General features: G+C 46.8%; 58 protein-coding genes and 2 pseudogenes (2 of these 60 running past the window's edge). 16 read left to right on the plus strand and 44 right to left on the minus strand.

What is annotated here, in order from left to right; all coding sequences use genetic code 11:
* Positions 1-162 carry the end of a 4-hydroxy-tetrahydrodipicolinate synthase gene (gene dapA / locus ACFO4L_RS04305; RefSeq protein WP_377908441.1) on the plus strand. The gene continues 729 nt to the left of window position 1, outside the view, so 162 of the gene's 891 nt are visible here — the last part of the coding sequence; its start codon lies beyond the left edge, outside the window; the stop codon is at positions 160-162.
* Between the two features lie 42 nt (positions 163-204).
* Here the strand turns inward: dapA and ACFO4L_RS04310 are convergent, their stop codons facing one another.
* Genes ACFO4L_RS04310 through ACFO4L_RS04320 form a run of 3 tightly spaced genes read right to left on the minus strand, consistent with a single transcriptional unit; the run spans position 205 to position 3,104 of the window.
* Complete coding sequence (locus ACFO4L_RS04310; RefSeq protein WP_377908442.1) at positions 205-1,029, minus strand: YihY/virulence factor BrkB family protein; 825 nt, start codon at positions 1,027-1,029, stop codon at positions 205-207.
* Between the two features lie 33 nt (positions 1,030-1,062).
* On the minus strand, positions 1,063-2,145 hold the full coding sequence (locus ACFO4L_RS04315; protein WP_377908443.1) for an AI-2E family transporter: 1,083 nt from the start codon (positions 2,143-2,145) through the stop codon (positions 1,063-1,065).
* 17 nt (positions 2,146-2,162) lie between these two features.
* Positions 2,163-3,104 carry a ribose-phosphate diphosphokinase gene (locus tag ACFO4L_RS04320; RefSeq protein WP_377908444.1) on the minus strand — a complete coding sequence of 314 codons (942 nt, stop codon included), beginning with the start codon at positions 3,102-3,104 and terminating at the stop codon, positions 2,163-2,165.
* 163 nt (positions 3,105-3,267) lie between these two features.
* Here ACFO4L_RS04320 and pssA point away from each other — a divergent pair, with 163 nt between their 5' ends.
* Positions 3,268-3,969 carry a CDP-diacylglycerol--serine O-phosphatidyltransferase gene (gene pssA, locus ACFO4L_RS04325; protein WP_377908445.1) on the plus strand — a complete coding sequence of 234 codons (702 nt, stop codon included), beginning with the start codon at positions 3,268-3,270 and terminating at the stop codon, positions 3,967-3,969.
* Between the two features lie 64 nt (positions 3,970-4,033).
* On the opposite strand, the gene ACFO4L_RS04330 is transcribed toward pssA, so the two are convergent.
* The 11 genes from ACFO4L_RS04330 to ACFO4L_RS04380 all read right to left on the minus strand — a co-directional run bounded on the left by ACFO4L_RS04330 (position 4,034) and on the right by ACFO4L_RS04380 (position 17,655).
* Complete coding sequence (locus ACFO4L_RS04330) at positions 4,034-4,498, minus strand: TraR/DksA family transcriptional regulator (RefSeq protein WP_377908446.1); 465 nt, start codon at positions 4,496-4,498, stop codon at positions 4,034-4,036.
* A 124-nt stretch (positions 4,499-4,622) separates the two neighbouring features.
* Complete coding sequence (pfkA, locus tag ACFO4L_RS04335) at positions 4,623-5,582, minus strand: 6-phosphofructokinase (protein ID WP_377908447.1); 960 nt, start codon at positions 5,580-5,582, stop codon at positions 4,623-4,625.
* Between the two features lie 104 nt (positions 5,583-5,686).
* A complete protein-coding gene (locus ACFO4L_RS04340; RefSeq protein WP_377908448.1) occupies positions 5,687-6,403 on the minus strand; it encodes an HAD family hydrolase in 717 nt (238 codons plus the stop codon).
* 238 nt (positions 6,404-6,641) lie between these two features.
* Positions 6,642-7,724 carry a dual-specificity RNA methyltransferase RlmN gene (gene rlmN, locus ACFO4L_RS04345; RefSeq protein WP_377908449.1) on the minus strand — a complete coding sequence of 361 codons (1,083 nt, stop codon included), beginning with the start codon at positions 7,722-7,724 and terminating at the stop codon, positions 6,642-6,644.
* A 95-nt stretch (positions 7,725-7,819) separates the two neighbouring features.
* Entirely contained in the window at positions 7,820-8,635 is an 816-nt protein-coding gene (locus tag ACFO4L_RS04350) for a S1 family peptidase (RefSeq protein WP_377908450.1), read from the minus strand.
* Positions 8,636-8,663: 28 nt separating this feature from the next.
* Complete coding sequence (locus ACFO4L_RS04355) at positions 8,664-10,154, minus strand: phytoene desaturase family protein (protein WP_377908451.1); 1,491 nt, start codon at positions 10,152-10,154, stop codon at positions 8,664-8,666.
* Positions 10,155-10,322: 168 nt separating this feature from the next.
* Positions 10,323-11,588 carry a 2-oxoglutarate dehydrogenase complex dihydrolipoyllysine-residue succinyltransferase gene (gene odhB, locus ACFO4L_RS04360; protein WP_377908452.1) on the minus strand — a complete coding sequence of 422 codons (1,266 nt, stop codon included), beginning with the start codon at positions 11,586-11,588 and terminating at the stop codon, positions 10,323-10,325.
* On the minus strand, positions 11,588-14,434 hold the full coding sequence (locus ACFO4L_RS04365) for a 2-oxoglutarate dehydrogenase E1 component (protein ID WP_377908453.1): 2,847 nt from the start codon (positions 14,432-14,434) through the stop codon (positions 11,588-11,590). Before ACFO4L_RS04365 ends, odhB begins: the two co-directional genes overlap by 1 nt.
* 331 nt (positions 14,435-14,765) lie before the next feature.
* Positions 14,766-15,923 carry an aminotransferase class I/II-fold pyridoxal phosphate-dependent enzyme gene (locus ACFO4L_RS04370; protein ID WP_377908454.1) on the minus strand — a complete coding sequence of 386 codons (1,158 nt, stop codon included), beginning with the start codon at positions 15,921-15,923 and terminating at the stop codon, positions 14,766-14,768.
* 17 nt (positions 15,924-15,940) lie between these two features.
* Positions 15,941-16,459 carry a hypothetical protein gene (locus tag ACFO4L_RS04375; RefSeq protein ID WP_377908455.1) on the minus strand — a complete coding sequence of 173 codons (519 nt, stop codon included), beginning with the start codon at positions 16,457-16,459 and terminating at the stop codon, positions 15,941-15,943.
* Positions 16,447-17,655 carry an alpha/beta hydrolase gene (locus ACFO4L_RS04380; protein ID WP_377908456.1) on the minus strand — a complete coding sequence of 403 codons (1,209 nt, stop codon included), beginning with the start codon at positions 17,653-17,655 and terminating at the stop codon, positions 16,447-16,449. The genes ACFO4L_RS04375 and ACFO4L_RS04380 overlap by 13 nt, the downstream gene beginning before the upstream one ends.
* Positions 17,656-17,825: 170 nt before the next feature.
* On the opposite strand from ACFO4L_RS04380, the gene ACFO4L_RS04385 reads away from it, so the two are divergent.
* A complete protein-coding gene (locus tag ACFO4L_RS04385; RefSeq protein WP_377908457.1) occupies positions 17,826-19,520 on the plus strand; it encodes an ABC-ATPase domain-containing protein in 1,695 nt (564 codons plus the stop codon).
* Between the two features lie 100 nt (positions 19,521-19,620).
* Here the strand turns inward: ACFO4L_RS04385 and msrB are convergent, their stop codons facing one another.
* The 4 genes from msrB to fumC all read right to left on the minus strand — a co-directional run bounded on the left by msrB (position 19,621) and on the right by fumC (position 23,042).
* Positions 19,621-20,058 carry a peptide-methionine (R)-S-oxide reductase MsrB gene (msrB, locus tag ACFO4L_RS04390; RefSeq protein ID WP_377908459.1) on the minus strand — a complete coding sequence of 146 codons (438 nt, stop codon included), beginning with the start codon at positions 20,056-20,058 and terminating at the stop codon, positions 19,621-19,623.
* Positions 20,055-20,582, minus strand: a complete 528-nt coding sequence (gene msrA / locus ACFO4L_RS04395; RefSeq protein WP_377908460.1) for a peptide-methionine (S)-S-oxide reductase MsrA — start codon at positions 20,580-20,582, stop codon at positions 20,055-20,057. Before msrA ends, msrB begins: the two co-directional genes overlap by 4 nt.
* A gap of 157 nt (positions 20,583-20,739) precedes the next feature.
* Complete coding sequence (locus ACFO4L_RS04400; RefSeq protein ID WP_377908461.1) at positions 20,740-21,654, minus strand: dipeptidase; 915 nt, start codon at positions 21,652-21,654, stop codon at positions 20,740-20,742.
* Positions 21,654-23,042 carry a class II fumarate hydratase gene (fumC, locus tag ACFO4L_RS04405; protein ID WP_377908462.1) on the minus strand — a complete coding sequence of 463 codons (1,389 nt, stop codon included), beginning with the start codon at positions 23,040-23,042 and terminating at the stop codon, positions 21,654-21,656. Before fumC ends, ACFO4L_RS04400 begins: the two co-directional genes overlap by 1 nt.
* A 195-nt stretch (positions 23,043-23,237) precedes the next feature.
* On the opposite strand from fumC, the gene acsA reads away from it, so the two are divergent.
* The gene (gene acsA, locus ACFO4L_RS04410; RefSeq protein WP_377908463.1) at positions 23,238-24,956 is read left to right on the plus strand and encodes an acetate--CoA ligase; all 1,719 of its coding nucleotides are present in this window, start codon (positions 23,238-23,240) and stop codon (positions 24,954-24,956) included.
* A gap of 136 nt (positions 24,957-25,092) precedes the next feature.
* Here the strand turns inward: acsA and pgmB are convergent, their stop codons facing one another.
* The 6 genes from pgmB to ACFO4L_RS04440 form a co-directional block, all read right to left on the minus strand.
* On the minus strand, positions 25,093-25,761 hold the full coding sequence (pgmB, locus tag ACFO4L_RS04415) for a beta-phosphoglucomutase (protein ID WP_377908464.1): 669 nt from the start codon (positions 25,759-25,761) through the stop codon (positions 25,093-25,095).
* 10 nt (positions 25,762-25,771) lie between these two features.
* Positions 25,772-26,317, minus strand: coding sequence for a DUF420 domain-containing protein (locus tag ACFO4L_RS04420; protein WP_377908465.1), 546 nt, complete (start codon positions 26,315-26,317; stop codon positions 25,772-25,774).
* 83 nt (positions 26,318-26,400) lie between these two features.
* Positions 26,401-26,571 carry a hypothetical protein gene (locus tag ACFO4L_RS04425; RefSeq protein WP_377908466.1) on the minus strand — a complete coding sequence of 57 codons (171 nt, stop codon included), beginning with the start codon at positions 26,569-26,571 and terminating at the stop codon, positions 26,401-26,403.
* Complete coding sequence (locus ACFO4L_RS04430; RefSeq protein ID WP_377908467.1) at positions 26,561-27,775, minus strand: MFS transporter; 1,215 nt, start codon at positions 27,773-27,775, stop codon at positions 26,561-26,563. Before ACFO4L_RS04430 ends, ACFO4L_RS04425 begins: the two co-directional genes overlap by 11 nt.
* Positions 27,776-27,897: 122 nt before the next feature.
* Positions 27,898-28,752 (minus strand): patatin-like phospholipase family protein, encoded by an 855-nt coding sequence (locus ACFO4L_RS04435; protein WP_377908468.1) that lies wholly within the window; start codon positions 28,750-28,752, stop codon positions 27,898-27,900.
* A gap of 62 nt (positions 28,753-28,814) precedes the next feature.
* Positions 28,815-29,687 (minus strand): DegV family protein, encoded by an 873-nt coding sequence (locus tag ACFO4L_RS04440; RefSeq protein WP_377908469.1) that lies wholly within the window; start codon positions 29,685-29,687, stop codon positions 28,815-28,817.
* 167 nt (positions 29,688-29,854) lie between these two features.
* Between ACFO4L_RS04440 and ACFO4L_RS04445 the strand changes: the two genes are divergently transcribed.
* Entirely contained in the window at positions 29,855-30,505 is a 651-nt protein-coding gene (locus ACFO4L_RS04445) for a deoxynucleoside kinase (protein ID WP_377908470.1), read from the plus strand.
* A 26-nt stretch (positions 30,506-30,531) separates the two neighbouring features.
* Positions 30,532-31,209 carry a deoxynucleoside kinase gene (locus tag ACFO4L_RS04450; RefSeq protein ID WP_377908471.1) on the plus strand — a complete coding sequence of 226 codons (678 nt, stop codon included), beginning with the start codon at positions 30,532-30,534 and terminating at the stop codon, positions 31,207-31,209.
* A gap of 649 nt (positions 31,210-31,858) precedes the next feature.
* On the opposite strand, the gene tatC is transcribed toward ACFO4L_RS04450, so the two are convergent.
* The 3 genes from tatC to ACFO4L_RS04465 form a co-directional block, all read right to left on the minus strand.
* The gene (tatC, locus tag ACFO4L_RS04455; RefSeq protein WP_377908472.1) at positions 31,859-32,593 is read right to left on the minus strand and encodes a twin-arginine translocase subunit TatC; all 735 of its coding nucleotides are present in this window, start codon (positions 32,591-32,593) and stop codon (positions 31,859-31,861) included.
* 108 nt (positions 32,594-32,701) lie between these two features.
* A complete protein-coding gene (locus ACFO4L_RS04460) occupies positions 32,702-32,881 on the minus strand; it encodes a twin-arginine translocase TatA/TatE family subunit (protein ID WP_377908473.1) in 180 nt (59 codons plus the stop codon).
* Between the two features lie 87 nt (positions 32,882-32,968).
* Entirely contained in the window at positions 32,969-33,715 is a 747-nt protein-coding gene (locus ACFO4L_RS04465) for an NRDE family protein (RefSeq protein WP_377908474.1), read from the minus strand.
* Between the two features lie 176 nt (positions 33,716-33,891).
* On the opposite strand from ACFO4L_RS04465, the gene ACFO4L_RS04470 reads away from it, so the two are divergent.
* Together ACFO4L_RS04470 and ACFO4L_RS04475 are read left to right on the plus strand one after the other, a co-directional pair.
* Positions 33,892-34,929: a toxic anion resistance protein gene (locus ACFO4L_RS04470; protein ID WP_377908475.1), complete on the plus strand. Its 1,038-nt coding sequence runs from the start codon at positions 33,892-33,894 to the stop codon at positions 34,927-34,929.
* Positions 34,930-34,941: 12 nt separating this feature from the next.
* Positions 34,942-35,913 carry a hypothetical protein gene (locus ACFO4L_RS04475; RefSeq protein ID WP_377908476.1) on the plus strand — a complete coding sequence of 324 codons (972 nt, stop codon included), beginning with the start codon at positions 34,942-34,944 and terminating at the stop codon, positions 35,911-35,913.
* Between the two features lie 73 nt (positions 35,914-35,986).
* On the opposite strand, the gene sigI is transcribed toward ACFO4L_RS04475, so the two are convergent.
* Positions 35,987-36,712, minus strand: a complete 726-nt coding sequence (gene sigI / locus ACFO4L_RS04480; protein ID WP_377908477.1) for an RNA polymerase sigma-I factor — start codon at positions 36,710-36,712, stop codon at positions 35,987-35,989.
* Between the two features lie 366 nt (positions 36,713-37,078).
* Between sigI and ACFO4L_RS04485 the strand changes: the two genes are divergently transcribed.
* The 3 genes and pseudogenes from ACFO4L_RS04485 to ACFO4L_RS17575 form a co-directional block, all read left to right on the plus strand.
* Positions 37,079-38,041, plus strand: coding sequence for a DUF2777 family protein (locus ACFO4L_RS04485; RefSeq protein ID WP_377908478.1), 963 nt, complete (start codon positions 37,079-37,081; stop codon positions 38,039-38,041).
* Between the two features lie 344 nt (positions 38,042-38,385).
* Positions 38,386-38,761: pseudogene (locus ACFO4L_RS17570) on the plus strand (transposase); the annotation flags it as partial.
* 61 nt (positions 38,762-38,822) lie between these two features.
* Positions 38,823-39,053: pseudogene (locus ACFO4L_RS17575) on the plus strand (hypothetical protein); the annotation flags it as partial.
* A gap of 202 nt (positions 39,054-39,255) precedes the next feature.
* Here the strand turns inward: ACFO4L_RS17575 and ACFO4L_RS04495 are convergent.
* From ACFO4L_RS04495 to ACFO4L_RS04510, 4 genes are read right to left on the minus strand one after another with little or no spacing between them, the layout of a single operon-like run.
* Positions 39,256-40,785 carry a PH domain-containing protein gene (locus tag ACFO4L_RS04495; RefSeq protein ID WP_377908479.1) on the minus strand — a complete coding sequence of 510 codons (1,530 nt, stop codon included), beginning with the start codon at positions 40,783-40,785 and terminating at the stop codon, positions 39,256-39,258.
* Positions 40,778-41,281, minus strand: a complete 504-nt coding sequence (locus tag ACFO4L_RS04500; RefSeq protein ID WP_377908480.1) for a PH domain-containing protein — start codon at positions 41,279-41,281, stop codon at positions 40,778-40,780. The genes ACFO4L_RS04495 and ACFO4L_RS04500 overlap by 8 nt, the downstream gene beginning before the upstream one ends.
* Entirely contained in the window at positions 41,278-41,487 is a 210-nt protein-coding gene (locus ACFO4L_RS04505) for a hypothetical protein (RefSeq protein WP_377908482.1), read from the minus strand. The genes ACFO4L_RS04500 and ACFO4L_RS04505 overlap by 4 nt, the downstream gene beginning before the upstream one ends.
* Positions 41,484-42,617, minus strand: a complete 1,134-nt coding sequence (locus tag ACFO4L_RS04510; protein ID WP_377908483.1) for a conserved virulence factor C family protein — start codon at positions 42,615-42,617, stop codon at positions 41,484-41,486. Before ACFO4L_RS04510 ends, ACFO4L_RS04505 begins: the two co-directional genes overlap by 4 nt.
* Positions 42,618-42,897: 280 nt before the next feature.
* Here ACFO4L_RS04510 and ACFO4L_RS04515 point away from each other — a divergent pair, with 280 nt between their 5' ends.
* Positions 42,898-43,629 carry a metallophosphoesterase family protein gene (locus ACFO4L_RS04515; protein WP_377908484.1) on the plus strand — a complete coding sequence of 244 codons (732 nt, stop codon included), beginning with the start codon at positions 42,898-42,900 and terminating at the stop codon, positions 43,627-43,629.
* 31 nt (positions 43,630-43,660) lie between these two features.
* On the opposite strand, the gene ACFO4L_RS04520 is transcribed toward ACFO4L_RS04515, so the two are convergent.
* The 5 genes from ACFO4L_RS04520 to ACFO4L_RS04540 all read right to left on the minus strand — a co-directional run bounded on the left by ACFO4L_RS04520 (position 43,661) and on the right by ACFO4L_RS04540 (position 45,846).
* Positions 43,661-44,071: a TlpA disulfide reductase family protein gene (locus tag ACFO4L_RS04520; RefSeq protein ID WP_377908570.1), complete on the minus strand. Its 411-nt coding sequence runs from the start codon at positions 44,069-44,071 to the stop codon at positions 43,661-43,663.
* Positions 44,071-44,343 (minus strand): thioredoxin family protein, encoded by a 273-nt coding sequence (locus ACFO4L_RS04525; RefSeq protein WP_377908485.1) that lies wholly within the window; start codon positions 44,341-44,343, stop codon positions 44,071-44,073. The genes ACFO4L_RS04520 and ACFO4L_RS04525 overlap by 1 nt, the downstream gene beginning before the upstream one ends.
* Positions 44,336-44,968 carry a cyclase family protein gene (locus tag ACFO4L_RS04530; RefSeq protein WP_377908486.1) on the minus strand — a complete coding sequence of 211 codons (633 nt, stop codon included), beginning with the start codon at positions 44,966-44,968 and terminating at the stop codon, positions 44,336-44,338. The genes ACFO4L_RS04525 and ACFO4L_RS04530 overlap by 8 nt, the downstream gene beginning before the upstream one ends.
* Positions 44,969-45,037: 69 nt before the next feature.
* Complete coding sequence (locus ACFO4L_RS04535) at positions 45,038-45,244, minus strand: hypothetical protein (RefSeq protein WP_168008799.1); 207 nt, start codon at positions 45,242-45,244, stop codon at positions 45,038-45,040.
* Positions 45,245-45,291: 47 nt separating this feature from the next.
* The gene (locus ACFO4L_RS04540; protein WP_377908487.1) at positions 45,292-45,846 is read right to left on the minus strand and encodes a cysteine hydrolase family protein; all 555 of its coding nucleotides are present in this window, start codon (positions 45,844-45,846) and stop codon (positions 45,292-45,294) included.
* A gap of 199 nt (positions 45,847-46,045) precedes the next feature.
* Here ACFO4L_RS04540 and cbpA point away from each other — a divergent pair, with 199 nt between their 5' ends.
* Positions 46,046-46,675 carry a cyclic di-AMP binding protein CbpA gene (gene cbpA, locus ACFO4L_RS04545; protein ID WP_377908488.1) on the plus strand — a complete coding sequence of 210 codons (630 nt, stop codon included), beginning with the start codon at positions 46,046-46,048 and terminating at the stop codon, positions 46,673-46,675.
* 131 nt (positions 46,676-46,806) lie between these two features.
* Entirely contained in the window at positions 46,807-46,953 is a 147-nt protein-coding gene (locus tag ACFO4L_RS04550; protein WP_377908489.1) for a hypothetical protein, read from the plus strand.
* 997 nt (positions 46,954-47,950) lie between these two features.
* On the opposite strand, the gene ACFO4L_RS04555 is transcribed toward ACFO4L_RS04550, so the two are convergent.
* Both ACFO4L_RS04555 and ACFO4L_RS04560 read right to left on the minus strand, forming a co-directional pair.
* Positions 47,951-48,400 carry a hypothetical protein gene (locus tag ACFO4L_RS04555; protein WP_377908490.1) on the minus strand — a complete coding sequence of 150 codons (450 nt, stop codon included), beginning with the start codon at positions 48,398-48,400 and terminating at the stop codon, positions 47,951-47,953.
* Positions 48,397-48,750 carry a YppE family protein gene (locus ACFO4L_RS04560; RefSeq protein WP_377908491.1) on the minus strand — a complete coding sequence of 118 codons (354 nt, stop codon included), beginning with the start codon at positions 48,748-48,750 and terminating at the stop codon, positions 48,397-48,399. Before ACFO4L_RS04560 ends, ACFO4L_RS04555 begins: the two co-directional genes overlap by 4 nt.
* A gap of 193 nt (positions 48,751-48,943) precedes the next feature.
* On the opposite strand from ACFO4L_RS04560, the gene recU reads away from it, so the two are divergent.
* The gene (gene recU, locus ACFO4L_RS04565) at positions 48,944-49,549 is read left to right on the plus strand and encodes a Holliday junction resolvase RecU (RefSeq protein ID WP_377908492.1); all 606 of its coding nucleotides are present in this window, start codon (positions 48,944-48,946) and stop codon (positions 49,547-49,549) included.
* 27 nt (positions 49,550-49,576) lie between these two features.
* Positions 49,577-52,351: a PBP1A family penicillin-binding protein gene (locus ACFO4L_RS04570; RefSeq protein ID WP_377908493.1), complete on the plus strand. Its 2,775-nt coding sequence runs from the start codon at positions 49,577-49,579 to the stop codon at positions 52,349-52,351.
* Between the two features lie 179 nt (positions 52,352-52,530).
* Here ACFO4L_RS04570 and ACFO4L_RS04575 read toward each other — a convergent pair whose 3' ends face one another.
* The 5 genes from ACFO4L_RS04575 to ACFO4L_RS04595 all read right to left on the minus strand — a co-directional run.
* Positions 52,531-52,761, minus strand: a complete 231-nt coding sequence (locus ACFO4L_RS04575) for a YpoC family protein (protein WP_377908494.1) — start codon at positions 52,759-52,761, stop codon at positions 52,531-52,533.
* A gap of 56 nt (positions 52,762-52,817) precedes the next feature.
* The gene (nth, locus tag ACFO4L_RS04580; RefSeq protein ID WP_377908495.1) at positions 52,818-53,474 is read right to left on the minus strand and encodes an endonuclease III; all 657 of its coding nucleotides are present in this window, start codon (positions 53,472-53,474) and stop codon (positions 52,818-52,820) included.
* Positions 53,474-54,181, minus strand: a complete 708-nt coding sequence (locus tag ACFO4L_RS04585; RefSeq protein ID WP_377908496.1) for a DnaD domain-containing protein — start codon at positions 54,179-54,181, stop codon at positions 53,474-53,476. Before ACFO4L_RS04585 ends, nth begins: the two co-directional genes overlap by 1 nt.
* Positions 54,182-54,351: 170 nt before the next feature.
* Entirely contained in the window at positions 54,352-55,641 is a 1,290-nt protein-coding gene (gene asnS / locus ACFO4L_RS04590) for an asparagine--tRNA ligase (RefSeq protein ID WP_377908497.1), read from the minus strand.
* A gap of 48 nt (positions 55,642-55,689) precedes the next feature.
* Positions 55,690-56,504, minus strand: the 3' portion of a protein-coding gene (locus tag ACFO4L_RS04595; RefSeq protein ID WP_377908498.1) for a pyridoxal phosphate-dependent aminotransferase. 370 nt of this gene lie beyond the right edge of the window; 815 of the gene's 1,185 nt are visible here — the last part of the coding sequence; its start codon lies off the right edge, out of view; the stop codon is at positions 55,690-55,692.

The raw sequence follows: 56,504 nt of genomic DNA on the forward strand, positions 1-56,504 counted from the left end.
GCAATGTTCTGTGCACCGAGCCCTGCTCCGGTTAAAGCTGCCCTCAGCATGATCGGCGTTTCTGCAGGCCCGGTCAGACTGCCGATTACAAAGCTCACACCACTTGAAGAGCAAGTAGTTGCAGGAGTACTAGCAAATCGCATTCTGCACTCTGCTGTATAATCAACAAAACCACCGCCGAATCGGCGGTGGTTTTGTATGTTCCTATCTTCCTTGCTGTCGTCTGAAATGAATAGCATTTATTTCTGCCCCAATCAGCAAAATGATTCCGGTTAAAAACATCCACAGCATTAGAATAATCATGCCGCCCAAACTGCCGTAAGTAGCAGAAAAGTTACCGAAGTTGCTAATATAGATCGAAAAACCATATGATGCAGCCATCCACCCGATTGTCGCAGCGACTGCACCGGGGATAACGCTTTTAAACGGTATTTTCATATTAGGAGCCACCGTATACAGCGCCGTTAAAATGGTGATAACAACGAGAAGGGCTATAATCCATCTGCCTGCCTGAATAAGCAGCTCCGTTTGAGCAGGCAGCTCTGCCATTTGCTGAACGGCTCCAAGAATGGCTTCACCAAATATCGGCAAAAACAGCGTAGTGATAAGACTTAAAAGCAAAAGCAGCGTAAGCAAAATAGAAAGGCCGCGGTGCTTTAAAAAAGAACGCTTTTTTGTCACATTGAAAGCTGTATTTATCGCTTGAATAAACGCATTCATGCCATTGGATGCTGACCAGATCGTTCCTAATATTCCTACAGTAAGAAGTCCTCCATTCGGTTCAGAGACAGCATCGACTATTGTGTCTTCAAATACATCGACTGCCGCACCAGGTAAAAATTCTTCTGCATATGATAATACTTGGTCCGGATCCAGCTGAAAATACGGCAAAATAGCTAAAAGAAGGATCATTAATGGGATGACAGATAACACGTAATAATAGGCTTGTGCCGCAGCCAGCAGCGGCACGTCATCCCGTGACCACTCCTCCTTGATTTCGAGAGCATACTCTTTCCAGACTGCCCACATAGCTTCGCCTCCTGTACGGATCAATCGAACCGGTTAGTTAAGTCCTGGATATTTAAGTTTGAGAAGACGATAAACGTTTTGAACGATAACTTTAGAAATAGCATACGTTGGTATAGCAAGGATTAATCCAATCAATCCAGCCAGATTGCCCGCTATCAAAAGCAGGAGAATAATCGTTAGCGGATGCACCTTCAGCTTATGCCCCATGACGTTGGGCGAAATGAGGTTGCTCTCAATCTGCTGGATAATGATAATACCTAGAACGACCCACAGTGCTGTTATTGGCGAATCAAACAACGCTACAATGACGGCGGGGATCGTGCCGATAAACGGCCCTACAAATGGAATCAGGTTCGTAAACATTGCGATGAGCGCCAGAACAACCGCATAATCCAGTCCTATGATCAAATATACGATATAAGACAGAATACCGACACACACACTGACAATTGCCTGTCCCTGAATATAAGCACTGAGCGTGCTATCCATATCGCTCATAATTTTCTGCCCTTCATCCTGTGAATCTGAAGGAAGCTTGCTGAGAACGCTCTCCGGAAATTTCCCGCCGTCCTTTAGCAGGAAAAAGAGGACAAACGGTAAAAGAACGAGCACTGTCACCACGCTGAATGCCATTCCGAGTGCACTGAGCAGGTTGCCTCCAAACTGGCTCGCGAAATCCGTTAGGTTGTCTGTAATAACAGAGGGATCGAAGTCCTCCAGAATCGGTTCATTTTGAAGCATCGTGACCCATTCATGCGTCAACAGATCATTGATCCAGTTCTCGACACCGGTAGCGATGTTCGGGAAGTTATCAATCAGGTTTTCTGTCTGCTGAACCAGAATAGGACCAACCAATGCAGCGACACCTGCTCCCGCTCCTAAAAAAGCAAGGAATATAAGTAAGATGGACACGACCGTGGGCATCCACTTTTCAAGCAGTCTGACGAGAGGACGCAGGATGTAGTATAGAACTCCTCCGACAATAATGACGGGGGCAAGCGATGAAAAGGCAATTGCAAAAGGCCGGAAAACAAACGGCACTTCTACTGCCAAATTTATTGCTAAAAGAATTAACACGACACTGTATAAAAATAAGAACCACTTTGACTTCGGCATCAAACGCCTCCTGACTGTCAGTCAAACAGCGTGCTGACAGATTCGTTTTCCTGTACCCTTCTGATTCCTTCTGCTACAAGCGGACCAACGGTAAGTACCGTTATTTTTTCGTCCCGCTTTTGCTTAGGGATCCGGACAGTGTTCGTTAGGACAACTTCTTTCAGAGCAGATTCCCGAATACGGGTAACTGCCGGTTCTGAAAGCACACCATGGGTGGCGCATGCATAAACATCGGCGGCTCCCAGTTCGATCAGTGCCTGTGCGCCTGAAGTTACGGTGCGAGCGGTGTCAATCATGTCATCGATGATAATAGCTGATTTATTTTGAATATCCCCAATAATATTAATGCCGTGAACAGAGTCCGGCGCGTTCTTACGCTGTTTGTCGATAAATGCTATCGGCGCATCCAGTTGTTCAGCTAAGCGGCGCGCTCTTGCTGTTCCAGCATTTTCCGGCGCTACAACGACAATATCATTCAATTTTTTCTCTGCGAAATAATCAGAGAGGAGATTGTTTGCGCGCAGCTCGTCCACAGGAATATTAAAAAAGCCCTGTACCTGAGCAGCATGCAGATCTACTGTTAATATCCGCGTCGTGCCCGCTGCCTCCAGCAAATTTGCTATTAATTTGGCCGTAATCGGCTCTCTCGATCGTGCTTTCCTGTCCTGACGCGAGTAGCCATAATAAGGGATCACTACGTTTATCGACTGAGCTGATGCACGCTTTAAAGCATCGATCATAATCAGCAGCTCCATGATGTATTCGCTTCCGGGCTCAGAGGTAGACTGAATTAAATATGTATCATAGCCTCTGACCGTTTCTTCGATATTAATTTGTACCTCGCCATCGCTGAACCTTGTTATTGAAGAATTACCGAGCGTCATGCCAAGCTCGCGGGCAATCTCTTCTGAAAGTTCCCGATTAGAATTTAATGTAAATAACTTCATTGTCTCCTTCATCGTATCCCTCCAACATGCTGTTTATTCTATCCTATCACAGCATTATCCATTTGCCGACTAAACTTCTGTACCGTCCAGTCTGTAGATCGTGTATAATGACTACTACCGGCCTTAATGAAGTTTAAATACCTTCCAGTTAAACGGTTGAAAGGAGGCAGACAGGTTGATTCGTCATCTGCCGAACGGCATTACGCTTGCAAATTTATTTTTCGGATTTTTATCAATTGGAGCTGCAGCAAAAGGTGATTATCAAAATGCAGCTGTATTTATTATTATCGGCATGATGTTAGACAGTATGGACGGATGGACAGCTCGGAAGCTGGGGGTGGAATCATCCTTTGGCAAAGAACTGGACTCCCTCGCGGATATCGTCACATTTGGGGTTGCACCTGCTATGCTTGTTTATGGGACTACCTTCAGCGACCTCGGCTGGACAGGGCTGATTCTCACCGGTATTTTCCCTATCTTTGGAGCGATTAGGCTTGCCAGATTCAATATTGATACCGACAGCACTCAAAAAAACTATTTTACCGGCGTGCCGATCACAGCAGCAGGCGGCGTTATTGCGCTGCTGACATTTTTTAATTTCGCCATTCCACAGGCAGCTATTTCCGCTCTGTATATGCTGCTTTGCATTTTGATGGTAAGCCGGATCCCGGTTCCTAGCCTTAAGAACGTTCCAGTTCCCAAGTATGCTATTTTGATCACTGTCATGCTCGTATCATTGATAGCCGTAACCCGCTACAATGCTATGATTGAATATTCCAATTTAATCATTGCCGCAATTATTTTATACATTTTGTTTTTGATTATTTTTTCCGTTTGGAAAAAAAAGCGGGTGCAAAAAACGGAAGACTATGGCTGATGCTGCCATAGTCTTTTTTTATTCAGCGGCTGCAGCTTAAACAAAATGATGTTAAATAAGGGGATTATTTGTCCTGATCTGAATCTGAGCTTCCGTGTCCATAGGCTTCCTCAGCAAAATCAGAACGCAGCGATCCTCTTGCCGTTGTTTCATGCAGCGGGTCTGTTACTTCTTCTTCTACCGGCCGTTGACGTTTGTCCCGCTTTTCGGCATGCTCTACCGTCGTTTTAGCGTGCGGCATAATTTCCAGCCGTTCTTCAGGAATTGGCTCTCCGCTGACAACGCAGGTTCCGTACGTCCCGTTCTCGATCATGTTGAGAGATTCGTCAATTTCAGCCAGCTCATCCTGCTGCTGCTGCTCCAAGGCGGCCTCAGTATGACGCTCAGCTAATTCGGTTCCTTGATCTGCCGGATGATTGTCATAGTTGGAAAGCTCTTCACTCTCTTCTGTTTCTGAAGAGTCAGCCAAAATCTCTCTTCGCCTTTTTTCTAATTTGTCTTTAAAATAAGCCTGTTTTTTTTCATTCATGATTGATAGCTCCCTCCAATAGGTGAATACATACAGTATTCACGCTTGAGGATAATCATAAACATTTCGCAAAAATGCTCTTGCCGGTAGCTGCCGGGCACAGAGCTGCTCCATGTTGTATTCATCACGTTGAAAGGATTGTGGTCAATCTTGTCAATTCTCCGTCATCTTTTTTACCGCGCTTCAGTGCTTCATCTATGTTGGTAACCGTCAAATCATTTTTGTCGATGCCAATCACAGCACTGTCTGCACCGTCCCTGCATGCCTCGACTGCTTTTAATCCCATTCTGCTTGCGAGCAGACGATCCGCTGCAGTTGGATCACCACCGCGTTGTATGAAGCCAAGCACTGTTATTCTTGATTTTTCCCCAGTTTCCGCTTCCAGCTTCTGTTGAATTTCTGTAGCGCTTCCAGCACCTTCAGCAAGCATCAAAATATGGTGCAGTTTGCCTCTTGTACGCCCTTTTCGAATTTTGTCTGCAATCTCCTGTACCGTAAATGGCTTTTCAGGAACGATAATGCTCTCTGCACCGCCAGCTGCTCCTGCATAAAGGGCAAGATCTCCGCAGTTTCTTCCCATCACTTCAATAATCGTCGTCTTCTCGTGACTGCTCGACGTATCGCGGATATTTGTCACTGCACGCAGGACCGTATTGACTGCCGTATCAAATCCGATCGTAAAATCTGTATAACCCAGGTCATTGTCAATCGTAGCAGGAATACCAATTGTTTGAATTCCTTCTCGGCTTAATGCTTCTGCGCCACGAAACGACCCGTCCCCTCCTATTACGATGACCGCACTTATATTTAAGGCATGAAGCTGATCGATCGCTTGTTTTCGCCCTTCAGGCGTCATAAATGTTTTAGAACGAGCCGTCTTTAAAAATGTTCCACCTTTATGTATAATGTCTCCCACTGAAGAAGCATTGAGCTGCTCCAAATCTCCTTTTATCAGTCCCTCAAATCCGCGTTTCACCCCATAAATTTCATAATTATAATACAGTGCAGCGCGGACCACAGCACGGACTGCAGCATTCATACCCGGAGCATCTCCTCCGCTAGTCAATACAGCAATTTTTTTCATGTTATCCAGCTCCTTTCAGATGTCAGACTTCTAAAGCTAGTTTACCACGTCTCTTGATTAAATGATGAAAAAACAGCAGGAAATCCTGCTGCATAAAGAGTCTATTATTTAAACAATCCCGTGCCTGACTGAATGTCTTGAAACAGATCGTCAAGCGTACCAGTATCGTCAGGCTTGTATGCAGGGCTTCCCCGGTCAATCACAAACCCCGTAACAAGGTACGTTTTCATGCCGATGCTCCCAGCAACAATATCCTCCTGAACGTCATTTCCCACCATTATGCACTCTTCCGGAGCTACTTCCATTCGATCGCAAAGCTCTTCATAGTATTGTGTATGCGGTTTTGTAAACGAGCTGTTCTCATAAGACGTGATGAAATCGAGAGAGCTGCGGTCAATCCCTGCCCAATTCAATCGATGGCGTACGGCTGCTTCCGGAAAAACAGGATTTGTAGCAGCAGCTGTTATCAATCCCTGTCGGGACGCAGCATCGATAATGTCTGCTGCTTTTGTGGAAGGAAGCCCCTCTGGCCGTAATGAAGCAAACTCTTCTTCATAAAATGTATGCAGCACGGGTGCAATCTCACGCTGCGAAACCCCTGCTTCCGGAATAAATGTTTCCATAAATACTTGTTCATTCGTTTTGGCAGGATCCAGATTTTGCTGCATCGCTGCTGTGCCTCTCCATAGAGCCTGAACAAACTGATCCGGATGAACCAGGTGCTGGACAGCTGGAGCAAGCTTTTTCATGTAAGCTTTTACAAACGCTTCTGTATCAATTGGAAGCATTGTGCCATCAAGATCAAATAACACTGCTTTCATTTTATCCACTCCTGACATACTGCTGTGTATTTTATATTCTTCATCAGTTTAGCAGATATTCTTGGTAGCGTCGTTGAAAAGCCAGTTTCTTTTTCCTGGATACATAGGCCAGCTTGTTCTATTTTCCCTTTAGAAATACAGACTTGTTCCCCCTCTTTTGCTGATATCATATAGATTGTCCACTAAGTACGGCATAATCAAAAAAACAGACCGCTCGGGGCGGCCTGTTCATAGAAGTTTATTGCATTTGTTTTTTCTTCTCACGGTCCTTTTTCATCTGTTTGCTTCGCAGCTGTCCGCAGGCAGCATCGATATCAGAACCCTGCTCATGGCGGACTCCGCATTGAATACCCGCTTTCATCAGCGTATCGAAAAAGGTGAGGATATTACTCTTGCGGCTTTGCTCATACTGAATATGCTCATCTACCGGATTGTATGGGATCAGATTGACATAGGAGAGCTTCTTTTTATCTTTAATAAGCTCAGCCAGTTCCAGTGCTTCATCTTTTCCATCATTCACACCATCGAGCAGAATATATTCAAATGTGATACGGCGGTTTGTTTTCTCTAAATAATAATCAACAGCCTCCATAAGCTTCTCGATCGGCTGCGCTTTGTTGATTTTCATAATTTTTGTACGCAGATCATTGTTCGGCGCGTGCAGAGAAACAGCAAGATTCACCTGCAGATTTTCATTTGCAAAGTCATAGATCCGTTTAATAATGCCGCTCGTCGATACGGTAATATGCCGGGCGCCGATAGCAAGACCGCTGTCGTTATTCACAACGCGTAAGAAAGCCATCAGATTATCGTAGTTATCAAATGGTTCTCCGATGCCCATGACGACGATATGACTGACACGTTCTTCTTTTTGCTCTTCATCCATTGCTTTTTGCACATGCATGATCTGCTCGACAATTTCGCCTGCACTCAAATCGCGGCTTTTTGTCAGAAGACCGCTTGCACAAAAGCTGCAGCCAATGTTACAGCCGATTTGAGTTGTGACACACACAGAGGAACCGTAATCAAACCGCATTAATACCGTTTCAATCAGATTACCATCCTTTAAACGGAATAAAAATTTCATTGTTCCATCTTTGGAGACTTGCTTGGAATGGACTTCAAGTGTTTGGAGCGTAAAGGTTTCTTTTAATTCCTCCAACACATCTTTTTTCATATTAGTGATTTCATTAAAATCGTCAATTCGTTTGCGGTAAAGCCAGTCCCACAGCTGTTTTGCCCGGAAAGGTTTATGCCCGCGCCCGGTAAACCAGTCTTCAAGAGCCGGAAGCGTATAGCTGTAAATAGACTCTTTATTCATGTTAACCCTCTTTTCTTTACTAATCTACCGTAATCAGTAGTTCCAATCTTTTTTGACCATCTGCCATTATCTCAGCTTCACAGAGAAAATGCAAGTCACCTGAGGATCTCCTGATTAATAATTTCCATATCGACAGCCAGCCCAAACCGTTCTCCGTCTCTATTAGTCGTTGCATATACAACCCCAATTACTTCTCCAGAGGCATTGATAACCGGACTTCCGCTGCTTCCTCTGTAAACTGGTGCGTCGAGTGCGATCACCGGCTCAGGTTGTGCAGATTCCAGGTAACCAGCTATAATGCCCGAGTTCGGTACAAAATTGAAAAAGCGGGGATTTCCAATTATCGTAACCTCTTCCCCCTGACGAAAACCGCTCCCAATCTCCAGCGAGGGATGCTCCTCCGTCGAAAAGTCTGCTTCCAGCACAGCCGTATCAATCTCCTCATTCTCAAGCTCAATGTCAGCTTGATAGGACGTGCCATCTTCAAAATGAATCGATATCGGAGCATCATGATCAACTACGTGCTGATTTGTCATGACTCTGCCATCATCGAATACAAAACCGGTTCCTTTGGCATCACCTGAACGAATGACGACAATTGACTGTTGAAAATCCTGCACGTCTTCGTCGCCTCTCAGTTCATAGGCATTGCTTAAAAAATGAAAAGCTGGAATGTTTATCAGCTGCGGCCATACCGCCATTACATTCGCCAGTAAAGCGATTGCTGCAATGGACGCAATAGTAATCTTTAAACCACGTTTCATTTTCTTTTTTGGCTCCGGTTCAACCGGATCAGGGGGATTAAAAAATTCTTCTCTTGTTAAATACTTCTCCCCATCGTAAAACAGCTCTTCCCTTTTTTCTTCCTGTTCCTCTCGGTTCTTATCAGTCTGATTGTGGTCATCTGTCAATAATAGTCACTCCCGCTTCGACTTGTCATTAGACGGGCTGGCGGCCGGTTATCGATCTTGCGCAATGAACTCCTGAGCTCGAGGCGCCGATCGAACCAGCTCCCGGAAAAATGTTGTCTCCGCATAACCAGAGCCCTGTAATGCCGCTTCTGTGAGAAATGGCCCGATAAAGTGCATTGTCAGGGGTTTGCGGAAACCCGCCTACTTTACCGCCGGTTCTGCGTGTATAATGCTGCCATGCCAATGGTCCAGCAGTGAACATGTGTACTGCTTCGTCCGTAAAACCGGGGAATACTGTTTCAAGCTTTGCCAGTACCGCTTTCTTTATCGCAGCGGCATACTGGTCATAAGCGGTTTTGTCTTTCCAGTCGTCCGGATTAATATGTGTAGAAACCGTTACCGTTCTATACCCTGCCGGAGCCCGATGCGAATCAGCGGCAGCAGAAATCGATACAAAAAAATGATTCCCGGCTTCTGCCTGTTTGTCAGGATTCACTAAAAACTGGTGAAACAGCGGTGTCTTTTCAGTCAGCGTATCTTTTAACGCAAGGTACATTGTAAATGCGCCCCATTGAAACTGGGCTACCGCTTTACGCCGCAATCGACCGCTCAGCTTAGCCCGGTCCTCTGCCGGCAGCAGCGACGCAGCATCTTCAGCAGTGGTATTCAAGACCACATTTGCCGCCTGCCAGCGTCCTCCCTTGTGATCTTCCGCTTCCCAAAGTCCGGATTCAGATCGGGCTATGCCGACGATCCGTCTTCCTTTTTTTACAGTCCCGCCATTTGATTTACAGGATTGTACCAGAGCTTCGATCTGTCGGTAAAGTCCTCCTTCAATGTACCAGGCCCCTCTGTGATAAATGTCCAGTGCCGTGCAGCCAAGCAGCGCAGAACATGCGTCCGCCTCTGTTTGCATACTGTCCAGCAGCACTCCATTTAAAAAGTGCATAAAATCTTCTTCATGCTGAAGACCATGCTTTTGAATGACGTATCCAAGAGGCTTTTGCAGCAACGGGATGCAGCGGAGCACTGCCGGGTGGAAACCTTTCAGGAGGGCTTCTGCTTCCTGAAAAGTAGCAGGCGGAACAACAGGAAAATGAACCATATGACGGCGCAGCAACCCTGCTATATGCCACACTTCTCTATAAAAGGAGCGAATCGCTGGTGCGGCGTGCGGCAGTTTTGCATCCCACATTCGCAGAAACTGCTCCCGGTTTTGATAATAAGGGTAGACTCTGTCTGCTATCGCTACATTCATAACGGTGTGGAGCGGACGTTTTTCAATCTCTATTCCCAGCCGCCGGTTAATTTTGTCGTGGATGCCGTCCCGTTCATATCCCATACCAAGAGTGGCGCCTACCGGAAAACGAAAGTCCTTTCGTTGAAACTTCCCTGCGCTTCCACCCCACTCAGCTGCAGCTTCTACTAATGCCACGCTGCTCCCTTCAGCCGCGAGCAGCGCAGCTGCAGTAGACCCGCCAAACCCTGAACCGATTACGAGTACGTCCACCTGTTCCATTCGGTCATCACCTCTGCTTCTTATTATGGCCGGCTGTACACCTGTTTGCAACGAATACAGCAGCTTGACCGAGACCCTGTTGAAAGCTTTGGACAATTAGTATTTGGCTCCACTACAAAAAAACGCCTATTATCGACCATCGATAATAGGCGTTTCTCATTGGTCTAATCAGCCCTCCAGGAGAAGCTGTTCTGGATCTTCAATTAATTCTTTTACTTTTACAAGGAAGCCTACAGCATCTTTACCGTCAATAATTCGATGATCGTAAGATAGAGCAATATACATCATCGGACGGTTTTCGAACCGCTCATTGTCGATTGCTACCGGACGCATTTGTGTTTTATGCATGCCCAATATACCAACCTGAGGTGAATTCAGGATTGGAGTTGACCAGAGGGACCCAAACACACCGCCATTGGTAATGGTGAATGTTCCGCCCTGGAGGTCATCCAGCTTCAGCTTTTTGTTTTGTGCCTTTGTAGCTAAAGAGCCAATTTCCTTTTCAATGCCCGCAAATCCAAGGCGATCTGCATCGCGTACAACTGGAACTACGAGACCGTCGTCAGTCGACACCGCCACTCCAATATCATAGAAGTCTTTCAGTACGACCTCATCGCCGTCAATCTCTGCGTTCACATAAGGATACTGCTTTAGAGCACCGATAACCGCTTTTGTGAAAAATGACATGAATCCTAGTTTTACATCATTGTTTTCCTGGAAGCGATCCTTCCAGCGCTTGCGGAGAGCAAGCAGGTTCGTCATATCCACTTCGTTAAACGTTGTCAGCATAGCAGCCGTCTGCTGTGCTTCCACCAGTCGTTTTGCGATTGTCTGACGGCGGCGGGACATTTTTTCACGCTTAACCGGCTTCAGTGGATTTTCATCTGATTCTTTGGAGCTGCTTTCTTTCTTTTCAGCTGACCCTTTGCCTCCTCCAGCCTGATGCGCGTCGATATCTTCTTTACGTACACGTCCAAGCGGATCACGGGAGCTGACCGCGTGCAGATCAATTCCTTTTTCACGAGCGTACTTTCGAGCTGCTGGAGAAGCAATCACGCGCTCATCGGACTCTGACTCATCAGAGGATCCGGACGCTTCTTTTGGCGCGTCTTTCTGTTCTGCTTCTTTTTTCTCTTCTTTTGGTTCCGGCTTTTCCTCTGTCGTTTCAGAAGGAGCTTCGGAGCCGCTGCCTTCTGAAGCATCGGTATCGATCACCGCAATAGTGTCGCCTACTTTTACTGTATCTCCTTCTTCTGCTTTTGTCTCCTTCAGCACTCCGGATTCTTCTGCAGAAATTTCCACGTTTACTTTATCTGTTTCAAGCTCGACGATGTCGTCACCTTTTTCAACGTAATCGCCCGGCTGCTTCAACCATTCGGCAACCGTTCCTTCCGTGACTGACTCAGCTAATTCCGGTACCTTTACTTCCAGCATCAATCATTACTCCCTTCGGATTCTCGGCTTGTTGCTTCTTCAATAATGCGATTTTGTTCAAGTTTGTGTACTTTAGGGTCACCCTCAGCCGTACTGGAACGGCGGCGGCGGCCGACGAATTCTACAGGAATTTCATTGTTCGTCAAGCTTTGCAGGTGCGGTGCGATGTAGTGCCACGCTCCCATATTTTGAGGTTCTTCCTGAACCCACATAATTTCATCAAGATTCTCATAGGCATCCATTATTTCTTTAATCTGTCTGCGAGGAAACGGATACAGCTCCTCGACTTTAATAATTTGCAGCCAGTCCGGTTTAGAGTCAAGCTCTGCCAGGTGCTCTTCCATATCGACAGCTACTTTACCAGAAGCAAATACGACCCGCTTTACTTTTTTCGCTTTTTCAGCCAATCCATCGACTGTGAGAACCGGCTGGAAACTTCCCTCTGTGAACGTATCGAGAGAAGAGGCAACATTTTCGTTTCGCAGAAGACTTTTCGGAGCCATTAAAACGAGTGGTCTGATCACTTCTTCTTTCAGCATTTTAGCCTGTCTGCGCAGGAGATGGAAATACTGGCTGGCTCTCGTCAAATTCGTTACGTGCCAGTTATTCTCTGCTGCGAGCGTAAGGAATCGCTCCATTCGACCACTTGAATGCTCTGGCCCCTGTCCCTCATAGCCGTGAGGCAGCAGGAGAACAAGCCCTGATTTCTGGCCCCACTTTGCTCTTCCGCTCGAAATGAACTGATCGAATAGAACCTGGGCGCCGTTGGAGAAATCCCCGTACTGTGCTTCCCAAATTGTGAGTGTTTCAGGAGACTGTACGTTATAGCCGTATTCGAACCCGACGCATGCAGCTTCTGACAGCGGGCTGTTGTGTACTGTGAAGGAGGCTTTCGCATCTGACAAAGCGTGAAGCGGATAGTGGACGCCTTCCTGTTCATAATCATGCAGAACGAGATGACGCTGAGAGAACGTACCCCGCTCAGAATCCTGACCAGTCAGACGGATCGGTGTGCCATCTGTAATAATCGATGCAAATGCAAGTGTTTCCGCATGGCCCCAGTCAATTTTCCCATCAGACTCCATCGACTCTGTGCGCCGGCTCAGAATTTTTTCGAGCTTTGGGAAGATATTAAAATCTTCCGGATATTCAAGCAGCTCCTCGTTGATCTTGCGCAGTTCTTCCTCCGGCACCGCTGTTTCGATGCCTTCCAGTCTGTCCTCCACATATTCAGGCGGATTCATGTCTCCGTCAATGTGTTCACGCTTATTGCCTTTAATATTTTCAAAGTGCTCCGTCAGCTCAGCAAGGAACTCATCCCGCATACTGTCGAAATCCTCTTTCGACATGACGCCTTGATCGACGAGCCGCTCTCCGTATATGTGATAAACAGTAGGATGCTGCTTTACCTTTTTGTAAAGCTGAGGCTGTGTTGCCAGCGGTTCATCCATTTCGTTATGTCCGTAGCGACGATAGCCGATCAGGTCAATCACGATATCTTTATGGAACTCTTTGCGGTACAGATACGCAAGGTGCATTGCAGCCACACACGCTTCAATATCATCCGCATTTACGTGAATAACGGGGATTTCATACCCTTTTGCCGGATCACTCGCATACGTAGTTGATCTGGAATCATCGCTGACTGTCGTAAAACCGATTAAGTTATTCGCTATAATGTGAATCGTTCCACCTGTCGCGTAGCCGTTCAGTCTGCTTAGATTCAGCGTTTCCGCCACAATTCCCTGACCAGGAAATGCTGCATCACCGTGAATTAAGATCGGCATCGCTTTATCCATATCCTGCACCGGCTTGCCAGGCTTCGAGCGGTCGTCCTGAGCCGCTCTGGTCAGTCCTTCCACAACTGGATCAACGAATTCGAGGTGGCTCGGGTTGTTTGCGAGTGTTATCGTCGCATCTGCCTTTTCCTCATGAATCTCTCGATCTGCACCGAGGTGATACTTTACATCACCTGTCCAGCCGTAGTTAATTCCTACCGATCCTTCTGAAGGCACTAGATCCTTGTTCGGTGCATCATGAAATTCACTGAAGATGAGCTCATACGGCTTCCCGAGAACGTGTGCCAGTACATTGAGTCTGCCCCGGTGAGCCATTCCAATCATCATTTTTTCTGCACCGTCTGCGACCGCTTCGCTGACAGCTTCATCAAGCATCGGTACCATCGTGTCCAGACCCTCGATCGAAAAGCGCTTCTGACCCTTAAATGTTTTATGAATAAAGTGTTCAAAGCCTTCTACTTGATTCAGCCTCTGCAGCAGCTGCTTTCGAACATCATTCGTGAGGTCCGGTATATAGTCACCCGACTCCACTTTTTGAAACAGCCAGCGGCGTTCATCAATATCATGTACCTGCTTAAATTCGAAAGCAAGCCTTTGTGTATACGTCTTTTTCAGATGCTCCACTGCTTCCAGTCCGTCGGAAAGCTGTTCATGGTAGTGTGGAGAGAGCAGCTCCGGCGGTACTGAACGCAGATCCTCCTCTGTCAGGTCGAATTCATCATAGCTGAATATCTCTTTCTGCTCGTCCAGTCTTACCGGCACGATATCCGCCATTAAGTGTCCGTTTCTGCGGATTGATTCGGCAAGTTTCATCGCGTTTACAGCTTTGTAGTAAGTTTCAGGTCCAGCCTCTGCCGGCTGAACAGCTGACTGACCGTTAACAGGCGTTTCCCGATAAGCCCCCCACTTTCTAAAAAACTGCCGCAGCTCCTCCTCTACCTCATCCGGGTCCTGCTGATACTGTTCAAACTGCTCCAGCATATACCCGAGGTTCGGACCATAAAACTGCGTCCATCCACGACTGTGGTTGATTGAATCACTTCCCATGTCTGCTACCTCCAGTGAAAATAAATATGTATTCCTGACGCTGTAAAGTTGTGAAGCGTTTACAAGCTTATTTTACCATTATTCATGGTCATCCTCAAAGGTTAGTTTCCTAAATTGTGTATTTATATCCCCTTTATGCACAAGGGTTTCAGTTCTTTCCTATATTAATAAATAGATGAAAAACCTGCAGCCTCTCATTCTTTGTCTTCATATATTCGGATAAGACAATCAGCGAGCATCATTTCCGAGCTGTAATAATGCTGACTGTTTCGATCATACGCTTGCTTCATATTTGCGCTAAAAGCCCCCGAACGACGAAAGTATTGCATACTTACGTCACCTTATTCCAAAATTGCTCCAGCCTGTCGGCTGCTTCCCTCAGCTCGGGCATTGCATAAGCACTGGACAACCGAATAAATGTATCACCGCATGCAGAAAAAGCAGTTCCCGGCACTACTGCCGCTTTTTCTTCAAATAAAAGCCGCTCTGCAAAATCATCTGCGTCCAATCCTGAGCCTGTAATCGAAGGAAACAAATAAAAAGCTCCACCAGGCTTTTGTACTTCCATTCCCATTGCCTGAAGTCGGTTAAACAAGTAATCGCGCCGCTCCTGATATACTTCCCTCATCGCTTCAGGATCTCGGAGTCCTTTTGTTAAAGCCTGCTCCGCGGCAGCCTGAGATACAGAGCTTGCACAGCTGATTGTATACTGGTGGACTTTCAGCAGATGCTTCGCTATCTCAGAAGGAGCAAATATAAAACCAATACGCCAGCCCGTCATGGAATGTGACTTGCTCAACCCGTTAATCACGATTGTTTTTCCTTTCATTCCGGGATACGCTCCCATTGAAATATGCGGTCCGTCAAACGTGAGTTCACTGTAAATTTCATCGGTAACGACGAAGCAATCTTTCTCACGAAGCACATCATATAAACGATCCATTTCGCTTCTTGTGAGTACCGCTCCAGTCGGATTTGAAGGGTAAGGCAACATAACCGCTTTCGTATTAGCAGTATACAGCTGCTTAATATGATCCGGTGTCAGTTTAAAAGCCGTTTCGCGCGTGTCAGCGTAAACGGGTACAGCTCCGCATTGCCGAATAATCGGCTCGTAGGCCGGATAAACCGGAGCTGGCAGAATCACTTCATCCCCAGGCTGTAAAATAGTTCTCATAGTCGTATCGATTGCCTGAGAAGCACCTGCTGTGACGATCACTTCAGACTCAGGTTCATATGTAAGCGAGTAGTGGGAATGGACCCAGCTGCTGGCTGCCTTCCGAAGCGCCATAGTCCCTGCGTTCGCAGTATAGCTCGTTTTATTTTCGCCGATCGCCCTCACTGCAGCTTGTTTAATATGCTCTGGAGTTGGAAAATCCGGCTGGCCGATCGTAAGCTGAACAGCATCCGGAACCTGTTGAACTTTGTTAAAAAATTGACGGATTCCGGAAATTTGAATCGCTTCTACGTTCCTGTTAATTTGCAGATTCATCACTACCTATCACCTTTCTAATTCATCAATTGAAACGCCGCATAAAACTGCAGAGCATACAAAAGCACTGCTGGAGGGAAAATTTTCCAAAAAGAAGGAATTTTCATTTTTCCTGTGTGTACGCCTAACTCTGATTTAATTGGTCTCAATGCTAAAAAAATTAAAATTCCAGCATATAAAAACAGATAAAATAATTCGATGCCCCATCGCAGTCCGCCATCCTGATCTATAATAAAGCCGGCTTGGAGCAAAAAGAAGTTAGCAGCGATCCCAACTACTTTTGCTGTTAAAAAATATGTAAAGACAATCATCGCCAGCCACCATCCCGCCCAGTGCAAAAAGAAAAGCAGCACTGCGACTGGCAGGAGCAGCAGAAAAATGCCGTCTGAAAGCAATAAATAGCCGACTCCTTCACGGAGTCCCCAGTTCATATAGACATATAAATAATAGGCGCTGTAAATAAGAACAAATATGAGGAGGGAAACCGCAAAAATGCGGATTCCCATTCGAAAATAACGACTGTCTATTCGATCCATGTTCGCCCCCTGATATGTTGTGTAGTAAGCAGATCCGCCCCTGTTCTTCCGAGCAGGTAAGCAGCAATAGCAAAAGCTTCGGTCTGCTCCCTGACTCTGTCTATCCCTTGTGGCGGTTGTTTGACCTGCAGTTCATACTGGTCTCTGAATACGAGTGCTCCGTGATGCGCCTGATTTAAAAAAGCCGACGCCTCCTGCAGTCCGTTTCTGCCAGTCTGCATCACTTCATAAAACGATACGAACCCGTGCATAACGCCTCTGTATCTCGATGCTTTTACTGGTACTCCAGCTTCACTCAGCCTGCGGGCGTATTGTTCCCCTTCATCCCGCAGCGGATCAAACTCAGCAGTAAGTACCAAAGCAGGAGGCAGAGCGCTTAAATCATCGGCTTGAAGCGGAGACGTATATGGATGGTTCCACATCCATTCTTCCGGCGTGTACGTATCGCGTGCTTTATACATGACAGATCGGGACAGCAGGTAATAGCCGCTGTCATACACATCCCTCGAAGCAAGCGGAATATCCTGAAACGTTGTCAATGGATAGAGCAGTACTTGAGAAGCGATATCAGGCCCGTCACGGTCTCTCGCCATTTGCGAGACAACCGTTGCAATGTTCCCTCCGGCGCTGTCCCCCATAACTGAAATCGTGCTGTTGTCCCCCCGGAACGACTCTGCATTTGCAAAAGCCCACTGGAGAGCGGTGTAGCTGTCCTCTATAGCAGCGGGAAAAATATGGTCCGGCGCGAGCCGGTATGCCGGGGCGATTACGACGCTGTCGGTTCTAGAAGCAAGGGAGCGAAGAATATTATCGTGTGTATCCAATCCACCGTACCCTTCCATAAATGCACCACCATGATAATACATGATGACAGGAAACGGTCCCTCGCCCTGAGGACGATACATGCGGACAGGAATCTGTGCTTCCCCCTGTACCGGGATATAAAAATCCTCTCTTAATAAACTTGTACCGCCGGGGCTGTCGCCGGTGACAATCCTTGGCGGCTTAATATTAATATCCAAATCCACCAGATTATGATTAATCGCGTGGAGAACGACTGCTGTTTTTGCCGGCAGTCTTCCTTCTTCTGTTGACTGCCATAAAAAAACGGCAGCTGCTGTCAAAACTAAAAACAATGCCAGGACTGCAGAAACGAGGACAAAAAGGTTTTGCCAGATGATCCGAAGTTTCTTCATGCTGTTCCTCCGCGTTTATGGTGAAGTTCATTAGGGTATTCCAGTGGATGCTCAGGCTCGTTCATGACTAGCCCGCCTGTCTCTATTATACATGATCGAAAATAAGAAAACACAGGGGATGACAGAAACGTATTGGTTCTATTTCCCTCATTTTCAAAGGAGGTCCTTGTATGAAACACATGAACGAACTTAAGAAAAAACTGGAGCATTTGGATCGCCAGTCTTATGCGAAGCTTAAGCAGATTGCAGGTTCGTACGAAACAGCTGATGGAATCGAACTTGCCGTTGATTATGTGCAGGGAGACCCATTTGCTGCACCTTCACGAGTACGGATAAAGGTTCCGTTGAAAATGACAGCACTGCAGGAAGAGGATTTTTCCACCCTTTCGAGGACGATCAGCCTCAAGCATCTGTTCTCAAAGGCTTGCAGTGATGCAGCCAAAAATCAAAAGTCCGTATCCGGAACCGGTAAAAGCGGCATGATCATGATTGATGCACCTGGTCCGGAAGTAATTGATCGAACTTCTGTTTCGTTTCAACCGGACGCTGTAGAATTTCGACTGTCGACAGGCCTTCCCGCTTCAGGCCGGAAAATTCTTGGGATAAAAGCTGCAGAGCTACTCACTGAGCAGCTCCCGGAAACCGCACGCAACGCTATTTCGTCTGTTACGCGAGAAAAGATTCAGGATGCGATTCATCTGCAGGATGATCAGGATGAGGGGCGCAGACATCTAGCGGCGCTTGGAGGGTGTGCGTTCATTGCGGATGACTCGATCCTTCCCCGCGCCTCCGGCATCTCTGCCAAGCCCATGAAACATGCTGTGCCATTTATCAGCCCCGCTTCTCAAGCGATAGAGCTTGATCTTCCACACCGCGGAAAAGTCAGAGGGATGCTTATAAAAAAAGGAGTAACGCTGATAGCCGGTGGCGGCTATCATGGAAAAAGTACGCTGCTGCAGGCATTGGAACGAGGAGTTTATAATCATGAAGCAGAAGATGGCCGAGAACTCGTCTGGACAGACGAAACCGCCGTAAAAATAAGGGCTGAAGACAGACGGAGCGTTTGGAATGTCGATATATCAGCCTTCATCAACACACTTCCAGGCAATAAAGAAACTACTAATTTCTCAACGGAGGATGCAAGCGGCAGTACGTCTCAGGCAGCTAATATAGCAGAAGCAATGCAGGCCTCCTCCCGGCTGTTTCTGATTGACGAAGATACAAGCGCAACAAATTTTATGATCCGTGATTCCCGAATGCAGCAGCTCGTCAGTCCGGATAAAGAGCCGATCACTCCGTTCGTAGACCGAATAAGACCGCTTTATGAAGAGAATGGCATTTCATCCATTCTGGTGCTGGGGGGCTCTGGAGATTATTTTGAACCTGCAGATCATGTAATTGTAATGGATGAATATGTTCCTTTCGACCGGACGAACGAAGCGAAAGCAATTGCCGCGTCTTTTCCAGCAGACCGCTTCCACCCGGAAGGACGTGGTTTCCCGGTAAATACGTCCAGACCTTTTCCCGCGAATGCCATGAAAAAGCGGTGGCACCCAAAAAAGAAAATTCAGGCTAAAGGAAAAAATACGCTGTTGTTTGGAAAGGGGACGGTGGATTTACACAACGTTGAACAGCTCGTTTCCCCTTCCCAAACAGAAGCCCTCGCCCAAATGATGATTTGGTGTGTCCAGAATTGTCGCAGTGGCGAGTCCCTCTCCGCTGTCATTGACCGCCTGTACAAAACGATGGAGCAGGAAGGGTTAGAATCAATTTCCCCTTTTTATCCAAAGCACCCTGGCAATACCGCCTTGCCGAGAAAACATGAGCTTTACGCCGCATTTAATCGTATTCCACTTTATGGATAACTTATAAACGCCTGTGCCGGTAATGGCACAGGCGTTTATTTACATTTGCATCACTGCCACGGACTCTGCATGCTGCCACATCCAGAAAGCACCGTGTTTGTTATTCTGAACGTCCTGCTGCAATAGCTGACCTATAATCTCCAAATCCCTCGTCATCCAGTTGATCAAGCGGAATAAAACGGAGTGAGGCCGAATTGATGCAATAACGCAGTCCCCCGGGCGGAGGGCCGTCCGGAAACACGTGGCCTAAATGTGAGTCCGCACCGGCGCTCCGTACTTCCGTTCTCACCATGAAATGCGTCGTATCCGTCTTTTCAACCACCGCTTCTTCGCTCACCGGCTTTGTAAAGCTCGGCCAGCCGCAAGTAGAATGAAACTTATCTGTTGATAAAAACAGTGGTTCCCCTGATACGATATCAACATACAACCCCTCTTCAAAGAAGTCCCAGAGCTTATTTTGAAACGGCGGTTCTGTACCATCCTGCTGGGTTACTTTGTACTGCATATCCGTGAGCTCTTGTTTCAAATCGCGCTTCATGCCTGATCCCTCCAGTGTTTCAGTTGAAAATCCTGCCTTCCGCTTCCTTTTTTATACATTTTATAATGAAGCGGATGTTTCCGGTAATACTGCTGATGATAGGTTTCAGCTTCATAAAACGTTTCTGCAGGCCGGATAGACGTGACGACCGGTTTAGAAAACAGTTTGCTTTCGTTCAAACGCTGCTTTGATTTTTCGGCAAGCTGTTTCTGCTCCTCGTCATGATAAAAAATAGCGGTTGTGTACGATTCACCGCGGTCGTGAAACTGACCTCCCGGATCGGTAGGATCAATCTGCTGCCAGAACAGCTCCAGCAGCCGCTCATAGGAAAATTGTTCAGGGTCATACGTAATCTCCACTGCTTCCAAGTGGCCAGTTGTTTCTGAACATACTTCTTCATACGTTGGATTTTCTGTTCTGCCTCCGGTATAGCCGGAGACCACTTTTTCGATTCCCGGCTGCGTCTCAAATGGTTCTACCATACACCAAAAACAGCCCCCGGCAAATATAGCTTTCTTTTCCATGTGCGCCCCCTCCTTTGCTCCATCCTATCATGGTCAGAGCTGCAAGGCATGCAATCTGCGTTGAGCTTCCGTCTTCTTAGAGTCGAGCCTGATACACATCCTTAAAAGGCTCTTTAAGCTAATAAAAACGGCTGCCCAGAATAGGCAGCCGCAGCTTTTATACAGATCGAAGCATATAAGCTTCAGCATTTCTCCAGCAAATATTTTCTGCTGTTTCTTTACCAAACTCACGCTCCAGCAGCTTCGCCATCAGCTGTTGACACGAGGCATTCTCCAAACCGACGGGATATTCTGTTAAACCATCAAAATCAGAGCCAAGCGCTAAGCATTCCGCTCCGCCTATTTCGAGCATATGATCGACATGCTTTAACAGCTTTTCTTTGCCGCCTCCGATAAATTCGGGACTGTAGACAACTCCGCACAAACCTTTTCGCTCAAACAACGCCTTCAACTGCTCGTCATCCAGATTTCTGGGATGAGCATGAACAGCATCTGCATTAGAATGCGTAGCGACTGGAAGCTCGGCGTCCCTCATCACATCGAAGAATCCTCGCTTGGATAAATGAGAGACGTCGGTCCAGAGCTTATGTTCATTCAGCAGACTGACGATCTCCTGTCCAAACAGCGTTAATCCGCCTCCGCGCGGTTCTCCTACACCATCGGCAGCTAAGTTGGCATCATTCCAAGTCAGTCCGCACGAACGCAGGCCGAGCTGAATCAGCGTTCTCAATTTGCCTATGTCTCCTCCGATTGCATCCACGCCTTCAAGCGTCAATAGCGCGCCAGTCTCGCCCTTCTGCAGCTTGTGAACGTCTTCCCAGCGCTGAACAGCTCTCATGCCCGGATACTGGCTGACACAGCTGTGAAACAGCTCTGCCTGCTCCAACGCATGGATAAACTTCGTTTCGCTATGTGTTTCAGGTTCAATAAAAATAGCGAACAGCTGCATTTTCGTGCCGCCGCTTATTAATGACGGTCCTGACGCAGCCAATTGACTACTCTCGAATGAAGGCGGCTGCATCGTATGAAGCTGCAGCAGTGCGTCACAATGTAGATCGATCACTGGAATCATTATGCTTTTGGCCTTACCATTTTTTCCAGATCAATATATTCATCAAATTGTTCTTCAGTTAAGTAGCCGAGCTTGACTGCTGTTTCTTTCAGTGTACTATTATCTGCAAATGCCGTTTTCGCAATTTCTGCCGCTTTCTCATATCCGATATGAGGGTTCAGTGCTGTAACGAGCATAAGAGAATTGCGTACATGCTTTTCGATAATTTCCTCATTCACTTCAATTCCTGCTGCACATTTTTCATCAAAGGAAAGAACAGCGTCTGAGAGGAGGCGGACAGACTGCAGGAAATTGTAAATGATGACTGGTTTAAAGACGTTCAGCTCAAAATTTCCCTGGCTGGCAGCAAATCCAATCGCTGCATCGTTCCCCATCACCTGTACGGCAACCATCGTAAGTGCTTCAGACTGTGTTGGATTTACTTTGCCCGGCATAATGGAACTGCCTGGTTCATTAGCAGGGATCGTAATCTCCCCAATGCCTGAACGGGGGCCGCTTGCCAGCCAGCGTACATCGTTTGCAATTTTCATCAGGTCTGCAGCCAGAGCTTTTACCGCCCCATGTGCGTACACGATCTCATCGTGACTGGTTAATGCATGAAATTTGTTCTCAGACGAATGGAAGGTCACACCTGTAATTCTGGAAATATGGTCGGCCGTCCGTTTTCCGAACTCCGGATGGGCATTAATTCCTGTACCGACGGCTGTTCCGCCAATAGCAAGGTGGCGAAGCTGCTCTGCAGACTGTTGAATCATTTCCTCTGATTTGTCCAGCATATGCACCCATCCGCTCATTTCTTGCCCAAGCGTCAATGGTGTCGCATCCTGAAGATGCGTGCGCCCAATTTTAATCACATCGTCAAACTGCTCTGCTTTCTTTTGAAGGGTGGTTCTGAGCTGCTTAACAGCTGGGAGCAGTCTGGCATGCACTTCCTGTAAAGCTGCGATATGCATGGCAGTCGGAAATGTATCGTTGGAACTTTGTGACTTGTTTACATCATCGTTAGGGTGGATGGATAACTCAGAACCGCCCTCGCGGAATTTTTCGTTGCTGCGGAAAGCAACTACTTCATTCATATTCATGTTGGACTGCGTTCCGCTTCCCGTCTGCCACACAACGAGTGGAAAATGGTCATAGTTTTTAGCTTCGCGCAGTTCCTGGCAGACGGTCTGAATCATGTCTGCTTTTTCAGCCTCCATGTTGCCCAGATCTGCGTTGGCCGCAGCGCAAGCTTCTTTCAATACGGAAAATGCATCTGTAATTTCACGCGGCATTGTTTCTGCACCGATTTTAAAGTTTTCTGTACTTCGCTGCGTCTGGGCACCCCACCACTTGTCAGCTGGCACCTGGATTTCGCCTAATGTATCCTTCTCTGTCCTGAATTCCACGTTCTAACGCCTCCCGAGACATAATATGTAAACACTTACAATGGATAAAATCCATCTTTAACGTTACCTATTTTTGCTTGTAAAATCAAGACAGCACCGTCTTTTGGAAAGAAAAAACAATGGTAACGATTGAATTTTCTGAATGATATCGTTATGATGGCTATGTAAGTATTAACATTTACTGGAGGTGTCCGCATGGAAGTTCTAGAAGCGCAACAAGGTACATACCAGCTTGAAGACTACGAGAAAATGCGAGAATCCTTTGACTGGGAGCAAACGAAAGAAGCATTCTCCTGGCACAGGACAGGTAAGGTTAATATTGCTTATGAAACCATTGACCGGCACGTAGACGAAGGGCGAGGCAACAAGACGGCTCTTCTTTATTCAGATGCGAACCGGGACGAACGCTACACGTTTCAGGATATGAAGGAGAAAACGAACCAGGCTGCGCATATGTTTAAAGAAATGGGTGTCGAAAAAGGCGAACGGGTATTTATTTTTATGCCCCGCTCACCAGAGCTGTATTTTGTTCTTCTGGGTGCAATCAAAGTCGGTGCAGTGGTTGGTCCTCTATTTGAGGCATTTATGCAGGACGCTGTTCGCGCCCGTCTTGAGGACAGCGAAGCGACGACGATTGTGACGACTCCGGATTTGGTCTCCCGCATTCCGCACGAGGACTTGCCCGCATTAAAACATATCCTCGTAGCCGGCGATCAGGACCTGCCTGCTGGAGATAAATTTGTTTCACTCGACGAAAAAATGAAAGCGGCTTCAACGGATGACAGCGCGTTGGAATGGGTCGACCTTGAAGATGGATTTATTCTGCACTATACGTCAGGCTCAACTGGCAAACCAAAAGGCGTTTATCACGTACACCACGCGATGCTGCAGCATTATCAAACAGCGAAGTGGGTACTAGACCTTCGGGAGGACGATGTTTACTGGTGTACTGCCGACCCTGGCTGGGTGACAGGCACCTCCTACGGGATATTCGGCCCATGGCTTAACGGAGCGACTAACGTTGTCCGTGGCGGCCGTTTTTCTCCAGATGACTGGTACGGTACGATCGATAAATATAAAGTAACGGTCTGGTACAGCGCTCCTACTGCCTTCCGGATGCTGATGGCAGCTCCTAAAGAAACGCTCGAAAAACATGATCTCAGCTCGCTGAGGCACATTTTAAGCGTCGGTGAGCCGCTAAACCCTGAAGTTGTCCGCTGGGGATGGGATGTGTTCCAGCACCGCATTCACGACACATGGTGGATGACAGAAACAGGAGCGATGCTGATTTGCAACTACCCATCCGAACCAATCAAACCTGGTTCAATGGGCCGGCCGATTCCTGGTGTAGATGCTGCGATCATCGATGACCACGGCAATGAACTGCCGCCAAATGAAATGGGCAACCTCGCGATTAAAGCCGGATGGCCTTCTCAAATGCGAAAAATTTGGAACAATGAACCGAAATTTAATGAATATTTTGCTATTGAGGGCTGGTACGTATCCGGTGATACAGCTTACCGCGATGAAGACGGTTACTTCTGGTTTCAGGGCCGTAACGATGATGTCATAATGACAGCGGGTGAGCGAGTAGGACCATTTGAAATCGAAAGTAAACTTGTAGAGCACCCTGCTGTTGCGGAGGCCGGCGTAATCGGAAAGCCCGATGAAATTCGCGGACATATCATTAAAGCGTTTATAGCGCTGCGATCCGGTGAAGAAGAATCAGATGAACTAAAGGAAGAAATCCGAAAATTTATTAAAACGGAACTTGCTGCTCATGCAGTCCCACGTGAGATCGAGTTTAAGGATAAGCTTCCAAAAACGCGCAGCGGTAAAATCATGCGACGGGTCTTAAAGGCCTGGGAGCTTGACGAACCGACAGGCGACCTCTCTACAATGGATGACAATTAAGGAAACGCATAAGCTGAAACCCGCCTCAATTGGCGGGTTTCAGCTGATTTTAAACGTTAAACTCCTACATAATCCTGAAAGCAGAAATGAGCCGGCAGCTGTTCTTCAGCTGCCGGCTTTGCGTACGTAACTAGCATCACTTAGAGGGCACTCCCAGCTCCCGTTTTAGTCCTGCAAACGTGATGTCTTTCAGATTAGATGTGTAAAAATCCGCTCCTGACAGCAATTCGGGTGACCCTACTGCCACCACTCTCATGCCAGCTGCACGGGCGGCATCAATTCCAGCTTGTGCATCCTCAAATACGACACACGATTCTGGTGCAACGCCCATTTTTTCAGCACCCTTCAAAAACACTTCCGGGTCCGGCTTCGCTTTTTGCAGATCATTCCCGTCGACAACTGCTGTAAACATAGAACCAATTCCGGTTCCGTCAAGAATAACAGATGCGTTCCGGCTAGCGGAACCTAAAGCAAAAGGGACCTTAAAGGTTTGCAGCTCTCTCAAAAACCCGCGGACGCCGGGAAGCAAATCTTCTTCCGTCAATCCTTGAATCGACTTTAAATAGGCTTCGTTCTTTTTCGCAGCAAGTTCCTGCTTTTCTGCCTCAGACTTCTCTACTCCACCGGTTTCCAATAGAATTCGCAGAGATTCCTCCCGGCTGACCCCTTTCAACCGTTCATTATCTTCGCGTTTAAACTCGAACCCCATGTCCGTTGCAAGGTTTCTCCAAGCTTCGTAATGATGCTCGGCAGTGTCAATCAGTACACCATCAAGATCAAAAATAACTGCTTCAATCTGCTTCATAAATAGCCTCCTAGAATGAGTAGTATGGGGAAATCATGACGTAGACAACGACTCCCGTGAAGCTTACGTAAAGCCAGAGCGGCATTGTCCAGCGGACCCATTTGCGATGGACCGCCCTCATGTCCTTTATACCCGTAAAAAAGCTCATTAAAGCAAGAGGTACAATAACGGCTGCCAAAATAATGTGTGTAATTAAAATAAAATAATAAATTCCTGCAAGCAGTCCATCGCCTCCATAAGGCGTGGACTCCGCCATAAAATGGAAAATAACGTAGGAAACGAGAAAGACGGATGTTGTAGAAAATGCAGCGTAAATAAATCGCTGATGAAGCGTTATTTTCCGTTTAAGTATGGCGAGCAGGGCACTAAGTAAAAATACAAATGTAAACGAATTTAACACAGCATTCAGAAGCGGAAGCCCCTGGACCCATACCGGCAGTGTTCCTGCATAGCCAGGCATGGCGGATAGTGCAACAATCAGTACGTTGACAATGATCGTAATAATGATCACGGTGCGGATATGATGTTTTTTTAATGTTTCCCATAGCTTTTTCACTGTATGTGTCCTCCATTGTACTCGCCGCTGGGCCTGCGGCATACTCCTTCATCAGTATACCGCAGGCCCAGCCGTAGGAACAATTAAAGTTTTTCAGGTTTTGTTTCGTTCATTTTCTCATTTCGCATACTTTGCCGGATTTTTTCTTCCAGCGATTTTAACTCTTCTTTATTCGCTTCCTTACCAAACACTTTTCGCTGCTCTTTTGCGATCAGTTTAAGCAGAAGCTTTTTTTCTTTTAAGCTAAGAAGCACGACGACGCCTCCTTTTTGATTGATCCACTATATACATAACATAGAATAAAACGGCCATGCCCCCCATAAGCCCTGAGGAAAGATAAAAAACAGATGTAATACCAAATGTACCCGCTGCCAGGCCGCCGATAACAGGTCCAGCTACATTTCCGAGAAAACGAAAACTTTGATTGTATCCAAGCACTTCTCCCTGCAGCTCAAGCGGCGCAGCCTGCCGAATGTAGGCAGTCACACATGGGATAATGCCACCTATTGCAATCCCAAATAAAAACCTTAAGACAATCAGCTGCCACAGGTCTGTGATAAATGCCTGAGGGAGAAACGTTACGGCGGCCGCGATAAGACAAATCAGCAGAATTTTATCGTGACCAAATCGATCCCCTTGTATACCCCATACTCGTGAAGCGATCAGGTTCCCAAGACCTGTTACAGAGAAAGCCAGCCCACCGAGAAGAGCGGCGTTTTCAGGCTCGGTAAACATGCTTACATAAAGTGCAAGCTGAGGCTGAATGCTGAAATTAGCCGTTTGAACCGCGAACGACAGCACCATGACCATAACGAGCATTCGGCTTCTTAAGATCATTTTAATCACATCAAGCATACTCATGGACTGGTATTTCGCACTTTTTTCGGGTGCTTTTTGTTCGTGTACACCGCCCAATACGAGCAGCGTCGCACAGGCAATGACGATGGAGGTAATGATGAATGTATACGAAAAACCGACCGAGTCCGCAAGCAGTCCCCCTATTACAGGCCCAAATAGACTGCCTGATACTGTTCCCATCTGAAGCGTCCCCAGCACCTTTCCGGCTTCCTCGCGATTTGTCTGAGCTGAAATCAGCGCCATCGAAGTAGGGATAAAGCCGGTCACCAATCCCATAAACGCCCTCAGCAAAAATAGTTCCCAAACACTGGAAACATAGCCCATTAAAAACAGCGATCCGGCGACTCCTAAGCCGGTCATGACCAGAATTGGCTTCCTGCCAAATCGATCACCAAAGCGTCCCCATAGAGGAGAAACAAAAAATGCAATGAGAAATGTAATGCCGAAGATAAATCCGGCCCAGCGCTGAACAAATGCATCGGAATAGGTTCCGAATGTCTCTAAATAGAGTGCCAGAAACGGAAGAACCATCGTTGCACTGGCAGCAATGAAAAAGTTAGCTGTCCACATAACTACTAGATTTTTATTCAACTGGTTCATTTGGAACCTTCCTTCATGAAGCAATACGAATAGTAGGACGTCTGTAAACAGAAGCCCGTAACGCTAGTATACACATTATTTCGTGTCACGTAATATATAACGAAAAAAAACGGCCTCCGCCGTTAATTTTCCAAGAACTGCTTCAGTTCCGTCTCCCGTTGGTGCATTAAGTCATATCCATGGCGATACAGCTTTTCCAGCCGCTTTTTATTTCGGTCCGTTCTCGTCACGCTGCTGAGATTTTCCGGTCTTATAACAAAGGCTGTACCGTCCTGCTCCATTTGCTGCACTTGGTCAAGCTGATCATTATAGCAGCGATACCTGTTTTCGACAATTTGGATCAGTCCGGGAAACTCTCTGTATTTTCGTCTGAAGTACCACATTCCCCGCTTAGCAGGCTGTTTGCGATAGCCTGCTGACTGCGTCAGCACAACAATATGCTTTTTGTTTCCTGCCTCAAGCGATTTTTGCAGCGGAATTGGATCACTGATTCCGCCGTCCATCAGCATGCGCCCTTCAAACGGCACCGGTTTTGCCACGAGCGGCAGGGATGAGGAAGCACGCAGCAGCAAATTAAAATTACGCCCTGCCTCCGACTTCTCATAGTAAATGGTTTCACCAGTTATACAGTCCGTGACGCCAACATAAAACCGCTGGGGCGATGAAAAAAACTGCTGATAGTGAAACGGTTGTTCGATATTTGGAATCGTATCGAAGATTAAATCCATATTGAACAATTCGCCCTGGCGCAGAAGCCGCTTAAAGGAAATGTATTCCGGATGGTCCGCGTAGCCAATCGTGACTTCTCTGTTCCTGCCGGGCTGGCCCGATATGTAAGAAGCCGCATTGCAAGCACCAGCAGAAACACCTACGATAAAAGGCAGCTGAATATTTGATTCAAGCAGGTATTCAAGTACTCCGCTCGTAAAGACGCCTCGCATCCCGCCGCCTTCGAGCACTAATCCCGTCTGATTCACGTTTTCATCTCCCTTCTGCTGGCATTTTATAGTATTGTATCGAAGTTCATGGAAACCTGCAACTAGCGGCTGTCCTCTTCATGACCAGACCGTTCTTCCGTGTAATACATTAACGCCAGCGCTCCAGGTCCAGTATGCGTACTGATGATCGGTGTCGTATCGACAATCGGAAACGACTCCGGCACATCCAGTCCGGATAACGACTGCTTCAGGTCCCCTGCAAGCTTCTCCGCTCCTGCCTGAGCAATGCCAATTCCTTTAATCGACGCATGTTGACAGTCTTGTTCCAGCTGCTGTTTCATCTGTTTAATCATTTGACTGTAGGTTCTCACTTTTGATACTGGCGTGTAAACACCGTCCTGCAGGGAAGCAATCGGCTTAATTTTTAGAAGAGATCCTACCAGCGCTCTTCCCCTGCCGATTCGTCCGCCTTTAACTAAATATTCAAGTGTATCTACCATAATGTAAAGGGAAGTCCGTTTGCGGACCTGTTCCAGCCGGTCCAGAATTTCCTCTACCCCATTCTCTTTTTCAGCCAGTTCTGCCGCTTCTTTCACCTGAAAGCTTAAGGCGATCGAAATAAATGCAGAGTCAACTGTATGAACGGTTGTATTTGTCATTTCAGCTGCTTGAACCGCGCTCTGATAAGTACCTGACATACCTGAGGACATATGTATTGAAATAACTTCGCTGCCGTCTGCCCCAAGTTCATCATATATACGCTTAAATTCTCCAGCTGCAGGTTGAGAGCTTTTAGGTATGTCATCGGACTGCTTCAGCTTTTGCAGAAACTCTTTAGCCGTGATATCAACCCCGTCCTGATACGATTTACCATCAATCGTTACTGTAAGCGGGACAACTGTCACCGAGAGCGTTTTCATTTCATCAGCAGGCAAATCAACTGTCGAGTCTGTCACAATCTTTACTTTAGTCATATCTATTCCCCTTTCTCCCTTTCTCTGTCTCGTTAAAGGATACTATATATTCTTGTTGCTGTTAAGTAATGACATATCTCATATGCTTACAGAGAAACTCCATATAGAATGTACGCCTCAGACGTCTGATATGATAAAATGAAATCTGCCGTAAAAGGAGGATGGTTATGACCAAACAATACAACGCTCCCTTCATTTCTGTTGAGGGACCTATCGGCGCCGGAAAAACATCACTCGCGACGATGCTCAGCCGCCATTATGACTATCATCTTCTACAGGAGATTGTAGACGAAAATCCATTTCTGTCGAAGTTTTATGATGATATTGAAGAATGGAGCTTCCAGACAGAAATGTTTTTTCTTTGCAACCGGTTCAAGCAGTTAGAAGAGCTGTATTCAGAAAAGCTTGTTCGAGGCTATCCCGTTGTCAGCGACTATCACATTTTCAAAAATCACTTGTTTGCCAGACAGACGCTTCGTGATGATCACTTGGAAAAATACGAACGTATCTTTCACATTTTAACAGATGACCTTCCGAGACCTAACGTCATTGTGTATATTCGGGCCAGTCTGGATACGCTGCTTGCGCGCATCGAAAAACGCGGCAGAGCAATGGAACAGGCGATGGATCCTTCCTACCTCGAACAGCTTTCAGCAGATTATGATCAGTTTATGCGCGACCATCAGCGCGTTTATCCGGAAATACCAGTGATCACATTGGAAGGAGACACGCTTGATTTCGTTTCAAGACCTCATGACTTTAAACGAATTCTCGGCTTGGTTGATGAAGCGGTGCAAAAAAAGCAGGCATTATTTTAAATACTGAATGTAAAGGATGTTACATAATGAACCCTATCCCTCACCAGCTCAGCAGCCGTTCCCTAATCACGCTCGCCGGAACAGTCGGTGCCGGTAAATCCACGTTAACCAGAACGCTTGCTGAAGCGCTGCAGTTTACCCCTGCATTTGAAAAAGTAGACGGGAATCCGTATTTGGAAGATTACTATGCTGACTTCAAGAAATGGTCATTTCATCTGCAAATGTATTTTCTTGCAGAACGATTCAAGCAGCAAAAGGCGATGCATGAAGAAGGTCTCGGGTATGTTCAAGATCGAAGCATTTATGAGGACGTTGGGATTTTCGCAAAGCTTCAATATGATCAAGGCAATATGTCAGATCGTGATTTTAATACGTACCAGTCACTTTTTGAAGCAATGGTGATGAACCCTTATTTTCCCAAGCCGGACGTACTCATCTACATCAACGGCTCTTTCGAAAGCATCATGCGCCGGATTGAAAGCAGAGGCCGGCAGATGGAAATTGATACACCGGTAACCTTTTGGGAGGATCTTTATACAAGGTATGAAACGTGGATCGAATCCTTTACAGAATGCCCGGTTCTTCATTTGGACATTGATTCCTATGACTGCAGCGATCCTGCCTCCGTTAAAGAGATTATAACGGCACTTGAAGAGCTCCAATCTGCTCCAGCCGGAAAACACCTGCTGCTGAAAGGATCCTAATCTCTTTTTAGTGCTTCACCGCCCCTTGTTCATTGACGTGAAAATCAATGGTCTGGCACTGGATCACACCAAGTTTCCATCATTCCAAAGACTTATGCCCAATTGATTCACTCGAATACTAAATCCGTTCACAGACGAAAGTACCGCATCGCTTAATTGCGAGCGGTACTTTTCATTGTATTAATGAGATAATTTTTAGATAAGTAACCTTGCATCTGCCTGTATCTGCGACACTAGCTTTTCGGAAGAGCCGGGCACAGGTCTCCCTCCTGCTGTCCGCCGGATCTTCGCTTCGTTTTGAAACGAGGTCTTCCGAATTCGGAACCTGGCAGTGCGATTCAAGTGCCTGATGATACGAGTCAAGATCTGGTTAAAGACGGATGAAACCTGCCTTATCCGACATTTCGATGACAAAAAAGGAGGCCACTTCGATGCATTGCCCTTGCAAGCAGAAGCGCACTCCTCTCTGCTTGTCGTGATGTTTTACTCCAAAGTGCGGAGCCGGACCGGCGCTTGAAGGCTTCTTTTGAGAAGCCTGTGTCCAAGTAAAGCCGCGCCATTCTAACGTGCCTTTTTTTATTCATACAGGAGTCACCCTGAGAATCAGCTGAAGGCAAGCGAAGCCCAGCAGGGGGGCGCATGTCATTCGTCAGCCAGCTTCCTCTTCCATGCTCAGCCGCTTGAGGCGTTTCTTATAAACAAACTTTGACAAACTGATGCTTACTTCATATAAAAAGATGAGCGGAATGATGACAAGCACATCAGACAAGAAGTCCGGCGGCGATACAAGAACGCTCACAATCACGATGACAAAATAGGCGTACTTCCGATTGCGATGCATTCCCGCCGGCGTTATTGCGCCTATCGACGTTAAAAACATGACAACGAGAGGCATTTCAAACAGGACACTAAAGGGCACCGTCATTCGCAGCACAAACTGGAAATACCGGTCTGCTGTAAACATTGTTTCAAACGTACCCGCTCCAAGTGTCAACAAGAAGTTGAGTACAATCGGCAGGACAACAAAATAGCCAAACGCTAATCCTCCTGCAAACAGGAAAAGAGAGGCTGGAATATATGTGATGGAAGCCTTTTGCTCTTCCGGCGTCAATCCCGGCTTTACAAAAAGCCAAATTTGAAAAATAATATATGGTACGGTAACCGTTAATGCCGCAACAGCAGCAATGCTGAAATAAATTAAAATAATGTCAAGTGGACCGAGTACGGCAAGCGCCATATCCAAATCCTGCGTGAGCCAATTGTAAATATCCTGTACGAATACAAAGGCGGTCACAAAGCTGATGAAAAAAACGGCAATGATCATAATTAGCCGTTTACGCAGCTCATCCAGATGGCCGACAATGTCCATTTCTTGTTGAGGCATGACAATCTTTCCTTCCGGTCGCTTTAAAAATTAGGTTCAGCGTAAATGCCGTTGCAAAAGAAAGCCTGCTCGAGCACTGGACTCAAGCAGGCATCCATTTTATAATCCTTACTGCTTCTTCCGCTCTGCCTCATCATCATCCTGCGTCAGATCTTTTGTGGAATTGCGGAATTCTTTCAACGTCTGCCCCATCGCTTTGCCGATCTCAGGCAGTTTCTTTGGTCCAAAAATAACCAAGGCTATCACTAAAATCAAAATCAAGCCTGGAATTCCAATACCGCTCAGCATTATTACCCCTCCTCAATCCTGAAGGACATCATAAATGTAACTGGGCATATCATAACACATCCCGGTATGTTCTGCCAGCTCCCGAAGCTATGGTTTTATGACAAACTCGTGGCGGATTTCCGGCTCTCCTGAAGTGCTTCGCTCAACAAACTGGCAGCTGCCTTCACGGTCTATGAGTACGACGGTTGAACAGCGTGTACCGTATTCCGGCATGTCGATAAATGCAGACGATAATTGACGCTCCAGTTCCACTCCAACGCCCGTATCCGGCAGAAGCTCGTCCGGAAAGGGGTCCCTTCTCGCGAGTACGCTGAATAAATAGTTGATTAGCGATTCTTCTCGTTGTGTTTTCGCTTCGATAAGATCATGCCGAAGCTGCTCCGTTTTCGGCCAGCTTGTATATAAATCTGCATTTGAAAGACTGTATATCCCCGGCTCAAGCAGACGCGGGAAATGCTCTTTATTGTTAACATAATGGAGTGTGTCGGTTGTACCGTAAAGAAGATTAAATCCATCCGCCTCATATCGTTTGGCCAGGTAGTCATTAAAATTCTCGTTATTTACCCAGGCCGGAACCAGTTTTCCTCTGGAAAATGCAGGCTTCGGGACGGGGTCGCCTCGCCTTATATTTGTCACCGCCGCAAAACGTCCCTCCCGATTAATACCGAGCCACGTTCCACCTTGCAGTTTATCTTTACCGGCAAGCATGCCGCTTTCACGAAAGAATGGTCTCGCAGTTGGCCTGCTCTTGAATTCATCCCGGTTTGCAGCTAGCACCAGCCGGTAATCCGGGTGCGCTTCATACATAACTCCGATGATACACAATGCTCTCACCCTCCGTTCATACATTATACTCCCCTGCCAGAGGCTGAGACATACTAAGACTGCAGACCAGTGCCGCTGTTTCATTGTCTCTGTATAATGGGAAGAGTATAATAGTAACTGAAACCAATTATCAGCTTATCCGTATGAAATAGCAAGAATACCCACTTTATGAGCGGAGGGATCGCATGGCAGAACAAGAGCAGAACCAAACGAACGGGAATGACAGCCTTCAGCCGGAGACAGAGGGCTATGCAGATAAACTGCGTAATAAGAAAGACATTGATGAAATTTTGAATTCTATTGGATCACTTGGTGTGAAGGAGCAGGAAAAAGCAGGGGAATCTCTGGAGGCTTTAAAGCGTCCCGTAAGCGATATGATGAACGATCCAAACCATAATCTTCCAGGGCAACTTTCAAAGCTGAAAGAAGTCGTTGCGGAATTAGAGCCTGATTATTTGCAGCAGGGAAAGCTGAAGCAGTTTCTAGCAAAAATGGTACGGCGAAGTCCCCTGGAGCGCTATGCTCAAAAATATCAGTCGATTGAGTCAGAGGTTAATACCATTATCGAAGCGCTGCTGCACGGTAAAGACAAGCTTCAGGAAGATACCGTTATGCTTCATCAGTTAAAGGATGTTGCCAGGGAACGGATTATAGGGCTGAATGAGCAAATTGAGGTTGGTAAGCAGTTAAATGGAATGCTCGATGAAGAACTGCAGAAACCGGAATGGCAGGACGACCCGACCCCGGTGCAAAAAGGACAGCAGAAAGTGCTGTCACGTGTTAAAAACATGCAGCAAGCCGTACTCGTTCTGCAGCAGTCACTTGCTTCTGTCGATATTATAGTCGAAAACAACGACAAGCTGGAAGAAGCGATTTTTAATTCCATTACAATGACGAAAAACATCATTACGGTTACCGCATCAATTCAGCTCGCACTAAGCAATCAGCGTCAGGTGATCGATGCTGTACAGAATGTGAACCGGTCAACAGAACAAATGCTGCTATCAAATGCTGAGCTTCTAAAATCCAATACAGAGCAGACGCTCAAGACGCTGGAAGAGCCGGCGATCGCTTTGGAGACGTTCAAGAAAGCATATGAAGACGTATATGCCGCCATCGAAATGACTGAACAGTCCAACACAAGAATCATTGAATCCAGCAGAAAGTTCATCTCTGAAATGGATGATTTAAATCAGCAGATGGAACGTAAACTGCTCGAATAGGAGGGATCTCAATTGGCAGCGCTGAACTGGAAAGACAAACTGCTCGAGCAGAACTGGCTTCTTCCGTTTCTGCCTAACTATATGAAGCCGCTGCAGGAGCCTGCTCTGGAGAACGTGCAGACGAAGGAATTTGTCTATGAAGCAGAAGAATTTATTTCAGATCTCGCTGCCCTTTCTGAGCTTCCGAGACTGAACAAAACGTTTAAGCGGAGTATTCAGGGCTTTACGTACAAGATAAAAATAAAGCCTAAAAAGATACATGTAGAGATGCTGGATACGCATAAGTCTGCGTCCACGATCAAAAAACGAGTATTTATTACTATTCATCGTGCTCATGTTCGTCAAGAGCATGGTATGGGAAAAGTGCTGGACTCCACCATCTACTATCAAAAAAACGGACGTACCATAGTGAGAAGCGTCAGACGGCATTCGACGTTTCAATCTGTTTTTTATCACCTGCATCGTCTGGACACCTCGGTAAGCGGGCATCAGCTGGATGCACTGCCTGCTTCAGCCAGCGCATCACTGGAGGCGTCTTCGCCTGTTCCAGCTCCAGATCAGGAAGCAAAGCTGCTTACTGCAGCGCTGAATGATCTTCATAATTTGTCCAAATCCATGCCGTTCGCTGGACAAGTGACGGCTGTTTATGAAGCCATGTCACGTGCAGAAGAAGAATATCAGCTTCTAAATATTGAAGAAAAGCATCAAATAAAACGGATGATTCATCACGATATGCCTAATCTCGTGCATACGTATGAATCTTTAACTGCAGAACAGCGGCAGGAGCTGCTTCCACGCGTAGAACAATCTTTATCAAATATGCACGCGTTTATTTCTGGTATAGCCGACGATTTACAACGGACCCGGGTGGACAGAATGAACCACCTGCTGCAGCTTAACGATCTGCGCTACAGTAAAGATCAGCTGCCTGACGAAGGAACGTCGTCTCTAATGAAAAAACACCAGCGCCAGTTGAAAGATTAACAATGCCGCCGCCGCAAGCTTCCATCATTCCTGCGGCGGTTTTCATATGCAACAATTATAAATGAAAGCAACGTTACTTGACGTATTCATACAGGTGCTGATACCCCTCTGTCATAACGATAACCAGCGCCAAAATGTATTTTCGGTTTCGTTCAATTGTTTTTCGGCTCATATCGACAATTTCCATGAGTTGATTCATTGGCAGCCGCTTTTTTGTATAAATTTTGTTTAAAACTGCTTTATGCTCATAAATCCGTTTTGCCACTCGCACCATATTTTGACGGGCGTCGCAGTGAAGCGGACGCTGTTCCGCTACCTCGCTTAGAGAAACATGAAACAGTGCCAGCTTTTCTTCAAGCATAAGCAGCTCTTCCTTCCGTGCCTCATTTTCAATCTTTTGACGATAGCGGTTAAGTGAAACAATTACTTCAGCCGCATTCTCAAGCGACTCTTTCTGTTCATCACGGTAGTCCAGTGACACAGCTTGAACGCGTCTTTGCTCTCTTCTGATATAATCAATAATGCGTCGTTTAATGACGAGCCTCGCAAATGCAAGGAACGAGGTCCCCTTATTAGGTTCAAACTGATGCAGCGCTTCTCTGAAAGCAAGCAGTCCTATACTGAATTCCTCATCGGTTCCGGGGTGAATAAATCGTTTACAAACACCTGAAACAGTTTTACGGATAAACGGATAATAATTCGTAATACATTCATTTTCTTCCTCTATGTTGCCCGCCTGTACGCTGATGATCGATTGATGCAGCGAGGTCGGACTTGCTTCGGTAAGGCTCTTTAGCATGATGACACCTCATTATCAAATAGAATAACTTCCCCCGCCTTTTCATCTGGGGCATCTTTCATGTTACAGGCTCCTGCGCGATGGTACAGGTGACATTTAACCTATATATGATTTACATTTCGATGATAGGAATTTACACGAATGTGACACAGCAGTTCCAGATTCGTAAATAAGAGCCTGAGCACGTTTGTTTTGTAACAAAACATCCATTTAGTTACATTTTATGCACGAATGTGCCTGGTCTATATGATTCAATCACTCTGTTTGTCGCAGGTGCTGCGGCGTGATACACTAGTTTTGCAAACGTATTTTTTCGGATAATCAGATACTAACTTGAACGTATTTTATTTTGAATGAGGGATTATCATGAACCGGATGGAAGCAACACGACACATTGGTAAAATTGTAAGCGTCGATCACGGTCCCGGCGGTAAATACGCAGCTCGTCTTCATGACGTTGCTGCACTGCCTAAAAAGCCGTGGACTGGTCACATTGAAGTGCTAGGTGTTTTGGAAGCGCCTGTACTGGATGAACAGGGAGCGTCCCTGCGCCCTCTTGTATACGAGAAGAATGAGAAAGCAGAAGTCCCGGGCCGTATGATCGCACCTGTTGGAGAAACCTTTGACCAATCATACAGCGATTCATACAGCAGTGCTCTAAAAAAAATGTGGGATGAAGCAAGAGAACAGTCTATGGAAGCTGAACAGTGGATGAACAGCGTTCAACGGGAATTAAAGCAGTGGCGTCGAGAGGACGTGCTTGAGGAACAAGAGTACATTTATTATGTTCTTCGGTATAAGGCAAAGAAAATGTACCTTGTGGATCAGCGGAGAGGGGAAGAAATGCTGCTCGAAGGCTGTCCCTTCGAATTTGAAGTAAAAAAAGGTCAGGAGTGGGTACGGGCGGTTTATGCTGGCAGAAGGTCATTTCGAACGCATGACGAAGACATCCTTCAAGCTTCGGAAGGGACTGAGCTCCGTCTCGCCAAAGATCAGTTCGATCCTTATCAAATGCTGCTTCGCGAATTGGATGAAGCCTCAGAGAAAACGCTCGTTCATATGTTAAAACAGGCAGGTTTATCGCATGATGATTGTATTTACTGTCACAATTCACTGCTCGTACAAATGCTGGAGAATCCCGGCGAAAGCGATTTGAACGGGGTTAATTTTATAAGTTTTCAAGAACATACGACGCAGTTTATGGTCCAGCATCATTATCGCAGAAAGCTTCACGATGACCGTGCTGATGAGGTATTCGATCGATTTGAAATTACGTCTGATGACGGCAGACGCTCGATCTCTGTATATTCATCGCATGCACCGGCGTAGAAATCTCATTTTTAGACGCTTCCACTGTTTTCTATATGCACGGTCTAAAAAAAGGCTGGGACAAAACCAGCATCAACAGAAGCCCTTACCATTTTTGGTGGGGGCTTTCTGTATGAGAGGGTTGATCCTTCCAATGCCAATCGCTTACCGCGGGCAAGGCTTCAGCTAACCGCCGCAAAAACAGCGGCGGTGGACCTTCAGTCCTTGCTTTTCCCGCAGGCGTCTCTTGTCTTTTCACGATCAACCCATGATCAAGATCGTACGGTCTTGATTTCCCGAAAAAAAAAGGATACCTTCAGGTTAAGTTAGAACGACCAAGTCATAACAAAACCGGAGGTATCCTTATGTTTAAAGAGTTTAACATGGATCAGCTCGTTCTGCCGATGGATTTATCCTCTCCATTACCAAAACATGATGTGGCCTTTGCGGTAAATGAGCTCATTGAACCTATACCGGAAAAAGCCTTTGATGCATGTTATACACGCAATGGACGCCCTTCGTATCACCCGAAAATGATGATGAAAGTCATTCTTTGTGCGTATACGCAGTCCGTTTTCCGGACAGAAAATAGAGGTCATGCTGCATGATAGCATTCGTATAATGTGGCTCGCCCAAGGATATACGCCGACTTATCGAAGCCTGAATCGATTCCGTGTTCACCCGGATATTAACGAAGCGATTTTCATCGACGGGACGAAGATCGAAGCGAACGCAACGAAAATCAGGATTATGTGAAAAAATCTGTTCAAAACTATTACCAGGACGTGATTACCAAGTCGACGTGAAGATTGTACAAGTTGTCTTTTCCTCGTCGATTGCTCCAGAGCGAAGGAAGGGACGAATCAAAAAGATTTATTACAATGAAAGATGGGAAACGCAACAAGCACATATCCGCCAACTGCTTTCGGAAAAGAAAACTGGAGCTATCTATGGTCGGCGCAAAACCGACATGGAAGCCGTTTTTGGATTTCTGAAGGCGAATTTGCGTTTCACCAGGATGTCGGTGAGTGGCAAAGCCAAGGGAAAACAAGAACTAAAATTCGCGCTCATGGCCGTGAACATGAGAAAGTTCACGGCCATGAGACAGATTCGTTATTGCTTCTCCCAAATAAAACGCTTTCGACGACCCGCCTGGGTCATCGAAAGCGTTTTTTACGTGCTGGAGAAGTATTTTGTCCCAGCCCCCTTACATAAATCTGTCTGGCTTCGTATGATTACGGCGAAATGCCCTGGTGCTGGTCAGAGGCTTCATGCTCGATCTCGAATCCGCCTCCTTTTTCTCTCTCCTCATACGAAAACCATCTCATATATATTTCCCGCTGAGTATCAGAAACGTGCTTTAGCGAAAATGTTTTTCCGACTATAGTCGTAAGCACAGATACGTGAACGGTATGAAGATTATCGAGTCGCTGCAGCGGATTTTGGCTGTACTCCAAATCCTGAATTCGTCGTCTCGGTAAAAACACTTCCATAAGGGAAATGCTTCTGGAGCGGATAAATAAATAGTCTTTTTCGGAAGAGATTCCAGCGGCTTTGTACTGCAAATAGCCAATAAGTCCCGCTGCTACCGGGAGCAGAAAGGCAATATAGCCATAAGGGATCAGGTAAGTCGCCGCCCCGGCTGCCAGCATAGCCGGCACTGCCAGTCTTATCATATATCTGCGCATGCTTTCTTTAGGAAGACCTTCATATTCCGGCACAAACGCATACTCCGGTACTATTTCCTGAAGCAGCTTAACAGCTTCTTTTCTCCGGCAAAGCGGGAGCAAAATAGTCGATAAATCCTCATCCTTTGTCCCGCCGCCTGCGCTCTCCACATAAACTGCACAAAATCCCAACGGCTGCCGAAGAAGATTCGTTACAATACGCACGGCATGCACACGATCGGCATGAATCGTAAGCTGCCTGGTCTCAATGACCCCACGAGATATATAGATATCTTTCCCCTGCTTGGAAACGGTGAAAAAACCGTATTTCAGCACGGTAGAAATGATGGTAAACACCCAAGCTACCAGCAGCACGGTTACAATAAATCCACCGATGTAAACGATACTCGACTGAATAATCCAGCCAACTGCAATATTAATAATCCAGTCCGGTAAAAACTGGGGAACCTGTGAAATGACCGCTGCAGCAAAAGTCGCCGCTATTCCGACACCGCTCGATGTAATCGCTGCAATAAGCAGCATGCCTGGCGACAGCTTCCAGTTAAAGTCCGGAGCAGTCTTCGTGTCGCTCCACCCCTCCGATAACGCTTCATCCATCCCTGCACTGATTTCGCCGGCAAAGCTCCGGCTCTGCTTCTTCTTTAACAATTCACCGCGAATTTCTTCAGCTTCGGAGCGTCTCAGCGCAATGAGTCGGAATTCGGGCTCGCTGCCGCCTCCCGCCGTCTCTATTTTCACTTCCACCAGCCCGAAAATCCGTTGAATCGGACCTGCGTTAATATCAATACTTTGCACTCGCTCCCGGCGAATAAACCGGTTTCGTTTAACGATCAGTCCTTGCTTTACCTGAAGCTCATCAGGAAGCAGCATGTATTCAAATTTCCACCATGACACGAAACCCCCGGCTAATGCAAAAAGCAATATGACACCAAATATCCCTGCCAGCACAGGCGCGGGAAGTCCCTGGGCGGACTGACCGAAAACAAATAGAATGATGAGCGTGATCACCAGTTGTTTTAAACTGCCTAAAAAAGAAACGAAAATAGCTGCAGGGTGCTGACGCTTCCAGCTACTCATCCGGGTCAGCCTCCCTGGCCAGTCTGGCAATCCGGTCTCTCAGCTCATCTGCTTTTTCCATTTCCAAGCCTGGTATTTCGTGAATAGTCGCTGCTGTTGAAACGGTGACGCTCGCCAATTTATAGTGGCGCAAAATAGGCCCTTGCCGGGTATCAACGTGCTGGACACGAATCATTGGAATAATAACCCGCTCTACGATAAAGACCCCTCTCATCAGTTCAACCTCATTCTCATAAACCTTATAGCGCCAGCGCCTCCATTTTAACGTCTGGATAACGAATATATTTAACACGGCAAGCAGCACGAAAAAACTTGCGATCACATACAGCGGCCACATTGGCAGCTCCCAAATGAAGGTAGCTCCCCAGTACCCGGCAGGGAGTAAAAACAAGAACAGAGATTCTGCTGCAGCACCTATCTTCCAGACACGAAGCGTCTTTCCAGCGAGAGGCTGATCCGGAAGCGGCCTCAACTCGCTGGATGCTGCCGTACTCAATTTTCTTCATCCACGTATATAATTTCGACTCCTTCGCTTTGGAGCACGTTTAACAGCGCCTCGTTCCATTCATCGTTTCGCAGCAACCCTAAAGAAGGCGCTAACTCCAATGCTGTCAATCTTCCTTTTTCAGCATCCTCAATCAGCTCGAGTGCCTCCGTCATGCCTTCCCGTTCCAATGTTTGAACTAGTTCGTCTTTTGTCATCGGTTCCCCTCCTCAGCTCCATTATCAAACGCGTCAGCCATCTGCTTCCATACAGATCCTTTCGCTTCTTCACCTTTTTCAATCCGTGCGAGCGCTATTTTAGCTTGAAGCGCTACTTCAAATTCCGGATCTTCCGTCGCACGTTTCAACGGTTCGGCTGCGCTGTCGTCGCCAAGTTCGTAAAGAAACATAGCGGCTCGCCAGCGCACTAGTCTGCTTTTATCTTCCAGTGCCCTAATCATAGCAGGAATACCTGCCTGACTGCCGATATCCGAAAACCCGTCCGCTGCAGTTCGTCTCACAGTAACAGATTTGTCTTCCATTGCTCTCTCAAGCACAGGAATCACCGATTCATCTTCCAGCATACTGATATAAACAGCTGCAAGTCTACGGATTGACGACTTTTCATCCTGGAGTGCTTTTTCGAGTACGTCTAAATCTTTCATCTGCGGATCCATCTGTTCAAGCCATGCAAAACGCTGTCTCCAATCTTCATGGTCCAGCATTTCTGCCGTGACTGTAACCCATTCCCGGTCAGCCTTGAACGATTCCGGGTTCAGCGCTTTTTGGACAAGGCGGTCCAGTCGTTCCTGTGAATAAGCGGCTTCCAGCTCCTCCGCTACTGCTTTAGCAGCTTCTTCCCGGTCACCGTACCGGGGCTTTTGCTGCTCCCATGAACGCATCATGACAATGTTATCCTCGGGCAGTGCAGCTTTGCCAGCAGCTTCAGCAAAACGGGCTGGCAGCGCTTCCCGGGCCTCGCCCTCCCCGTCTGCTGCTTTAACCTGCATTGGAATTTCTTTAAAAACTTGTACTTCTATCGTCACTTCCCCGAAATGGTCATCACCTGCAGCTACTGCTTCTTCTTCTGATTCCTGACCAAATACTTCCCGGACTTGTGGAAGTATTTCCTTCCAGTCTGCTTTTGGATGACGATCAACAGCGATAAAGTCGGAAACATGGTAGACGCTTTTAATGCCATCAATTGCGAGCAGAGAGGTGACAAACTCAGGTGCCTCTTTCGTATCACCCTGTTTATAGTTATTCGCACTTCCTTGAGGAAGCGATTCACTCAATGTAAATTTCATTGTATTCGGACTTGGTGTTGGTTCTACAGATCGAATTTTCATTGACTATCAAACTCCTTCATCTATTTTCGTCAACATTCCGACATAGATCCGCTCCATAGCAGAGGAACGTTGTCTCATTATACGCAGCCTGGATACTCACAAAGATAGCGGCGTGCGTTCCGGCCTTGCCACTGCCTAAACTGGTCGTTCTTCTTTATCCTATCATACCGCAGTCGAACAGCTCAAAAGACTCCCCTCTTATCTGTTTTCATGCGCATGATCTGTTAAAATAGGAAAAAGCGGCATTCCCGTTAAATTCCATTTTAAAGGAAGTGACAGAATGAGAACAGCATTACTTTCAGACGTACATGGTAATGAAGCAGCCCTGGATGCTGTGCTGGAAGATATTCAGTCAAATCGAGTATCTGCTATTGTTATGCTTGGGGATATTTCCTACCGCGGTCCGAAGCCTTCTGAATGCCTCGAAAAAGTACGTACTCACTGTGATTACGTCATTAAAGGAAATGCGGACGAATGGGCAGTCCGCGGCATTCACGCTGGTGAAGTACCGGCAGAAGCGATAGAGTTAATGCGTGCAGAACAAACTTTCACTGCAGGACACCTGTCAGAGGATCAGCGGGCCTACCTGCACCATCTGCCTTCATCGCTTGAGCTGCCCTTGAGCAATAAACGACAGCTTTATGCGGTACATGCAACTCCTGAAAGCTTATTTACCGTCATTCCAAAACATGCTGAAGACGAAGCGTTTCAGGCATTCGGTTCCGCAAATCCTCGTGCTGATTATTATGCATACGGGCATATTCACGATCCTCACTACCGAAGAATAAACGGAAAATCTATTATTAATACGGGCAGTGTTGGATTACCGTTTGACGGGTCGCCGGAAGCGTCCTATGTGCTTTTAGACCGTGATGACGATGTCCACGTACAATTTCGCCGCGTTCCGTATGACATAGATCGCGCCGTTCAGGACTTGTCTGACACCGGATACCCGGCTGAGGCGGTTCCGCTGCTGCGCTATATTTATGAGAACGGTTCCCGTCCTGTATAATTTTCTGTTTAGGCAGCGGACTCGCCGGTGGTTAACCGGCGGTCTCCGCTAACGCTCTCCAGATCTCCTCCGGCGATGCCTGATCTCCCAGAACATGCGTTACCTCTCCCTGCCTGCTAATAAATACTGTAGAAGGTACCCCGTTTAAATTCAAGCGGTCATATAACGCTCTTCCATCATCCTGCAAAGCAGGGATGGATAGACCTGCTTTCTCATAAAAAGCAGCCGGGTCCGCACCAGCTGCTTCTCTGCCAGGTACGTGAACGGTATACATATCAAGCTTATTTGGATCGGCTGATCGGTAAAGTGCCTGCTTCAGCTGCAAATCAGTCTGACTCTCAGGACACCAGGTCGTCCAGAAGGTCAGAATAACTGGTTGATCGAAGTTTGAAAGCACTACCGTTTCTTCACTAACCAGCCTGCGGATAGAGATTGTTTCCATCAAGAGTGCTCCCCCTTTGACTTTTGTATAAATTGAACAACACGAGGGACGTCGCGAAACGCATACATACGATCCTCCGGTTGTCCATCGATTACTTTCATTAAACAAGGGACACTTGTGATTTGCCATTTCTGGGCCAGATCTGGATGTTCGTTAATGTCCAACCGGCTTACTTTTTCGGTTCCGGGAAGCTGTTCTGCAATGTCAACAAACCTCTCCGCAAGTTTACATGTTCCGCAGACTGGCGTATAAAAGTAGGTAAACTCAGTCATACCGACTGCTTCCCTCCCGTTTCCGAAGTGCCGCTCTGACAGGGGAACCGTCTGCTCCGTGTAATTTTAAAGGGAAAGCGACAAGCTCATATAAGCCTGGCTCGATGTGCAGATTCAACCCTTCAAGAATGAGGATATCCTCTTCCAGACAGGCATGATGAGCCGGAAGATCTTTGCTTTCCAACGGATCTACCGACGGGGCATTCGTTCCGATCAGTTGAACTCCCTGCTCACCCAATGCGTGAATTAAAGCAGGATCCATCGCTGGAAAGGATTCATAGCTTCCCGGCTTTGCAGCAGTTTTAAATAACACATGCCGAACACCTGCAGGAAGCTGCTTCTGAAAAGCATTTATCGTCAGAACAGGCCATTCGTCTGTGCCAACGACAAGTGCCGGACCAGAGAATCGATTGATATCGATTTCGCTGATCCCGCTGCCTTCCCGACTGTAATGATAGGGAGCATCGGCGTGCGTTCCAGTATGGACGCTCATGCTTATCTTTGAGACGTTTACGCTGTCTCCTTTTTCCATAGACATTGTACCGCTTTTATGAAAAGGCGCATCTCCAGGCCAGACGTTCATGCCCTCGTGCAGCTCTCTTGATATATCCATCCATTTATTCATATGTATCTCCTTTCGACAAACACACAGGCTGCGCTCCCTCAGGGAAGTCAGCAGCCTGTGTTTGCAGCTCTATTGATTTTTCCCGTGATGCCTGTCATGCTGAATTTCTGACCAGTCAAATAAGACGCGTGCAAGCTCATCGACATCAAGGTCAAGCCCGTACCCGATCTTAAATTCCTGTTTGAGATTGTCATCAAGCCGCATGTACGAGTTTTTAAGCTCCTGGCAGAGATGTGCTACTTCTTCAAGCTGTTTTCTTGCAGATTGTAATTCCATTTTTATCCCTCCTCATAGCCGGTTTACCCGTTATCCGGAGGATGCAATCACGAAGATTCCCCTCTTACTTCCGCACCGAGCGTTTGCTTAAAATGTTCGAGCGCCCACTGATGCCCAGTCGGATTAAAGCTCTCCACAGCATTTGCATGCACGACAATATGAAAGCCTTTATTAAATGCATCTACCGCAGTGTGGAGAATACAAATGTCGGTACACACTCCGGCAAGGTGCAGCGTCGTGATCCCGCGCTCGCGGAGCTTCAATTCTAAGTCTGTTCCCGCGAATGCACTGTAACGAGTTTTATTCATCCAGTAATAACCCCCGTCGAGATTCTCCACATAGTCTCCAAGTATTCCGTACAAATTACGGCCTTTCGTACCTAAAATATTATGAGGCGGAAAGAGATTTGCCTCCGGGTGAAACGGATCGCCTTCTTCATGAGCGTCTACTGCAAAAACGGTATAAGTTCCGGAGTCAATAAACGATCTTGCCAGATTGGTAATGGCCTCCTCAATGCTGCGACCTCGTTCTCCACATGTTAAACGGCCATCCTCTGCAACAAAATCATTTGTATAGTCAACAAGTATCAATGCTTCTTTCATTGTAAAACCGCCTCCCTAGATACCGGCTTTCCTCATTAAGAAATCGGGTTTATCTTCAATGATGCTCGCCAACAGCTGTAAAGACTTGTGCAGACAGCTCATGTACTCTGGTATAATAGAACCAGCTGGCATACCCTGCCATCATTTCATGAAACACCCATAGTCTTTATTCTATTATACCAGAAAGGGTGAATGAGCATTGAAAATCAAATATAACATTATACCTAAGGACGACGTGATCACCTGTAAAGAGTCTTATTCTGTCGGTCAGGCGCTGGATGTGCTGGAGAAAAGCGGATTTCGTTGTGTACCCGTTCTCTCGGATGACGACAAACATTTTAAAGGCAATGTGTACGCCCAGGATGTTTATAAAGCTTTGCTGTACGGTGAAATCGACAAGCAGGCACCGCTGGAAACACTTTTGGCAGATCGGGATGTTCACCTGCAGGAATCTGCTTCTTTTTTCAGGATCTTTAAAAATATTAGAAGATACCCTTATATTGCCGTGACAGATCAGGAGAACGTGTTTACCGGTATTTTGACGCACGGCAACGTGATGTCGATTTTGGAAGACTCATGGGGCATCGAGTCCGGTAATTTAACATTTACGGTCTCCACGCATGAATATCAGGGTGCCCTGAGCGGAATTATGACAACTGTTAAAAAATACAGTTCTATTCACAGTCTGATGACACTGGATACTGACAGTACCTTCTTCAGACGTGTCATTGTCACACTTCCGGCAAGCACCGGCCGGGAAAAGCTGGACAGCCTCCTGCAGGATCTCGAAAGCAATGGATACCGCGTATTTGACGTAGAAGAAATGTAGCAGCAGCTTCCACTTTTCTTTCCAAGCGGAAGCTGCCTGCAACCTTATGATCAGAATGAAGGAGCTTACATGCTGCTATGTTATTGAGTCTGATCTCCCTTTTTAAGACTGCTAAAAAAGGAGTCGATCAGATGATAGATAAAACATCGCCAGACGACATTACTGCTGACATGCTTCACGGCTTCTTTGCCGGTTGGCCTGAGGCGCCTGATACAAAAACGCATTGGCGGATTTTGCAGGACAGCTGGAAGGCTTTCATAGCGTATGATGAGACTTAGCAACAGGCTGCAGGCTTTATTACGGCAGTCAGTGACGGCGTTCTCACTGCTTATATTCCACTGGTTGAAGTTCTTCCGCAATATTAAGGTCAAGGAATTGGAAAAAAGCTCGTTTCGAGAATGTTGAAAGAATGCAGTCAACTGTATCTGATCGATTTATGCTGTGATGATGATCTGACCGGATTTTATGAAAGATTAGGCATGACGAAGACAAATGGAATGATTGTGCGCAACTACGGCGCTCAATCGGGAACATGTTCAGTCGCTCGGAAACATGCCTAGTGCTTAATCCGCACCTTTTCACGCGTACACTTAACAAGCTGAATAAACAGCATGGAACATAAACGAACAACCGTATGTCTTTGTATCCTTTAGTGATCAACCCGAAAAACCGTGTATTCTTTAAATAGAATACACGGTTTTCAGGCTGTTGATAAAGTCAATTTGTTTACATGGTTATTCGATTGATTGACTTTCCCCTCTGTTTACCGAGCCTGCCGTGGGCTTGCCTTCAGCTATTTCTCAGGATAAACCTCTGAGAAAGGATCTTCAGGCTGCGCTAATTCCACGGGCACGCCGGACACAAAGGAGAAATGGATTTGTTTGATGGCGAAAAACGTTCCAATCGCTGGACGCTGCAGCTTTTTTTGGTGGGTACGTTGACGTTCATCCCGATTCGACATCGAAGCGCTGCCTAACGAAAGGTTCCCTCTAGATGGAACAAGCTCGTGTGAATCTTCACCAGGGTTTTAACCGGACAGCCAGCTGCTAAATCGGAGGAAACCCGACTCCGAGAGGATCAGAACGAGGCGAAGATCCGGCGGACGAAAGGAAGAAGCGGTTAGCTGAGGCCGTTCCCTCCGGAAAGCGAGGGTCCGCAGATGCAGGCAGATGCAAAGTCATTCACCTGAAATGACTTTATCAACACTCTGAAAACCGTGTATTCTTCAAAAAGAATACACGGTTTTTCATCATCTGTTTCACGGCGCGACAGCTGCTATTGTTCCCGCCCTATTGCATCAATTTTAAATTCATCATTTTGCAATTGAAGGTAATAATAGCGTGTTCCTTCACGGCGTTCTTCTTCGCCGCCTCTGTCTGAAACAAACACTCCGGTCACCGCAATCCGCTCTTCTCCAAATTCATTCTCTTCCGCCTGAATCTCACGGATTTCATCGACTCGTTCAATCGTTCGAGATGCTGACAGCTGCTGATGCTGCCGTCTTTCTGTATGATAACCGTGCGTGTTTAAGATAAAGTACGGCTCCATATAAGAAAAACTTTGGCGTTCCAAGCTTTCTTCCCAAGCTTCCATATATTCTATGACGAACTCGGTTTCTTGATCTTCCGTGTCGCGGTCGGCCGCTTCCCACGTTCCCTCTTCTCCGCATCCCGATAAGAGGATCAGCAGTAAACTGGTAAACAGCGCCATCACCCAGCTTTTCACGTTTGCTCCCCTTCTTTCTTCTGTTGATATTCCACTACGGCCTGTTTCACCATTTCCAGCGTATAATCGATTGATTTAACCTGCTCTCTGAACCGCTTCTTTTTGGTATCCTGCTGAAAGCACGTAACAGCTACCATCTCTACATTTTCAGCAAGCTGGTCAATTTGCTGGGCGTGCACATATGCCGGCTTCGCCATCTCCAAAAATTTCAATGCATCTGGCATCCAGTTCTCTAAATCCTGCATTACTTGCTCAACGAACGGCTTCACGTCATCATAAAAATCTGCAGTTGCTCCGCCTATCCGGTACGTTTGAAAGTGTTCTTCTGCCTGACGATTCCAGTCCTTCACTATATCTGTTCTCTTAAGTAACAATTCGAATTCATTCATGCTGCTCACCCCGGTATGATTGTAACAGAAGAAGCTGGTCACCCGCCACAGGCACGTAGCGCGTGCGTCTAAAATCTGATATCATATATCGATGCCTGTTTTAGCAGGCTCATGAGTTTCGTATGACGATAAGCCATTCAGGAGGCGTCTATTTATGGCCATCCGATATCCAAACGGTAAAAAATTTCAGCCGAAGCGTATCCCGACCGCTAAAAAAAGCGACTATAAGAAGGACAGCAGTTTCAGCAACCGAGGGATGCGGTTTGAAGAGCGCATTGAAGAATCTAATGAGTTTTATCTGTCCAGGGGACTTGCAGTGATTCATAAAAAGCCTACCCCGCTTCAAATTGTGAACGTGCATTATCCAAAGCGGAGTGCTGCAGTTGTGACAGAAGCTTATTTCCAAAAACCTTCAACCACCGATTTTAACGGCGTTTATAAAGGGTTTCATCTCGATTTTGAAGCGAAGGAAACCCGTAATAAGCAGAGCTTTCCGTTGAAAAACTTTCACGAGCACCAGCTCCATCATATGAAAGCCGTGGTAGATCATGGCGGGAAAGCATTTGTGCTTGTACATTTCACTGTTCATGAAGAAATTTATCTCATTCCAGCCGCTGTCTTTATCGCATGGACAAACAATGAAGAAAAACGAAAATCCATTCCGAAATCCTGGATTGAAGAATCAGGATTTCGTGTCAGCCAAGGATTCATGCCGAGCGTGGATTACTTGTCGGCCGTTGATGAATGGCTCAGCCTTTAGAGCTGATAGAAGAAAGGAAGATGCAATATGGCAGAAAATCTGTCACGAAGTCAGCGTAAAAAATCCCGCGGTCCAGAGAAACCTAAAAAGAAAACTTCCGGCCGCGGTTTTTTCAAAAAAGTGTTTATGGTGTTTCTCATTCTGATTATGGTTGGGATAATCGCAGGCGGGATCACCGCATTCGCGATAATCCGCGATGCACCGGAACTGGACCACGAGCAGTTAACGCTGTCACAGAATCCGGAAATTCTCGACATGAATGATGAAATTATTACGACGTTGGAAACCGGTGAAAACCGGCGCTCCGCGGACATCGAAGAAGTTCCTCCTGTAATGATTGATGCTGTGCTCGCTATAGAAGACGCTCGCTTTTACGATCACTTCGGTATCGATGTAAGGCGGCTTGGCGGTGCAGTTGTCGCAAACGTCCGCAGCGGTTTTGGCAGCGAGGGTGCAAGTACCATCACTCAGCAGGTTGTGAAGAACCTTTTCTTTGACTTTGATAAGACAATTACAAGAAAACTGCAGGAACAATACCTTGCCCTTCAGCTCGAACAAAGCTATACGAAGGATCAAATACTGGAGATGTATTTGAACGCGATTTACTTTTCAGACGGGCGCTACGGCATTGTAGAAGCTTCCAGCTATTACTTCAACAAAGAGCTTGATGAGCTGGAGCTTGAAGATGCTGCCCTTTTGGCTGGTATTCCGCAGCGACCGAACGCACATAATCCTTATAACAATCCAGACTTAGCAGAAAATCGCCGTAATATCGTGCTCGACCGCATGGCACATTACGGCAAAATTACTGAAGAAGAAGCTGCAGAAGCAAAAAGCATTCCAGTTGAAGAACAACTTGAGCGCACCGAACGGGAGCCAAATCAATTCCAGTCCTATATCGATCAGGTTTTAGATGAGGTCGAGGAAATTGAAGGTATCGAAGCGAGTGACATTTATACCGGCGGCTTGAAAATTTACACGAACCTGGATCGTGATCTGCAGGAACACGTGGAGCGCGTCATGCAGACTGACGAGTTCGTTCAATTCCCGGATGAACTCATGCAGGCTGGTGTCACGCTGATGGATACTGACACCGGTCAGGTGCATGCAATTGGCGGTATGCGCGAGCAGGCAGAAGGTGTGCGGATGTGGAACTGGGCAACGAGTCCTTCCAGACAAGCCGGTTCTACAAGTAAACCGATCTTCGCCTATGGACCTGTCATTGAACATGAGCAGTGGTCGACCGGCCAGATTATTGAGGATGAAGAATACGAATACACTACCGGCGATCCGGTTCGAAACTTCACCCGGACATTCCGGGGTGATGTTACGATGCGGGAAGCACTCCGCGACTCCTTAAACGTACCTGCGGTAAAAGCCCTGCATGAAGTTGGACTTGATTCTTCCGAGGCATTTGCCGAAGGACTGGGAATTCCGGTAGAAACGATGGTAGAATCAAATGCCCTCGGTGCTAATGAAGTTTCTTCCTTTGAAATGGCCGGCGCGTATGGCGCATTCGGCAACGGCGGCACGTATAATGATCCTCATACAGTGCGTGCAGTTGAATTTCCTGACGGCCAGGTCATCGATCTTGCTCCTGAAGGCACTCAAGCAATGGAAGATTACACTGCATTCATGGTATCTGACATGCTGAAAGATGTGATGACGGACGGCACTGCCGCCCGCCTGCAGATGAACGGTTTTGAAGCAGCCGGAAAAACGGGATCCAGTAACTTTGATGAAGGAGACAGAGAACGCTACGGTATTCCTGAAGGTGCCAATGCGATACCGGATGCGTGGTTTGTCGGTTATTCAACAGAGCTGACCGCATCTGTCTGGACTGGATACCCATCCTCCAACGACGGTTATATAGACCGGAATAACAATGAGCATCACATTTCTCAGGATATATTTCAGGAAGTGATGAACTATGCCCATGAAGGCAGAGAAACTGCCGGTTTCCGCCAGCCTGATTCTGTCGTAGAGGTGGATATTGAGCGCGCAACCGGTCTTCTGCCGAGCAGCTTTACCCCTGACAGTGAAATCATCAGCGAATATTTCGTCAGAGGCACAGAGCCTGGCAGTGTTTCTGAAGAATTTGAAATGGAAGAAGCTTCAGGAATCAGCGGCCTTTCCGCCTCCTATAATGAATCCAGCAATACGATTGAAGCGAGCTGGAGCTTCCCGGAAGACGAACTTGAGTTTTTCAGTTTCCGTATTGAGGTATCCGACTCAGAATCCGATTTCAGCACCGTTGATACGACGAAGAATACGTCCTTCTCCTTCTCTAATCCGGCACCAGGTGAGACCTACACCATCCGCATCACGCCGGTTGACGATGAGGATGACTCTGAGGCTGGAGATGCTGCCACCGCAGAAGTAACTGTACCGGAAGAGGAGGACGAGGAAGAGGAAGAAAATAATGAAGCAAACAACGACGAAAATAACAACGAAAACAACATGAATGAGAACAATGAAACAAACGAAGAAAACGACAGCAATGAAAATAATGAAACGAATGAGAATAACGAAGCTCCAGATGAGAGCGTAGAAGAAAATAACAGCGCAGGAAACGATAATAACGCAGCTCCCGAAAATAACACTACAGAAAATGAACCAGAAACGAATAATGGAAACGAAGAGCCTCAATCGAATGAAGAGACTCCTGCTGAGAACAGTAACAGCGATAACGGTCCTCCTGAAGATACGCCAGGTGAAGGAGACCCTGGCGACGGTAATGAAGAAGAGGTTTCCAGTCAGGAAGCGAACGAACCAGATAGTACCGAGTCTGAAGACGAATAATCATTTGCGGCCGGGAATATGGTGTCTCAACCCAGGGACCCTCTGCCAGTCGGAGAGATCTGCCCCGCATATTCGGACCGTTTTCCAGCAGCAAATAAGAGTGCCCGCAGAGATCGAGTCTCTGCGGGCACTCTTACTACCTTTATACATATTTTCGTCTAGTGAAGTCGTCCTTCGGCCTATCGCTTCATTCGATGCTTCATTTCCTGAGCCAGCTTGCACACTTCCAGTCTCCCCGTGAAATGTCCGGCTTTTTCCTGTACAAACTGGAAACGCTCAGCAGCATTTACAGGAGCGGCATGCTGATCAAAAACGGAAGCCGCTGCTTTTTCTTCAGCTGCGGTTTCGAGCATTTGCAGCAAGGCAGCTGCAGCTTGATTGACTTCGTCAACATCTGCTGATTGGCGCATGTAGGGCTCATCCCAGTTTTCATAAAAGGCCTTGTGCATCTGTATCAGCTTGTCGTTCATCCTGCCGCGGTTTTTTTCTCCCGCTTTTTGCCTTCCCTGCATAAATAGAGAAGCGGGCATTCCGGACAAGCAGGCTTCTGCGCTTTGCAATGATATCTCCCGAAGAAAATCATACGGTGGTGCGTATCTGACCATTCTGCTTCAGGTATTTTTTTCATAAGTGCCTTTTCCACTTCCAAAACGGAATCTTTCCAACGGCATAAACCGAGTCGTTTGCTGACGCGCTCTACGTGTGTATCAACAGCAATTGCAGGTCTTCCGAATGCCACAGACGTGACCACATTTGCCGTTTTTCGTCCCACTCCGGCCAGCTTAACCAACTCATCCCGTTCCTTGGGAATGTCCCCGTCAAAATCATCAATCAAGCTTCGGCAAAGCTTTTGAATGTTTTTCGCTTTGCTTCGAAAAAGACCGATCCGCCGAATATCCTGTTCAAGTTCTTCAAGCGGGACCGCCAGATAATCCTCAGGCGATTTATACTTATCAAAAAGCGCCGGTGTTACTTTATTGACGAGCGCATCCGTTGCCTGTGCAGACAGTAAAACAGCGATCGTCAATTCGAATGAATTAGAGTGCGTCAGTTCACATTCCGCATCCGGATACATCGCTTCCATCGTATCCAATACTTCTCTGATTTGAGTCCGATTCAGCATCAGCTGTTCCCCCCTTCCAGCCAGTTATAGCCGGGATGAGGTCTGGCTGCTTTAACCGGCGGTGCCTGTATTCCTTTTCGCTGATGCCGGACTTCTTCCGACATCCTTCTGACCTGGTCTGGCGTTTTTACGCCTTTACGCTTCCACTCAAACAAAATACGATCAATGTACCGAAAATTAAGCTTTGAAGAAATCACCGCTTCTTTGAGAGCAGATTGAATTAACTCGCAAGAATGCTTATCCTCATCAAGCCACATCGAAATCATTTCCATCTCAATAGAAGAAAGCGGCCGTCCAAATTCTTCTTCAAATCGTTGAAATAAGCGGCCCTCTTCCATTTCCGACTGCTTCCGGCTTTCTGATTCCGCTGGCTGCCCTGCTTGCTCGGCCATCTTTCGATACAGAGGCTGCAGCGTCATCTCCTCCTGGATCATCGATGCACTGCTGCCAGGCTGTTCCTTGATTTCGAGAAGGCCCTTTCGCAAAAGCTGTCGCAAAATGGCGGATATGTCATGTTCATCAGTACTCATTCTGTCAGAGAGCATTTCTGGTGAAGGCAGCTTGATACCTTCTTCTAAAAGCTGATGGATGTGAAGGGTCAGCAGAAATTCCTGATCCGTTAACCCGAGTTGTTTATAAGATTTAAAAAAAAGTGCAGGCAAAACAAATGGCTTTTCCTGAAGCAGATTCAGCAGCTTTTCATCCATGACGATCTTCCTTTCGTATTCTTGAAAATTCTCTTGTCACCTGAAAGTCGACGACTCGCTGAACCTGGCGATAAAAAGAAGCCGTCCACATGAATAAGGCGCTGGACGGCTCTTGGTATGAAATCGAACGGCACGGGTTCGTCGTTACGATAGCGCCGCTTTTCGCATCATTACGGGTAAAGCCTGTTTAGAAGTCTTGGGAATGGAATCGTTTCCCTGACATGTTCCGTGCCCGAAATCCAGGCTACCGTTCGTTCAAGACCTAAGCCAAAGCCGGAATGAGGAACGGATCCATACTTTCTCAAGTCCATGTACCACTGATAAGCATCTGCAGAAAGACTGTGTTCCTCATAACGCTGCTGCAGAAGTGCTTCATCGTCGATACGCTGGCTGCCGCCGATAATTTCTCCATACCCTTCTGGTGCGATAAGGTCTGCACATAAAACGACATCGTCGCGTTCAGGATGCGGCTTCATGTAAAATGCCTTAATGTCTTTTGGATAGTTTGTGATAAACACCGGTTTGTCGTAAGCTTCGGCGATAGCCGTTTCGTGAGGCGCTCCAAAATCTTCGCCCCATGAAATCTCGTAGCCCTCTTTTTGTAAAAATGCGATAGCATCATCGTAAGAAATTCGCGGGAAAGGAGCCTGAATTTTTTCCAGGACGGCCGTATCTCGCTCTAATACAGCAAGCTCTTCTTTGCAGTTTGCCAGAACCGCCTGAACAATTGCGGTTACATACGTTTCCTGCACCTGCAGACTTTCTTCATGATCCATAAATGCCATTTCAGGCTCGATCATCCAGAACTCAATTAAATGCCTTCTCGTTTTAGATTTCTCTGCCCGGAAAGTCGGGCCGAACGAGAACACTTTGCCAAGCGCCATCGCTGCTGCTTCCATGTACAGCTGGCCGCTCTGGGAAAGGTACGCATCTTCATCGAAGTATTTCGTATGAAACAGCTCCGTAGTCCCCTCTGCTGAGCTTGCTGTTAAAATAGGCGGATCTACCTTCACAAAACCTTCCTGGTTAAAATACTCGTAAGTGGCACGAATAATTTCGTTACGAATCCGCATGATCGCATGCTGTTTTTTTGAACGGAGCCACAGGTGCCTGTGATCCATTAAAAATTCAGTGCCGTGTTCTTTCGGTGTAATCGGATACTCAGACGCTTCATGAATGACCTCTATATCTGTAACTGCTAATTCGTAACCGGAAGGAGCGCGGTCATCTTTTTTTACCGTGCCTGTTACGTAGAGGGAAGATTCCTGAGAAAGCTCCTTCGCCACCTTAAATTTTTCTTCGCCAACCTCGGCTTTAACAAGCACACCCTGGATAAAGCCGGTGCCGTCACGCAGCTGAAGAAAAGCAATTTTACCGCTTGACCGCTTATTTGCAAGCCACGCTCCTAGCGTTACTGATTCATTTTCGTGCTGTCCAATTTGTTTAATAGTCGTTTTCAATACGATAACCTCCGTCAAAAATTACCTCTCGTCTGCTAGAGAACCTATTCAGGATCCGTGTGAAGCTGTAAATGCTTCGATTCTGTTCAGCGCCTCCTCAAACTGGTCCAGGCTTGTCGCATAGCTCAGTCTGATATTATCCGGCGCGCCAAACCCGCTGCCTGGTACAACGGCGACTTTTGCTTTTTCCAGTAGGGCCGTCACCCATTCATCCGTTGTTTTATAAGGACTGGCGTCCACCGCTTCTTTTACGTTTGGAAACAAATAAAAAGCGCCCTGCGGCTTTTGGCAGGAGAATCCGGAAATGCTGTTTAACCGGTCAAATACTTTATTGAGCCGCTCTTCAAATGCAGCGCGCATGTTCTCAACCGAACCATCGTCCTTCTCATAGGCTGCGATCGCACCATATTGTGCCATAACGGCCGGATTTGACGTAGTATGGCTGGCCAGATTCGACATCTTTTTGATAATTTCACTATTTCCGGCTGTGTAGCCGATACGCCATCCTGTCATAGAATGCGATTTAGAGACACCATTTACGAGCAGCGTCTGTTCTTTTAATTCCGGCGAAAGCTGGGCGATGGAAACATGCTCCGCTCCGTCATACAGAAGCTTCTCATATATTTCATCTGAAATAATCAGCATGTTGTATTTTAGGCACACATCCCCTATTTCACGCAGTTCGGCAGCACTATACGTCATTCCGGTCGGGTTGGACGGCGAGTTAATAATCACCGCCTTCGTCTTATCCGTTACTGCTTGCTCGATCTGAGAAGCTTCTGCTTTAAAGCCGTTTTCCTCGCGTCCTTCTACAAATACAGGCTTGCCTCCTGCAATTTTTACCTGTTCCGGGTAGCTTACCC

The organism is Bacillus daqingensis (assembly GCF_042654445.1).
Classification (GTDB): Bacteria; Bacillota; Bacilli; order Bacillales; family Salisediminibacteriaceae; genus Alkalicoccus; species Alkalicoccus luteus.

What these genes read in the sequence shown, in the direction of transcription:
- ACFO4L_RS04530 (WP_377908486.1), bottom strand. Translation starts at nt 44,968, where the DNA reads ATGAATAAATGGATGGATATATCAAGAGAGCTGCACGAGGGCATGAAC.
- ACFO4L_RS04520 (WP_377908570.1), bottom strand. Translation starts at nt 44,071, where the DNA reads ATGGAAACAATCTCTATCCGCAGGCTGGTTAGTGAAGAAACGGTAGTG.
- ACFO4L_RS04470 (WP_377908475.1), top strand. Translation starts at nt 33,892, where the DNA reads ATGGCAGAACAAGAGCAGAACCAAACGAACGGGAATGACAGCCTTCAG.
- ACFO4L_RS04450 (WP_377908471.1), top strand. Translation starts at nt 30,532, where the DNA reads ATGAACCCTATCCCTCACCAGCTCAGCAGCCGTTCCCTAATCACGCTC.
- ACFO4L_RS04525 (WP_377908485.1), bottom strand. Translation starts at nt 44,343, where the DNA reads ATGACTGAGTTTACCTACTTTTATACGCCAGTCTGCGGAACATGTAAA.
- ACFO4L_RS04400 (WP_377908461.1), bottom strand. Translation starts at nt 21,654, where the DNA reads ATGATTCCAGTGATCGATCTACATTGTGACGCACTGCTGCAGCTTCAT.
- ACFO4L_RS04515 (WP_377908484.1), top strand. Translation starts at nt 42,898, where the DNA reads ATGAGAACAGCATTACTTTCAGACGTACATGGTAATGAAGCAGCCCTG.
- msrB (WP_377908459.1), bottom strand. Translation starts at nt 20,058, where the DNA reads ATGAAGCGCGATTTGAAACAAGAGCTCACGGATATGCAGTACAAAGTA.
- nth (WP_377908495.1), bottom strand. Translation starts at nt 53,474, where the DNA reads ATGCTGAATCGGACTCAAATCAGAGAAGTATTGGATACGATGGAAGCG.
- ACFO4L_RS04510 (WP_377908483.1), bottom strand. Translation starts at nt 42,617, where the DNA reads ATGAAAATTCGATCTGTAGAACCAACACCAAGTCCGAATACAATGAAA.
- ACFO4L_RS04575 (WP_377908494.1), bottom strand. Translation starts at nt 52,761, where the DNA reads ATGCGCCAATCAGCAGATGTTGACGAAGTCAATCAAGCTGCAGCTGCC.
- ACFO4L_RS04375 (WP_377908455.1), bottom strand. Translation starts at nt 16,459, where the DNA reads ATGGATCGAATAGACAGTCGTTATTTTCGAATGGGAATCCGCATTTTT.
- ACFO4L_RS04540 (WP_377908487.1), bottom strand. Translation starts at nt 45,846, where the DNA reads ATGAAAGAAGCATTGATACTTGTTGACTATACAAATGATTTTGTTGCA.
- ACFO4L_RS04315 (WP_377908443.1), bottom strand. Translation starts at nt 2,145, where the DNA reads ATGCCGAAGTCAAAGTGGTTCTTATTTTTATACAGTGTCGTGTTAATT.
- ACFO4L_RS04585 (WP_377908496.1), bottom strand. Translation starts at nt 54,181, where the DNA reads ATGGATGAAAAGCTGCTGAATCTGCTTCAGGAAAAGCCATTTGTTTTG.
- odhB (WP_377908452.1), bottom strand. Translation starts at nt 11,588, where the DNA reads ATGCTGGAAGTAAAGGTACCGGAATTAGCTGAGTCAGTCACGGAAGGA.
- ACFO4L_RS04535 (WP_168008799.1), bottom strand. Translation starts at nt 45,244, where the DNA reads ATGGAATTACAATCTGCAAGAAAACAGCTTGAAGAAGTAGCACATCTC.
- ACFO4L_RS04570 (WP_377908493.1), top strand. Translation starts at nt 49,577, where the DNA reads ATGGCAGAAAATCTGTCACGAAGTCAGCGTAAAAAATCCCGCGGTCCA.
- sigI (WP_377908477.1), bottom strand. Translation starts at nt 36,712, where the DNA reads ATGCTAAAGAGCCTTACCGAAGCAAGTCCGACCTCGCTGCATCAATCG.
- ACFO4L_RS04330 (WP_377908446.1), bottom strand. Translation starts at nt 4,498, where the DNA reads ATGAATGAAAAAAAACAGGCTTATTTTAAAGACAAATTAGAAAAAAGG.
- acsA (WP_377908463.1), top strand. Translation starts at nt 23,238, where the DNA reads ATGGAAGTTCTAGAAGCGCAACAAGGTACATACCAGCTTGAAGACTAC.
- ACFO4L_RS04550 (WP_377908489.1), top strand. Translation starts at nt 46,807, where the DNA reads ATGATAGATAAAACATCGCCAGACGACATTACTGCTGACATGCTTCAC.
- ACFO4L_RS04380 (WP_377908456.1), bottom strand. Translation starts at nt 17,655, where the DNA reads ATGAAGAAACTTCGGATCATCTGGCAAAACCTTTTTGTCCTCGTTTCT.
- ACFO4L_RS04370 (WP_377908454.1), bottom strand. Translation starts at nt 15,923, where the DNA reads ATGAATCTGCAAATTAACAGGAACGTAGAAGCGATTCAAATTTCCGGA.
- ACFO4L_RS04505 (WP_377908482.1), bottom strand. Translation starts at nt 41,487, where the DNA reads ATGACAAAAGACGAACTAGTTCAAACATTGGAACGGGAAGGCATGACG.
- ACFO4L_RS04340 (WP_377908448.1), bottom strand. Translation starts at nt 6,403, where the DNA reads ATGAAAGCAGTGTTATTTGATCTTGATGGCACAATGCTTCCAATTGAT.
- ACFO4L_RS04355 (WP_377908451.1), bottom strand. Translation starts at nt 10,154, where the DNA reads ATGGAACAGGTGGACGTACTCGTAATCGGTTCAGGGTTTGGCGGGTCT.
- ACFO4L_RS04385 (WP_377908457.1), top strand. Translation starts at nt 17,826, where the DNA reads ATGAAACACATGAACGAACTTAAGAAAAAACTGGAGCATTTGGATCGC.
- tatC (WP_377908472.1), bottom strand. Translation starts at nt 32,593, where the DNA reads ATGCCTCAACAAGAAATGGACATTGTCGGCCATCTGGATGAGCTGCGT.
- pfkA (WP_377908447.1), bottom strand. Translation starts at nt 5,582, where the DNA reads ATGAAAAAAATTGCTGTATTGACTAGCGGAGGAGATGCTCCGGGTATG.
- ACFO4L_RS04430 (WP_377908467.1), bottom strand. Translation starts at nt 27,775, where the DNA reads ATGAACCAGTTGAATAAAAATCTAGTAGTTATGTGGACAGCTAACTTT.
- ACFO4L_RS04460 (WP_377908473.1), bottom strand. Translation starts at nt 32,881, where the DNA reads ATGCTGAGCGGTATTGGAATTCCAGGCTTGATTTTGATTTTAGTGATA.
- pgmB (WP_377908464.1), bottom strand. Translation starts at nt 25,761, where the DNA reads ATGAAGCAGATTGAAGCAGTTATTTTTGATCTTGATGGTGTACTGATT.
- recU (WP_377908492.1), top strand. Translation starts at nt 48,944, where the DNA reads ATGGCCATCCGATATCCAAACGGTAAAAAATTTCAGCCGAAGCGTATC.
- ACFO4L_RS04320 (WP_377908444.1), bottom strand. Translation starts at nt 3,104, where the DNA reads ATGAAGGAGACAATGAAGTTATTTACATTAAATTCTAATCGGGAACTT.
- ACFO4L_RS04310 (WP_377908442.1), bottom strand. Translation starts at nt 1,029, where the DNA reads ATGTGGGCAGTCTGGAAAGAGTATGCTCTCGAAATCAAGGAGGAGTGG.
- msrA (WP_377908460.1), bottom strand. Translation starts at nt 20,582, where the DNA reads ATGGAAAAGAAAGCTATATTTGCCGGGGGCTGTTTTTGGTGTATGGTA.
- ACFO4L_RS04485 (WP_377908478.1), top strand. Translation starts at nt 37,079, where the DNA reads ATGAACCGGATGGAAGCAACACGACACATTGGTAAAATTGTAAGCGTC.
- ACFO4L_RS04495 (WP_377908479.1), bottom strand. Translation starts at nt 40,785, where the DNA reads ATGAGTAGCTGGAAGCGTCAGCACCCTGCAGCTATTTTCGTTTCTTTT.
- ACFO4L_RS04440 (WP_377908469.1), bottom strand. Translation starts at nt 29,687, where the DNA reads ATGACTAAAGTAAAGATTGTGACAGACTCGACAGTTGATTTGCCTGCT.
- ACFO4L_RS04365 (WP_377908453.1), bottom strand. Translation starts at nt 14,434, where the DNA reads ATGGGAAGTGATTCAATCAACCACAGTCGTGGATGGACGCAGTTTTAT.
- ACFO4L_RS04445 (WP_377908470.1), top strand. Translation starts at nt 29,855, where the DNA reads ATGACCAAACAATACAACGCTCCCTTCATTTCTGTTGAGGGACCTATC.
- rlmN (WP_377908449.1), bottom strand. Translation starts at nt 7,724, where the DNA reads ATGAATAAAGAGTCTATTTACAGCTATACGCTTCCGGCTCTTGAAGAC.